Below are 57,671 nucleotides of genomic sequence, written 5' to 3'. Positions count from 1 at the left end.
TTTTTGATAAAAAAGCCTTAATTGATTCTCTTTCTAAAATTCAGTTAGAATTTAAATTTAATGCCGATTTGGGTTTTGCCGAAATGTATTTGAATGGCGAAAATGTCGAAAAACAAATCAGAACTATCGAAGTTTCTAATTTTGTGAGCAAAGTGGCAGAAGTTTCTCAGGTACGTTCTAAATTAGTAGAGCAGCAGCAGGAAATGGGCAAAAATAAAGCTATTGTGATGGACGGTAGAGACATAGGAACGGTTGTTTTTCCTCATGCTGAACTAAAAATTTTTATGACCGCCAGCGCCGAAACCCGAGCACAAAGACGTTTTGAAGAGTTACAACAAAAAGGAGATAACGTATCTTATGAAGACGTTTTGAAAAATGTTGTAGAAAGAGATTATATAGACACCCACCGAGAAGATTCTCCGTTAGTGATAGCAGATGATGCTATCGAAATCGATAATTCGTATTTAAGCAGGGAGGAACAATTTTCAGCTGTTTTAGAATTAATAAATGACGTTGTTAAAACGACTTAATTTTTTGCAGATATCATTTTTAATGGTAGTTTTACCACTTCATTTATTTTAAAAGACAATTGCATCGTATGGGAATTAAAAACAGATTGATTATAATGAGTTTTCTTCAATTTTTTGTTTGGGGAGCTTGGTTGATCACAATTGGAAATTATTGGTTTGGAACAAAAAATTGGGAAGGAACACAATTTGGATTAGTTTTTGGTACCATGGGAATTGCCTCTTTGTTTATGCCTACTTTGACCGGTATTATTGCCGATAGATGGGTAAATGCCGAAAAATTATATGGCGTTTTGCACATACTTTATGCCGTAGTTTTATTTGCAATTGCTCAAGTTACTACTCCAGATAATTTTATATACGTTATGCTTGTTGCAATGTGTTTTTACATGCCAACAATTGCGCTGAGTAACTCCATTTCATACACTTCTTTAAAGTTAAATAATAAAAATATTGTAAAAGACTTTCCGCCAATTCGCGTTTGGGGAACTATTGGTTTTATCGTTGCCATGTGGATCACCAATTTGAGCGGAAGTAAAGCAACAGAATATCAGTTTTATATTGCAGGCGTAGGAGCTTTAATTCTGGGTATTTACGCCTTTACCTTACCAAAATGCGAACCGCAACGTCTGACTAAAGAAAACGCTTCTTGGGTCGAAACTCTTGGTTTAGAAGCTTTTAAATTATTCGGAAATTACAAAATGGCGTTGTTCTTCGTGTTTTCAATGTTTTTAGGAGGTGCTTTGCAATTAACGAATGCTTATGGAGATGTTTTTCTGGATGAGTTCAAACACTTTCCGAAATATGCAGATTCTTTCGTAATAAAATATTCAACGATTATTATGTCAATTTCTCAAGTTTCTGAAACCTTGTTTATTTTGGCTATTCCATTTTTCTTGAGACGTTTCGGTATCAAGCAAGTAATGCTTATTAGTATGCTTGCATGGGTTTTACGTTTCGGATTATTTGCATTTGGAGATCCTGTAACGGGTTTATGGATGATTATTTTGTCTTGCATCGTTTACGGAATGGCCTTTGATTTCTTTAATATTTCAGGTTCATTATTTGTAGAAAGCAATACCGATTCTAAAATACGTTCTTCTGCTCAAGGTTTGTTTATGATGATGACCAACGGCGTTGGAGCCGTATTAGGAAGTTTGACCTCTGGATGGGCGATAGATCGTTTCTTTACAAAATCGTTTAACAGTACAACCGAGTTAGCTGGATTTTTGCAAACAGATACAACTAATTCTAAAATGTTAGAATTTGTAAAAACACAAGGAAATTCAGTAACTACAGACGGCATGTTTGCTAACCCAATTCTGATGAAAGACTGGCACACAATCTGGTTATCATTTGCAGCTTATGCTTTGGTAATTGCAATTGCTTTTGCTATTTTATTCAAACACAAACACGATCCAAAAGAATTAGAGAATTTAAATCATTAATCCAATAGATTTAAAAAAATATAAAAACTAAAATAATTGGAGAGAAAAAATACTAGAATTAAATGTTTTAATGTTTAATGTATTTTTTCTCTCCAATTATTTATTTTTGGGCCTTATCTTTTGATAAAGCTACGATTCTCTTTTAGTTTTAAATCCATTAGGAAAGATAATGGCCAGTAAAACGCATATCAATAGAAAGTTGTATTCTATACCATTACTGCCACCACCAACAACAAACCATCCATTATCAAAATGTACTAGAATAATTCCCATAAGAAGTACAAAAATTGTCACAAAACCAGCCAATCGAATGTATTTATTCCACAATAAAAGTATTGCAGCTATAATATGTGATATTTTAATAGACCATGCAATAAAAACACCAAAAGGGGCAAACCCAATCTGATTGAGGTATAAATTTCCAAAATCATTTATTCCGTTATTAAACATTCCAAAAACAGAATGCGATAGCAGTATAATGGCTACTGCAATTCTTAAAAGTAAAGTTCCGTTCATAATTTTGATTTTAATTCCTTAAAAATAACAAAAAATGCCTCTCAAATAAATTGAAAGGCATTTTAAGAGTATCATCAGACAGTTTTTAAACTTTTCCTAAAGTATATAATTGTTCCATTGTTGGCGTCAGACTTCCTCCGGCGGGCTCCAATGTTATTCCAAATGCTTCTGCGGCATCAGTTTGTTTTACTGCAAATATTTTTTGATCGTTAGCATCAAAATCACTTAACAAACCAATACTGGTAGGAGTTAAGACTGGACTTAATTTTAATGCCCAAACTTGATACACCATTCCTTTTGGTGGTTTTGGTAAACCAGCCGCGTCAATATAGGTAGTTTTGGTTTCTTTATTCCAATAAACTTTTGCAAACGATTTTGGCGAAACTGCCTGACCACCAAGTGTTACACCTGTATTTTTAATATCTCTTACAATTGTCAGATTTTTTTCTACTTCCGCATTTTTTTGACCTAAAAAAGCATATTCTCTTTCAATTTTAGTTTTTTCATTGCCAAGAGTCGAAATCTTTTCTTTAGTTTGGCTCAATTGTAAAGTTTGATATCCAACACCCAAAAGCATTAAAACAGCAGCAGCCCAACCAGCATATTCAGACAAGCGTGAAGCAGGCTTCATATCGATTACCTTAGCGTGCTTTAATTCTAATTGTGCTTTTATCTTCTCAAAATTCGTCACCGAATGAAAAGGTGAAAAACTTGATGACAAAGCCACAATAGCGCGTTCTATTGCAATAATTTCCTGCTCAATTTCGGTATTTGTTTTGGCCAATTGAGCAATTTCTAGATTTTCAGACTCGGTCAATAAACCGTAAACGTAGAGCTCTAGAGTTCCTGATTCTATATATTCTTGTGCTTCCATTAGATTTTTAAATAATTACGTAGGTCGTTAATACAATTTCTGTTTTGCGTTTTGACAGTCCCCAGCGGTATTGCAAGCTCTTCCGACGCTTCTTGCTGAGTATATCCTTTAAAAAATAATAAATCGATTATCTCAATACATTTTGGTTTTAATTTTTTTACAAATTCTTGAATTCCAATAGTATCAATTCTATTCACGAGTTTATTACTGTCGTCTAACAGATGTACGAAATTATCTGAGGATAGGTTTTTTTGGCTGTTGTTAAAATTTTTAGAACGTAATTTATCTATAGAGGTATTCCTTGCTATATTAAGGATCCAAGTATAAAATCTACCTTTCCCTTCATTATAGGTATCAATGTTTTTCCAGATTTTCACAAAGACTTCCTGTAACACATCTTCTGCCTCTTCGCGATTTTTTATAAGAACATTGATTACCGAAAACAAACTTTTCGAGTACATATCATATAAATAGGTAAAAGCTCTTTCGTCTTTCTTGTAAATTAAGACTAACAATTCTTCTTGACTCATAAATTTGAGGATTTTATTTTATGTGGATAAATTGACTTTTGGACTGTAATTTTCTTTTTTTTGAAAATTTTGAGTTAAAGATAATTTATTTTTTTTTGAAAAACATTTTTTTATAGCCATAAACTCATAAAAACATAATCAAATTTAAAATATTTCTTTTTTTCATTTTTTTAAAACCATAATCAAACTAATTACGTAAATAATTTTAAAGCGGTAATAAAAATAATAGTGTAGAGCAGAAAATAAAGAAAGAAACGATAAAATAAAACATCTGAAAGCAAATTGATTAGCAAGCGAAAAAAATCAAATCCTTAATCAATTTTAAATTTTAGATACCAATATATACAACAATACAGCAATATTGATTTTTTTAAGAATCAAGTAAAGTACAAATTTTAAATTCATGGTTTGATTTGTTTGTTTTGGGGGAAGCCTAGCGCCTGATTAACGCTAGGCTTCATTTTTTTAACTTATGTTTAATAAAAATAAAGACTTACCTAGTTCTCTCTCCGAAAGATTTTGATTAATTTTATAAAAAAATACACAATGAAAAAAATACTATTTCTAGCTCTAGGATTATTACTGGCCAACGCGCAAATGCAAGCGCAAACCAGTAAAACCAAACTGCCAAAAACAAATAAAAATATGACAAAAGAAACGATCTATCAATTTAAAGTAGAAGATTTATCAGGTGATACTTTTGATTTTGCATCATTAAAGGGAAAAAAAGTAATGATTGTCAATACGGCTTCAAAATGTGGTTTAACTCCGCAATACAAGGATTTAGAGGCTATTTACAAACAATACAAAGACAAAGGATTTGTGATTATTGGTTTTCCGGCAAATAATTTTGCATCGCAAGAACCAGGAACCAACAAAGAAATCGAAACGTTTTGCCAACAAAATTATGGCGTAACTTTCCCAATGATGGATAAAGTCTCTGTAAAAGGAAACGATATGTGCGAGGTCTATAAATTCTTAACACAAAAATCTAAAAATGGTTTGCAAGATTCAGATGTAGAGTGGAATTTTCAAAAATACTTAATCAATGAAAAAGGCGAATTAGAAAAAGTAATCATGCCTAGAACATTGCCAACAGATCCTGAAATCATCAACTGGATCAAAAGCTAGTTTTACCTATTTTCTCAACAAAAAACCACCAATTTACGCTTAAGTTGGTGGTTTTTTTGTTGAATAAGGAGCTATTTACTTCGTCAGTCGCTATCGCTCGTGTCCTGCAATCCGCTTGTATCTTTTATTTTTTAAAGAAAAAAACAAAAGGATAACGCTTCTATCAGGGCTAGGCAATCAACCTCTGCACCTTTGTCCCTCTATAAAACCAATTGCATAAAAACCAAATCCAGCCAATGATCAAATTTGTAACCAACTTCACGTAGTGTTCCCGTAACCACAAAACCATATCTTTCGTGAAAAGCAATACTACCAGCATTATCGGCGTCAATGGCACCAATCATGACATGTATGCCTTGCTGTTTGGCAAGCCGAATCAACTCGGTTAATAATTTTCCTCCCACACCTTTTCCTATGGCGCTTTCCACGACATAAACGGAATGCTCTACTGTGTATTGATAGCCAATTTTTTCACGAAACTGCCCATAACTTCCAAAACCAATCACTTCACCATCCAGATCTGCAACCACAATAGGTAGGTTTTTAGCTTTTTTGTCTTCAAACCATTTAGTTTGCACTTCAAGTGTCTGAATATCATAGTTATAATTGGCCGTTGTATGCAGTATAGAATGATTGACGATTTCAAGAATTTTTTCTAAATCGTCTGTCGTTGCGGGTCTTAGTTTGATGTCCATAATTTTTTTTCTACGTTTATTTTGAGCCTAATTTAATCTTTTGTATTTCAGATCATTTCTATGTCTAATTTTTCATTTTTTTGAATACATTTTAGTACCCTTATGTAAAGACTAAAAACAAATAAATAAAAAGCATCGGAGAAAATTATTTAGGCAAATTTGATGAATACAAATATATCGCCTTTTTCTAAAAATAGGGGCTAATATCTCGCTATTTATGAGTAAAATGAGAGGCGAAGTTTGTAACTTTGTAGTGTCAAAAAGCAGAGTCTTATTTTAGATTTTCTTTTAAAAAAATAATACACATCAGAATGATTTACCCCAAAATAGCGTTAGCGCAAAGCATTATCGAAATTTGTTCAGCGAAAGGAATCACCAACATTATCATATCACCGGGATCAAGGAATGCGCCACTCACTATTGGCTTTACACAAAATTCTAATTTTACCTGCTACAGCATTGCAGACGAGCGTTGTGCCGCTTTTTTTGCGCTCGGAATTGCCCAGCAAACCAAGCAACCAACCGCTGTGGTATGTACTTCTGGTTCGGCCTTGCTTAATTATTACCCAGCTTTTGCAGAGGCTTTTTACAGTCAGATTCCCTTAATTGTAATTTCTGCAGATCGCCCGCAAAGCAAGATCGATATTGGTGACGGGCAAACCATTCGTCAGGAAAATGTATTTCAGAATCATTCGGTTTTTAATGCTAATCTTACCGAAGATGCTTCCATCGAAAATGATTTAAAAATTAATAAAGCCATAGAAACGGCAATATTGCAAAAAGGGCCTGTTCATATCAATGCACCCTTTGAAGAGCCTTTGTACGAAACTGTCGAAACCCTTTCTGTACAACCCAAAATTACCAGTTTAGAAGCAGTTTTACCAACAAAAATGATAACAAATAAAGAAGAATTTGTTTCTATCTGGAATGCTGCTCAGCGAAAATTAGTCTTAGTAGGCGTTAATGATACCAACTGTATCGATCAGGAAATAATCGATAATTGGGCAAATGACCCATCGGTGGTGGTGCTCACAGAAACTACTTCCAATTTGCATCATCCTACTTTTATCAATAGTATTGATACTTTAATTACACCTTTTGATGCAAATGATTTTCAGGAGTTTCAGCCCGAAATTTTAATAACTTTCGGTGGAATGATTGTTTCCAAACGTATCAAAGCTTTCTTGCGGCAGTACAAACCCCAACAGCATTGGCACATTGATACGTTGCGCGCCTACGACACTTTTGGTGCTTTGACGCAACATTTTGTGATGGAGCCAAATGATTTTTTCAAAGATTTATTAGCCAAAACAACTACTACAGAAAGTAATTATTTCGAAAATACAAAAACAATTTATGATCTGAGAAAAAACAGAAGACAAGAATATTTAGATAAAATTTCGTTTTCAGATTTTAAAGTTTTTGAGAAAGTCATCACTCAATTGCCTCAAAACAGCCATTTGCAGATTAGTAATAGTTCTGCCATACGATACGCACAGCTTATTCATATAGACCCTACGATTGCCGTTTTTTGTAACCGTGGTACCAGCGGAATCGACGGAAGCACTTCTACAGCAATTGGCGCAGCTGTTGGCAGCACACAAGCAACTGTTTTTATTACGGGCGACATCGGATTTTTGTACGATAGTAACGCACTTTGGAATTCCTACACTCCTTCAAATTTTAAGATTATTTTGATTAATAATGGGGGCGGAGGTATTTTTAGAATTTTACCCGGACACGAAGAAAAACCGGTATTCAATACTTATTTCGAAACTTCACACGAGCTAACGGCTGAACATCTGGCAAAAATGTATCAGTTTGATTATTTGACAGCTACAGACGAAATAACGTTAGAGAAAAGTCTCAAAATACTTTTTAATACTAATGATAAACCTGCTATTTTAGAGGTATTTACGCCTACCTTAGAAAACGATAAAATCCTAAAGCAGTATTTTAAGGAACTAAACTAGTAAAATAATTTTTGTAAGTATTTATTTCTATATTTATAATTATTTATATATATTTGGCTATATTTAAAAAATTATAAAATAATATTTATGAGTGCAAGAGAAGATTTAATTACAAAATACGCAGCCGATTTAAAAGAGAAATGCGGCGTAACACCAGACATGGATTTACTAACAAAAGTAACGATTGGTTGCGGACCGTCTATTTACAACATGGATTCTGCAACAGTTGCAGGTACAAGTCAATCTGAATTGGATACTGTAAAAAAGAATTTTTTAATAAAAAAGTTAGGATTAACAGCTTCACCAGACTTAGGCGCAGGACTCAACGCTGTGTTAGAAAAATATGGTAAATCTAACAGAAACAAATACAGAGTAGTGGTTTATTATCTACTAACAGTGCACTTTAAAAAAGAAAGCGTTTACAAGTAATATTTACTCCTATAAAAGCATTAAAAGCGTCTAAAAAATTAGACGCTTTTTCTATGTTGATAAGTGGTAAATCTTTTATCGCATGACTGAAGTCTATAAACGTATGACAAAAGTCTATATACACATGCACAAAGTCTGAAAACGTATGACAAAAGTCTATAAACGAATGCACAATCTCTATAAACGTATGACTAAAGTCTATATACGTATGCACAAAGTCTGAAAACGCATGCACAATCTCTATAAACGTAAGCACAAAGTCTGAAAACGCATGCACAAAATCTACAAACGTATAGGGAACTTTTGCATCATATTAAAAATACTTTTATCGAATAGGAATCGGAAAAACCGGTAAACTCGCATGCCCTAATGCATCAACAGATTGAACAGCAAAGAAATAATTATCTTTAGAATACGGTATTTCGGCTTTCGCATCTTGTACAAAAAAAGTCTTTTCCCAATGAGAAGACTGTGTTTCTCTCATCAAAATCTGATAGCCAAAAGGTCTGGTTCCTTCAGGTGCTGTCCAACTCAAAGTCGAAGAGTTCGAGAGCTGTTTTACTTCTATACCAACGTTTATAGGTGCTTTTGGAGACCAAGCAAGGTTGGCCAAAGTGGCTAAATTAGCGCAAGTGTTTTTTCTTAAATAATCAAAATCCATAAATTCGGGAAGATCACCGTAAACAACGCCGTTCTCTGTTCTTAAATCTTGGTGCTGATGATCAAAATTCTCGTTAATTTCGCAAAAACGAACCGCAGTAAAACCATTTTGAGAAAAAGGCGTATGATCACCACCTCTTAAAAAGCGGTCATTGCGATACACCAATTTTACCTTTAATTGATCTACATATTGCTCTGTCACCGTTTTGATATAACGCGCCAATAATCGAGATGGGCTGTCATTATCTCTGTTGATCGCTTTTCGCAATTTTGCTTCATCTTCTGTTTCCAGAAACGGAATTGTTTCGCTAAATATTCTAACCTGCGTGTTGTCTCTTAAATAGGTACCACTAGATAAACTATTACCAATCATATCGTTATTAAGCATGGCAACGATATTCCATTTTGATTCTTTGGCAAATTCTGCAAGATGTCTGGCTCCGTAAAGTCCTTGTTCTTCGCCTGTTACCGCCACAAAAATAATAGTTACCGGAAAAGATCGTTTGCTCATTACTTTTGCTAGTTCCATGACAGCGGCAACGCCAGAACCATCATCGTTAGCACCCGGAGCATCCGATTTTACATTCATTACATCTGTAACCCGAGAATCAAGATGCCCGCTAATGATTAAAATTCGATCATCATTAGGGTCTGTTCCTTTCAGGGTGGCCATCACATTTCCAAGCTGGCTGTCCTCTTTGATACGCTTTCCATCTGCTTTTACTGTAAAATAATCAATTTTAGAAGTCAGTCTTCCGTTGGATTGCAAAGCATATTGATCAAATTCAGATTTTACCCATTGCTGTGCGGCTCCGATTCCTTTTGTTTTACTTTTGGTGTCGCTCAAAGTATGTCTTGTTCCAAACGAAACTAGCTTTTTTACAGTGGCTTCGAGACTTTCTGCTTTAATCTCGGTGATCATTTTTTTTATCTCAGGGTCTTCAACAGTTTGCGAAATAGCCGTTTGAAAGAAAATAAAGAAGACAAAAATGGAGAGAAAAGAGTTAATTTTCATAGATTTGGAGTTTAATTAGGTTTTCAAATTTAATCAAAAAAATAGAATAGTTCAACAAGTTAGCTGTCGTTATTTTATCTAAAATATTTTTTGATTTCTGTCTTTCAAACTTCGTACCTTTGCACTTTAAAAACTTAGCTGCTTTTACAGCTCAGAATCTCATTAAAATGATAGAATTAGGAAAATACAATACACTTACTATATTACGTGATACCAAAGTTGGTCTTTTTTTGGGTAATCCCGAAAAAGATCCAGACGGTATTCATGACATATTATTACCCAACAAATATGTACCGAATGAGTTTGAAATCGGCGAAGAATTAACCGTTTTTGTTTATCTGGATCACGAACAACGTCCTGTTGCCACCACACTTGAGCCTTATATTTTATTGAATGAATTTGCCCTTTTGCGTGTCAATTACATCAATCAAGTAGGTGCTTTCATGGATTGGGGAATGGAGAAAGATATTTTGGTTCCGTACAAAGAGCAGGCGCGCCCAATGGAGAAAGGAAAACGATATTTGGTGTATCTTTATATGGATGAAAAAACAAACCGTTTGGTGGCTTCCAGCAAAACCAATCAGTTTTTGAATAATGATAATTTGACAGTTGAAAAAGGAGAAGAAGTAGATCTAATCGTTTCTCATATCACCGAAATCGGAATTAATGTTATCATCAACGAAGTGCATAAAGGATTATTATACAAAGACGAAGTGTATGACGATGCGATAAGAACCGGAGACAGAATGCGTGGTTTTATCAAAAATATTCGTCCCGACAATAAAATAGATGTAGCCTTGCAAATACAAGGTTATCAAAGCATTGAGCCAAACGCAGATAAGATTTTGGATGAATTGCGTGCCAATCGTGGTTTCCTGCGTCTAAATGATAATTCGCATCCCGAAGACATCAAAACGGTATTGAAGATGAGTAAGAAAACATTCAAAAAAGCAATTGGAGCATTGTATAAAGATCAACTTATAGAAATCAAAGAAGACGGAATCTATCTGTTGAAGGACCAATAATAACAAGAAAGGCTAATCATTACGATTAGCCTTTCTCTTTTTTATTCTAGTTTTAAAAAAAATTGTAATTAAAAAAAAACAGAAATAAAATAAATTCGAATCCCTCAAAAACGTAAAACGTTATAAATTTTTGAAATTACATTTTTGAATGGTATGTCTTTAAATGATGAAAACATTTATTTTAAAAGCAAAAAATCAATTTCACGGCGAACCATTTGGTTTTATAAAATAACTTATAGAAAGTTCCTTTTCAGTATTGCTTTTCTAATATCAATTTATTTAGACTGATGATAGAACATTTCAAGCGCTTAACCGTAGGTGTTACTTTATCCTTTTTGAAGTTTCAACAAACGAATACATCATTTGCCCATTAGTTGAAGGTTTGTAATTAAAAACCATAAAAAAATGAGCGACAAATTTTTTAAATTTTCTCAAAAAAATCATTTTTTAGGTTAATAAATCAGTGAAAGAAAATCAATCTTAGAATCAATAAATAAAAATGTATCTATTTGATTACTAGGTTGTAAAATTACATTTTTTTATGGAAAAGAAATGTTAAATAATGTTATTTTTTACAAGTAAATTTTATTTCTCTTCCCGTTACTTATTTTTAACCATTACTTAGCGATCAAAGAGTGCTTAAAAATCTAAAAAATGGTTTATTTTTACACTATTAAATTTTTAAAATAAAAAATAAAAATGGATTGGATTACCGCCAGAGAATTTGAAGATATCACATACAAAAAATGTAACGGAGTGGCCAGAATTGCCTTTAACAGGCCTAATGTTCGAAATGCTTTTCGTCCCAAAACAACCTCAGAATTGTACCAGGCTTTTTACGATGCGCAAGAAGATACTTCAATAGGAGTAGTATTGCTTTCTGCCGAAGGTCCTTCTACAAAAGATGGTGTCTATTCTTTTTGCAGTGGCGGGGACCAAAATGCCAGAGGTCACCAAGGCTATGTGGGAGAAGATGGTCAGCATCGCTTGAATATTCTGGAGGTACAACGCCTTATTCGTTTTATGCCAAAGGTAGTTATTGCAGTTGTTCCTGGATGGGCAGTTGGAGGCGGACACAGTTTACATGTGGTTTGCGATATGACTTTGGCAAGTAAAGAACATGCTATTTTTAAACAAACTGATGCTGATGTAACTAGCTTTGACGGCGGTTACGGATCGGCGTATCTTGCCAAAATGGTAGGGCAGAAAAAAGCTCGTGAAATTTTCTTTCTGGGAAGAAATTATTCGGCTCAGGAAGCAATGGATATAGGAATGGTAAATGCTGTTATTCCGCATGATGAACTTGAAGATACCGCTTATCAATGGGCTCAAGAGATTCTTCAAAAATCACCAACTTCTATCAAAATGCTAAAATTTGCCATGAATCTTACCGATGACGGAATGGTCGGACAACAAGTTTTTGCGGGAGAAGCAACCCGTTTGGCCTACATGACAGAAGAGGCAAAAGAAGGTAGAAATGCTTTCTTAGAAAAAAGAAAACCCAACTTTGGCGAAAACAAATGGTTACCATAATAATTTTAGATATCTAATTTGAGATTTTAGATTTTTAAATCTGAAGTCAAAATCCAACAACCTAAAATCTAAATTCTAAAATAAAAATAATGAAACATTGGATTGAAGCCGCAAGATTGCGCACGTTGCCTTTATCAGTTTCGGGAATCATAGTGGGTAGCGTTTATGCACTGTCTAATCCAACCGATAACATTTATACGCCAACCGAAGTTTTTAACTGGACCGTTTTTGGGTTTGCTATTCTGACTACATTAGGATTACAAGTTTTGTCTAATTTTGCCAATGACTACGGCGACGGAGTAAAAGGGACTGATAACGCAGATAGAGTGGGGCCAAAACGCGCCATTCAGAGTGGGGTGATTACACCGCAAGCCATGAAAAAAGCAATTATCATTACGTCTGTACTGACTTTAATATCGGCTATTTTACTTATTTATTTTGCTTTTGGCAAAAGCAATTTTGCCTATTCTATCTTTTTCTTGGTATTAGGAGTCGTGGCAATCGCTTCAGCAATTCGTTACACGGTAGGTAATTCTGCGTATGGTTACAAAGGTTTTGGCGATGTTTTTGTATTTGTCTTCTTCGGTTTAGTGAGCACTCTTGGTGTTAATTTTTTGTACGCCAAACAAATAGAATCTCTCCTCATTCTTCCTGCAATAGCAATTGGTTTATTGAGCGTTGGGGTCTTAAATCTGAACAATATGCGTGACGAAGCATCTGATAAAAAATCAGGAAAAAATACAATTGTGGTGCAAATAGGCGGTAAAAAAGCCAAAATATATCATTTTTTGCTCATAATAACAGCAATGATCTTGGTGGTTGTCTTTGCAATTTTAAACGATTATAATTTTGATCAATACTTGTTTTTATTAGCATACATCCCTTTAACCAAACATTTAATTACGGTTTATAAAAATCAAGATTCTAAGTTATTAGATCCGGAATTAAAAAAATTGGCGTTGAGTACATTTTTGCTTTCAGTACTACTAACCCTGTGCATGATTTCGTTAATATCAGACATTATTGTGAACCTTTTCTTAGGTGGAAGATAAAAAATATCTAATTTTTAAAATATTCTCAAAATGAAAATTACATTTTACGGACACGCCTCTTTAGGCATTGAAGTGGGAGGAAAAAACATCATTGTTGACCCATTTATTACAGGAAACCCAAAAGCAGCTTCTATTGATATCAATACTCTTGCTGCAGATTATATTTTGCTCACACATGCACATGGCGATCATATCTTAGATGTAGAAGCTATCGCAACACGCACCAATGCTACCATTGTATCCAATGCAGAAATTGCCAGCTATTATGCAAAACTTGGCTTTAACGCACATCCAATGAATCACGGCGGAAGTTGGAAATTCGATTTTGGAAAAGTAAAATACGTCGCAGCGATTCATTCGAGTGTTTTTCCTGACGGGAGCAATGGCGGTAATCCAGGCGGTTTTGTAATCGAAGGCGAGCACAAAAATATCTACATTGCTGGCGATACTGCGCTTACGATGGATATGAAACTGATTCCGATGCGCACAAAACTTGATTTGGCTATTCTTCCTATTGGCGATAATTTTACTATGGATGTCGAAGATGCCATAATTGCCTCAGATTTTGTAGATTGTGATAAAGTTTTGGGCTATCATTTTGATACTTTTGGTTATATCGAAATTGATCACACAGAAGCCATTAGAAAATTTTTCGATAAAGGAAAAGATTTAATGCTACTAGAAATAGGAGATTCAATCGAATTGTAATTTGAAGGAGCTCTTTCCTGCTGTCCGCTGTATCTTTTGTGGCGAACCCCGCCACAAAAGGATGCCGCTCCCATCAGGGCTAGGGCTTTAGTAGTTATAAGAACATTCGTTGGTAATTTATTACAAACAAAGACCGGTAACAAAAAATCAGGCTCGAATTTTGATTAAAAAATTTAATTATTCAAAAATAGACTTCATCAATGGACTTAAAAAAAATAGTTTTATTCTTTTTAGTGGCAACTATTCAAAATACTTTTGCTCAAAAAGACGGTTACTGGGACAAGGAGCGTGCTACTACAAAAGAAATTATTCTCTCAGCACGTGATCGCGTGATCATTCCTAGCGAAGATTTACCCATTGGTACCACAGAAATCGTTTATCGTATTACACTTTTAGACGAAAACCAGCAAATGGCCAATAGTTTGGTTTCGGTATTAAAAGCTATTCCAGATCCAACAGGAATTAGTCAAGGATCTGCTGGCGCCGTATTTTTGATGTCTAAAATTTCAGGAGATGACGAGTGTACTTACGCTGTTTTTAACTCAAATGACAAGGCAAAAAAATACCTCGAAGATGGTAAAACAGATAAAGCGTGTTACGCCAAAGAAGAGGCTGTAAGCAAAGATGCCAAAAGAATATCCTTTGACAAATCGAGTTGTTTGCAACAAAATGATGGTATGATTTGGTTTGGTTTTCTAAGCAAAAATTGGATTTTAAATCAAAAAGTAGTGTTAGAAGTGGTGCCTTGGGTAGATACGAAACTCAATCGGGGTTGGAATCAGGACAACAAAAACGAAATTATCAGTTTGTGTAAAACATCAAACATGGCGCAAAAAATGGCCAATTCTGATGATTTTTGCGTTTGTATCTTAGATAAAATCATCAAGCAATATCGCTACACGGAGTTTCAGAAATTATTAGCCATCGAAAAAACAAAAGTTTTTAAAGATTTCGGAAACGCTTGTTATAATGATGCTGCGATCTCAAAAAATGTTTTTGATGATTTGAGAGCTGAAGCTAATACTCTTATAAAATTGCAGAAATACAATGAGGCTATTCCTAAAATAAACACCATCATTGCCGAGGGAAAAGCGACTGCTTTAGACTACGGTTCAATTGGTTATGCCTATATCTTAACCAAACAATATGCAAAAGCTATTAAGTTTTTAAAAGAGGGTGAGAAATTAGACGATACAGAACTGTTGGTCAAATTAAATCTGGCACATGCATATTTAGTTAGTGATGATTATGGCAGTGCAAAACAGATTTATAAAAAATACCAAAACCAAAATGTCACCGACAGCCTTAGCTGGACGGATAAAACGAAGCTGGATTTAGAAAATTTTAAAAAAGCAGGTCTTCCATCTTCCGATTTTGATAAAGTTTTGAATCTATTTGATTAAAAAAATAAGTCATTTATATATTAAAAAACATTTTGAAAGCTACTTACCACAAATACATGCTCGAGTTTAAACGTCCTTCCGGAACTTCTCGAGGCGTAATGACTCAAAAAGAAACATGGTTTATCGTTCTCGTAGAAAACGGTAAAAAAGGAATAGGCGAGTGTGGTATTCTAAGAGGCTTGAGCGCAGATGATCGAAATGATTATGAGGAAAAACTCAGTTGGGTTTGCCAAAATATAGATTTGGGAGAAAAAGTATTGTGGGAATCGTTACTAGAATTTCCATCAATACAATTCGGAATAGAAATGGCTTTTTTATCCTTAAAAAGCGTAAATCCTTATTTGTTGTTTCCTTCAGATTTTACCAATAATTCTAAATCTATAACCATAAATGGCTTAGTTTGGATGGGAGAGCCCGCTTTTATGAAAGAGCAAATCGAGGAAAAGTTAATAGAAGGATTTACCTGTATCAAACTTAAAATTGGTGCTATCGATTTTTCAAAAGAACTCGAGTTATTACATTTTATACGAGCTCATTTTTCAGCTGAACAGATAGAAATTCGTGTAGATGCTAATGGTGCTTTTTCTTTAAGCGAAGCTTTAGATAAATTACATAAATTACATGTTTTTCAATTACATAGCATAGAACAACCTATTAAAAAAGGAGATGTTCGGGCAATGGCAGATTTGTGTAAAACAGCACCTTTTCCTATCGCGTTAGACGAAGAGTTGATTGGTATTTTTACATTTGAGGAAAAAGAAAAATTATTACAGGAAATAAAGCCACAATATATTATTTTAAAACCAAGTTTTATTGGAGGTTTCAGAGGAACGCAAGAATGGATTGATTTGGCAGAGAGATATAAAATTGCTTGGTGGATCACATCGGCATTAGAGAGTAATATTGGACTCAACGCTATTGCGCAATGGACATTTCTTAAAAATACAACGATGCCTCAGGGATTAGGAACTGGCGCACTTTACACCAATAACTTCGAATCTCCTCTTGAAGTTTCAAAGGGACAATTATGGTACAATCCTACTGTCAATTGGGACTCAAGTTTTCTAGAAAAAGTATAAAAAAAACTGACCGAAGTCAGTTTTTGAAGTGAATGTTTTTAGTTTTTATTCTTTTCCTCCCTGCAAACTTTGCTGCCAGTCTTTAAGTTCCTGCCATTTTCCCTGATAAGCAAACAAAGCTTGCTTATTCCAGGTACTAGGATTGTGCATGGAGTAGTTTTCGCCGGCGGCTTCCAAAATAGCCAGTAGTCTTTCCGTTGGTGTTTCCGAAAGATCAAGCCATGTTCTGATGCCTGAATCATTGAATAACGCTTCAATTTTTGGGCCAATTCCTTCGACGATTTTCAAATCATTTTCTCTTATTCTTTTACCAAAAACAGCCATGGCCAATGCTTCATCAAAAACAATCGTAGGACTTGCTTTTGCGGTAAAAGATTGCGAAGTTGATGAAATAATATTGTTTTTTGCAGTCAAATCGGCTTCCATAGCTGTAATTTTAGCATTTAAGTTTTTTGTATTTGATTTGCAAGCATCTAATTCTGATTGCAAAGAAACAGCCAAAGAAGTATCGCCATCTTTGGAGTTCATCTTCCCAAGTAAGTAGCCTAAAATTCCACAGATTAATCCCACTAGCGCAGGTATTAAGATACAAGGTATGTTCATAATAGTATATTTTATTAATTATTTGATGGTAATAACGGTTCTTCTATTGTTTGCTTTGCCTTCAGTAGTGGCATTTTCGTCAATTGGTTCGTCAGGCCCTTTTGACTCTGTTGTAATGCGGTCGGATTTAATGCCCTTTTGAGTTAAATAATTCTTGATAAATTCTGCACGTTTTTCACCCAAAATTATATTTGAATCTCTGTTGCCTACATCATCTGTGTGACCAACTACCATGATAGTGGCATTGCTAACATGTGAAACATATTTAGTGATGTCGGCCATTTTTTGCTTTTCCTCCGCCGTTAAATTATCAGAAGTTTGGTTGGTGTTAAAATGTAAAATTAGAGGACTTCCGTTAATTTTTTCCTTCAGCATACTCCATTCATCAGAGGTTGTATCTGTACTCATTGGTTCAAATGTATACTCGGCCGGACCCAATAAAGTATCTGCAGCCATTTTCCATTCATCAATAATTTCACCTTTTATCACTAATTGATTTTCAGACAAACCTTTAGAAACAAAGAATGTTTTTACATCGTGTGCCCTCGCTAAACCAAGATTCTCAAATTTTGTGGTGTTGGTTTCTTCCGAAGTAGCATAACCCGTAATAGTGATTTTTTGCTTTGCATTTGTAGTTAAAAAAGATTTTAAATTTTCAATACCAATTGATATTGAATCACTTACCGGAGTAATAATAGTAGCGCTGTTTTTCAAAAACTTAAAATTATCATTTGTATGATAATCAATTCCTGAACCATTTAAAACAAAAGGGACAAAATTAGCGTCCGTTGCCTTCACAATTGATGTTTTTTCAGTATCAACTATTGGCGTTTTCATACAGCAATTGCAACAAAATTTGAGATATAAAAAAGTTCCCAAAATGATGGTTACAGCAATGCCTAGCAAATAAAGTGCTTTTTTAGACATAGTTATAATGTTAAGGTTGGATCAAATTTAGTAAAAATTAAATTATATAACCTATTAGTAATCAGTTATTTTTGTTTTATAATGTAAGTAAATACATTATTTTTTGAATTATGATAAAATTTTAAAAAATTATAACTCAGATTTATGTTTTAATTAAAATGAGTAACTTGCATTATAATTAAATTACAACACAAATGATAGAGATTGAGCGTAAATTTTTAGTGAAATCAGACCAATTCAAAAAGGAAGCTTTTACCCAAAATAAAATTGCTCAGGGATATTTGAGCTCACTTCCAGAAAGAACAGTTCGCATTAGAATAAAAGGAGAGAGAGGTTTTATCACGATTAAAGGAATTGGTCGTCAAGGCGGGATGTCGCGTTTTGAGTGGGAAAATGAAATTCCGATTGTAGAAGCACAGGAATTATTAAAATTATGCGAAAAAGGAAAAATTGAAAAAACGCGTTTCGAAATAAAATTAGGAAATCATGTATTTGAAGTTGATGAATTTTATGGCGAAAATGAAGGTTTAATAATGGCTGAAATCGAATTAAACTCAGAAACAGAAACTTTTGAAAAACCAGATTGGTTGGGCAAAGAGGTAACCAATGATGAGCGCTATTATAATGCTTATTTGAGTAAAAAACCTTTTAAAGATTGGGAAAAATAAGCTCTTTATGACACAACTATACGATCTGATTATTGTGGGCGGTGGCCCGATTGGTCTCGCTTGCGCAATTGAAGCACAGAAAAAAAAATTACACTATTTAATTATTGAAAAAGGTGCAATTGTCAACAGTCTTTTTAATTATCCGTTGTACATGACTTTTTTCTCGACAGCAGAAAGACTAGAAATTGGAAATATTCCGTTTAATTGTCTTGCGCCAAAACCGGGTCGTCAAGAAGCTTTGGAATATTATCGAAATATTCATCGATATTTTAATTTCAATATCCATTTATTCGAAAAAGTTACAGAAGTTTATCAACTTGAAAATGCCGCTTTTCATGTAGGAACAGATACAACTTCTTATGAAGCAAAAAATGTTATTATTGCGACAGGATTTTATGATATTCCGATTGAAATGAATGTAAAAGGCGAGAATTTGCCCAAAGTTAGTCATTATTATAAAGAAGCGCACGAATATGCTTTTAGAAATATTTTGGTTGTTGGTGCAAATAATTCTTCTGTAGATGCAGCTTTAGAATGTTGGCGAAAAGGCGCAAACGTAACAATGGTGATTCGTAAAAACGAAATCAATAATCGAGTAAAATATTGGGCAAAACCCGATATCGAAAACAGAATTGCAGAGGGAAGTATAAAAGCTTATTTTGAATCGAATATTACTGAAATTCGTAAAAATGAAGTTGAAATTGAAACTCCGGACGGAAAAATTACCATAGAAAATGATTTTGTTCTCGCATTGACAGGTTACAAGCCAGATTTGATATTTCTGGAAAAGATGGGAATACAACTCTCTGGCGATGAGTTAAAAATACCTAGCTATAATCCTGATACTATGGAGACTAATGTTAAAGGCTTGTTTCTGGCAGGAGTGATTTGTGGCGGAATGCAAACTCATAAATGGTTTATCGAGAATTCGCGTGTACATGCCACTATGATTGTAGATTACATTACTTCGAAATGATTTTAGCCACAAATTAAAGGTTTTACACAGATTTAATCTTTATAATGTCTTTAATTTGTAGCCAAAATTAAGAGCTACAAGAAAGCATAGAACAGCCTACTTTAGATCGTGCCCAATCGGGTCTTTTGGCAAACCATTTTTCAAATTCTGGTTGCTCATCGTACGGTTTTTGCAAAAGTAAATACAATTCGTTTATAAGCGAATAATCTCCCTGATCAGCGGTATCTATGGCCAGTTGTGACATATAATTTCGTAACACATATTTTGGATTTACGAGATTCATCTTTTGCGAACGGCTTTCATCTGATAGATTTTCTGCATTCAATCTTTCGATGTAAATCGTGAACCATTTTGTCCAAAAATCTAAAATTTCACCTGTAATTTCTTCAGGCAGATAAAAAGCGTCCTGTATTATTTCTAAAGCTTTATTTGCAGAATCTTCCTTTTTTACTTTGCTCAAATTTCTAAAAAACAGGGTCATATCTGTTTCAGATAGTTGCAGAGTAGCTTCTAAATCAGCAATCAGTTTACTATCACTTTCGGTTGAAGTAAAAAGCCCTAATTTATTTAAAAACATGGTTTTATAATCTGAATCGTAATCAGTAATAAAAGAGGCTAATATTTTTTCTAAAGGCTCTGCTTCATTAATAAGAGGATAAATGGCATTTGCCAATTGGTACAAATTCCACTGTGCAATTTGGGGTTGATTACCAAAACGGTATCTCCTGTTTTGACTATCTGTTGTATTAGGTGTCCAATTTGGGTCGTAGTTTTCTAACCAGCCATAAGGACCATAATCTATTGTAATACCGTGAATCGACATATTATCGGTATTCATCACACCGTGCACAAACCCGACACGCTGCCAATGCACGATCATTTCACGGGTTGTATCGACTACTTTCTGGAAAAATTGTAAATATTGCTCTTTGGGTTCTCCTTTGATTTCTGGAAAGTAATATTTGATGTTATACTCTACAAATTGCTTCAAATTTTTGAGTTCATTTCGAGCGGTCAACATTTCAAAACTTCCAAAACGAATAAAAGACGGCGCTACACGACACACGATGGCACCTTTTTCGTAAGCAGGATTTCCGTTGTATAAAATATCACGTAAAACCTGATCGCCCGATAGCATTAGCGAAAGCGATCGGGTAGTGGGTACTCCCAAATAATGCATTGCTTCTGCGCACAAATACTCTCTTACAGAAGAGCGCAAAACTGCCAAACCATCTGCCGTTCTGGAATAAGGTGTTTTTCCTGCTCCTTTAAGTTGTAGCGTAAAAAAAGCATCATCATGCTCAACTTCTGTCAAGTTGATGGCGCGACCATCACCAAGCTGTCCCGCCCAATTGCCAAACTGATGTCCTGCATAACAGATAGCATACGGGCGTGTATGCGGCAAAACTTCTTTTCCGGAAAACACATTCAAAAAAGATTCCGAATGTATTTCATCCTCGGTAATACCAACCAATTTTGCTACTTCCTCAGACGCATGTATAAGTTTTGGGCTGGAAGGTGTTGTTGGATTTACAAACGAAAATACTGCATTAGACACCTGACGAACTTCGTTGGTTTCATTAGTATCAGCGGGTAATTCGTTGGTAAATCTATTGTTTATTTTTAAGTTTTTCATCAATGTAATTTTGATTTTTAGCCACAGATTAACAGTTTTAAAAACATTTAATCTGTGACTAATTGCTTTCAGTCTGTAATGCTTTATTCAAATAATAAGCTGGAGCTGTAAATTAGCTTAATTTATCTGCGTACATTTTTTTTAATTTCTGTATTTTAGGATCAATTACGATCTGGCAATAACGTGCATCCTGATTGTTATTGTAGTAGTTTTGATGATCTTCCTCTGCTTCATAAAACACTTCTAAAGCCTTTAATTCGGTTACAATAGGATCGCTGTAAGCAGGCTGTACTTCCTTAATTACTTGTTCTGCAATTGCTTTCTGCGCCTCGTCATGATACAAAATAATAGAGCGATATTGTGTTCCCGCATCAGCTCCTTGTCTGTTAAGGGTTGTGGGATCATGACTCGTCATAAAAATGAAAATTAAGTCATGGTATGAAATTATGTCAGGGTTAAAGCTTACTTGTATCACTTCGGCGTGACCAGTTCTGCCTGTACACACTTCACGATAAGGTGGATTTTTAATAAACCCTCCGGAATATCCTGATTTTATACTTTCTACCCCTTTTAAACGCTGAATTACAGCTTCTATACACCAGAAACACCCCCCGCCAAAAGTGGCTACAGCTACATTTTCCATATATTATTTTTTAAGTTTATTAAGCCTATTAATCCGATAGAATATTATGATAAATTATTTATAAAATTACTAATTAATTAAAGATACCAAAAGGTTATTTAATGTTTGAAGTTTATAATTGATAAATTCGCAATTCTATAAAAAAGCAATATATTTGCAGTCAAACTAAGGCACAACAATGGATAGCAAAAATAATACCATCACTTTAGAGACCTATTTTCAGGATTTTAGACAGCATATTGTGGGTGTAAATCAAGAATTTATGTCTCCTTATGGCAAAAAACAAATTGTTTACACCGATTGGACTGCCAGCGGAAGATTGTATCGCCCTATAGAAGAGAAACTTCTCAATCAATTTGGGCCTTTTGTTGCCAATACACATACAGAAACCACCGTGTCAGGTACTGCCATGACAAAGGCGTACCATCATGCCAGAGATATTATAAAGCGTCATGCCAACGCAAATCAGGATGATGTTTTGATTACAGATGGCACTGGAATGACAGGTGTTGTCAATAAATTTCAACGTATTTTGGGACTAAAAATCCCCGAAAATCTTAAAAATCATACTGTTGTTCCTGCAGAAAAAAAACCGATTGTTTTTATTTCGCACATGGAGCACCATTCCAATCAGACTTCTTGGTTAGAGACGATTGCAGATGTCGAAATTATTCCGTCTTGTGAGAAAGGTCTTTTTTGTCTGGATAATTTAGCTTTATTACTTGAGAAATATAGTGACAGAACGATCAAAATTGCTTCTATCACTTCATGTTCGAATGTAACAGGGTTGAAAACACCTTTTCATGAAGCTGCCAAATTAATGCATAAGCATCACGGAGTTTGTTTTGTAGATTTTGCCTGTTCAGGACCTTACGTACCTATAGATATGCATCCTGAAGATCCAGAAGCGTATTTGGATGCCATTTTCTTTTCGCCTCATAAATTTTTGGGTGGGCCAGGAACTTCAGGTGTGTTGATTTTCAATAAAAAACTATACCATAACATGATCCCGGATTGCCCGGGAGGAGGAACTGTGAGTTGGACAAACCCTTGGGGTGAGCACAAATATATTGATAATATAGAGGAGAGAGAAGATGGCGGAACTCCCGGTTTTCTTCAGGTTATCAAAACAGCTTTGGCTATTGAGCTGAAAGAAGAAATGGGGATCGAAAACATTTTGCAGCGTGAACACGAAATTGTTGACTATGTTTTTAATGCTTTGGATGGCGTGCCGAATATTAAAATTTTGGCGGGACAGCACAAAAATCGTTTGGGAGTAGTTTCGTTTTTTATTGATGATTTGCATTTTAATCTGGGTGTAAAATTATTGAATGATAAATTTGGGATTCAGACGAGAGGCGGATGCAGTTGTGCCGGAACGTACGGGCATTTTCTACTGCACGTAGATCAGGAAACTTCGAATAAACTGGTCAACGAAATTACCATTGGAGATTTGATCAAAAAGCCGGGATGGATTAGAATGTCTATTCACCCGACTACTACCTATAAAGAAATTGCTTTTGTTTGCGACAGCATCAAAGACTTGGCAAAAAACCACCAAAACTGGGCATTAGATTATTCTTATAATAAAAACACCAACGAATTCATTCATAAAAATGCAACTTCGTTTGAAGATGAATTAGTAGCTGGATGGTTTAATTCGTAACCACTTATAAACGAATAGAATAATAAAAATCTAGTGTAAAAATATTTTAATAGTACAACCCGATTGGCTTTGAAAGTTGTCGGGTTTATTTTTTGGATTTCATGAGTTTTTCATTTCTTTGGTTTCTCTTTTAGATGAAGGATCTTATTCTGTCTTAGATGATTTTGTGCAATTAGATAGTAAATGAAATATCGCTGAAGGATGTTTTTTCTGAGATTCTGAAATCCTAAGAAAAGACCTTTTTTACCGAAATAAGTATCTAAAAAACAACTAACAGCAGTAATTGAATAACTTATAATTGGCTAGATCTACTCGTATAGATGAAGCAAATTTCTAGTTGTATTTTTTTGTAAATCTATGATATCAAATCGTTTTGTCATAGTAAAAGAACCTATATCACTGTCGCTGTTTATCAAAATAGCACCCATTAATATAATGTATTTGCAATTGTATACAGTGTTTTCTACCAGTTCGTTGATACGCTCGTCAATGGCTTCATAAATAACTTCTGTTGCTTCAAAAAAAGGAATTTTAGCATTTATAATTCTATTTTTTTGTCTGAATAAAATTTGTTCAATTGTATTCATTTGATAATCCATTTCGGTAATATTTCCCTCAACAATTTGGTCGTTAAATAATTTATTCAATGCCCCTTTTGCAGCACCACAGCAACCAGAATTTTTAGATTGTCCTAATCGATGAATTTCACCAATTATTCCAGTTTTAGTAATCCCAATGTGTGGCCCATAATAGATAAATACTGCACCGTCATCTGGAACATGGCTTGCAAATGCTCCCATACCTGTTAAACCTGTGAATGGAAATCCATCTAAACCACCCATTTTAAAAGGACCTAAAAATTCTTGAGTTCTTGTCGGATATTGAATACTATTAACATCATCGCTGCATATACTGTCGGCAAGCATTAATTTTGTTGGTTCTAAGTCTAAATCATTTTCAATAAAATCAATTAATTTATTGACACTATCAATTGTTGAAATTGCATTAGGATAGTATTTATGAATGATTGCTAATTTTTCTCTTTTTTTCATAACAAAAAACTTTTAGAGTAACACATTGTTTTCGGGTTGCAATTTCGCAGGCAAATCTGTATCGTCTAGCATTTCCTTAATATCAATTTCTATATTTATACAAATAGCTGAAATAGGAATGTCATTAATAGAATTATCAAAAGGGTTTTCAGAATATTCGCCTATTTGTTCCATAGTAAAAAATACCCATGAGATCAACATAGAAAAAGGTATGGTAAGCCAAATACCCCAATTTGCTAATGCACTTAAATCTTTGAGCAAGCCAAAAGGAAGTAACACAATAAAAATTTTAACAAAAACTCTACTAAATACGCTATACTGACGGAAAAGAGGCGTTGTTTTTATTCTTTCGCAGCCACCTTGTAAGTTGAATAATTCATTAATGTGTTTCGTCAAATCACTATGCTCATATTCGTCTAATAATTTTGCTCGTTTTAATTTAGTAAGTTCTGCAATTTGTATTTGTAATAGTCGTGATGCTGTATTTTGTTTAGAAAGTAACGTTTCGTAGTATTCCATCTTATTATTTTTTGTCAAAATAATTTTTAGTCCTTCATCAAATTCTTGCAATTCGTTTCTTTCTCCGTGAAAAGTTTGATGTAAATTTTCTTTGCTTGTAGCCCAAGGAATTGTTTTTCTTAGTTGAAGCCTAAGAATATTGATATACGCAATATGCCGCAATAAAAATGCCCTAACAAATTCTTTATCTTCTACCAATGCGATCATTTGAGCCGATAAGTTTCTGCTGGCATTAGTAATTCCGCCCCAAAGGCGTCGCGCTTCCCAAAGGCGGTCATACGCTTGATTGTTTTTAAATCCAACATAAAAGGCTACTGCCGTGCCGATAGAGGCTATGGGAACAAACGGTATAGCGATAAACTTTAAATCTAGAAAACCGTAAATTACAACAGCAGTGGCACTTATTATAAATGATATCAACAAATTTTTGCGTGCAAAATGCCAAAGTATCATAAACGAAAATTCTTTTCCTGTGTACATATTTTATATAAATTGAAGACATTATATTGCTTTTAAATATTTTCTCTTTATTTTATTATATGAAAAAACCTACTTTAAAAGTTTTCAAATGTAATCAAAATTTTTTACAAATAGCAAGAAAATAATTACATTTAATACTTTGAAAATTATACAAGATATGAACCGACTTGAATTTTTTGATTGAATTTTTGAAACCATTAACAGAAAAATTTAATCTAATTACTTTTTGAAATCTTAAGTTTGTAGTAGTGTTTTTTAAATAAATGGTAAACAATAATGAAATAACTATTACTTATAAAGGCAAGCCATTTTTTATTATTTGTTTTGAAATGGTTATCGTTGGTAAATTTTAATTTGAAGTAAAGAAGGATAACTTTATTTTAGAATATTCTAGAAAAATTAAAAATATAATTGAAAAAGTAATGATCAACGATTGCAAAAGCCCTCTATATTTAGGTAATAAAAAAGATGTTGATCAGTGTTAGATTGAGCATAAACACACTAGCCAGATTTGTAGCGATGCCATAACGAATAATTACTTACAGAATACCATATCTTTTAGCCGAATTTTTAATAATAATGAAAGCTATAAAATAATACACCAGAAGGGAAGGTATACCCATTATGATCGGAATAGCGTAACAGAGTTGCGATCTTGATTTAAAGGATTTTTACCTCGTTCGTTTGCGTACTTACCGACCAATAGTTGCCCGCACAATCGTAAAAAGATCCTCTTGTGTCGGGATCACCTAATTTATTTACGGGTTCTTCGATAATTGTACAACCCTTTTCTACCGCCAATTTGAAGGTTTTAAAAACATCGGGCACATAAAAATGCAGCATGGTTTGGTTGGCAGGATAGGTATCGGTGCTATTGCTAATCATGATGACAGAATCGTCTAGTTTAAGTTCGATGTGTGCAATAGTTCCGTTTTGGTGGTCAAACCGTCTTAGTTCTGTGGCTCCAAAAACAGCTTTTAATAAATCTACTAATTTTTGAGCATCATCTGCAATTAAATAAGGTGACAGCGAATTGTAATTTTCTGGTTTGAATGTTTTCATTTTTTCTACTGTTTTTTTTATTATTGAATGATTTTAGAGGTAAAAGTAGTTTCAATATCATCATTGTATAAATAGGTTGTAGCGGTTTTTTTGTAGCCTGTCTCTTTTATTATTCAATTTGAACTTCAAACAATACAAATGAAAGACTTTTTTTCCCGTTGCTCTCTAAATATAGAATGGTATACTTTTTTTTCTTTTTTTTAGAATTGATTAAGAAGCTTACAGGAAAGGAGATTGGATTTCCGGTTCCGATACTTTTTCCAGTCATTGTAAATCGATTTTCTTCTGATCCGATCATTATTCCTGTGCTGCAATTATTACAATTAGCATCTGAAAAGTATTTTACAGTAATGGAATCTCCAATTTTATAATTACTACTTTTTATGATGAGAGGTGTTTTATTATTATACTGATTGTACTCTTTTATTTTTACTTTATTATAGTAAACATGCCAAACACTTATGGTATCGGAAGCGTTGCAAATGATAGAAATTAAGAAAAAGGATAGTGCTAAAATCAGGGTTTTCATGAATGATTTTTAGAGTAATTATTTACGTATATTGCTCAAATTGAGCTTATACAAAGATATTAAAGTTTATGTTTTGATTTTAGGATTTCTAAAAAAATACTATAGTTCTGGCCTAGCCCCGATAGAGCCGATATCCTTGCAGTGCAACGGAGAGATAAAGGCGAAAGCGGGACTAAAGTGCTAGAAAACCTGATTTGTCTGCTCCTGAAAAAATAGTGCATTACATGATTAATCGAACGCCGCCGAGGTCTGAGACGCGGTAGGAGAATTTGTTGCCGGGCGAGCCAATAAACATAAAGTTTTTTGGAATCTGCCATTTTTCGGAGAGTTCGTCTATTAATTCGGGGCCAAAAACACCTTCGATTTCGATAAACTCAATGTCGATTTGATCGTAAGCACGGTCTAAAACCTGTAAATCTTTTATTAGGGCTTCGTTGTTTTGAGAAGTGGTTTTGACATTTACGATTTTTAGTTTTTTTGTGGTTTCGTTTCCTTCGACGTATTGCAAAACTTTATTGAGGATCGCGATATCGTCTCCTTTTGTAAAAAACACAAATTCTTGTGAGTTGATTTTTAGGCTCATTTTATGCAAATAGCGATTACTGACAATCACGAATCGGCGTAATGGCTGGTAAAAATATTCTAAACTTTGGATTAAAACCCGAATTAGAAGCACACGATTGAGCATAATGGCAATAAAAATCGTGGCGGGCACCATGTATTTGAGGAAGGTATAAAACGAGTTGATGTTGAGCTGCATGTTGCCGACAAAAGCTGCGATAATGGCTGAAACCGCCAGTACGACTACAAAACCACGTGCGCGCTCAGGTCGGGGTAATTTACTTCGTTTGAATTTGAGCAATAAATTACCGATGCCAAATAGTGCCATTACAGCCAAAAAAGAAAAGGTATAGACGCCGGCCAATGATTCGAGATGTCCTTTTGTTACGAATAATACAGAAATACACAGCACCAAAAAACTAATGACGATGCGATAATGAGAACCTCTTTTGTTTTGTTTGAGGAAATAATTGGGTAAGATTCTGTCTAATGTCATTCGGTTTAACAAACCCGAAACACCTACAAATGAAGTTAATACGGCTCCGCACAATACCAAAACGGCATCGATAGAAATAAGCCAGGCGAGCCAGGAACCGCCCGTTGTCTGACCTAAATAGGCGAGAAGGGATTCTTTGTTTTCGCCCACTTCTGCCATTGGAATGATGGCGATGAGCAATAAGGCAATGACTGGATTGAAGAAACTTACAATGGCCCACATGTTGCGGAGCGTTTTAGGAAAAACGCCTTGTTTTTGCTCTTCGACAAAATTGGCAGAGCTTTCGAAACCTGAAATTCCGAGCATGGCAGCCGAAAAGCCTAAAAATAAGGCAGTGGTGATGTTTCCGAACTTAACAGGCAGTTCCCAATTGATGTGAAAAGTGTCTAAACCATTGTTGAGGATAAACCACAACGATGCTAAAACCAGTAAACTAAGGGTAACCAGATGGGTTATAAAAATAAAAACCGCTACAAATGCCGACTCGCCAATGCCTAAAATAGCCAGCCCTGTAAATAATAATAACACTACAACGGTGGCAATGATGATATTGATGCTGTCGAAGATTCCGTGTAAATAATGCATTCCTTCTGAAGCCGAAATGACTGCGGTGGCCATGTACGACAAAACAGTTAAGGTTGCTGCCAATGAAGCCAGTCTTTTGGTAGAGGTATTGAGCAAAACGTTGTAAGCGCCACCGTTTAAAGGGATTGCACCAACGACTTCGCCATAAATTTTACGAAATAAAAACAATACAACGGCTACAATTAATAACGAAATCCAGGCAAATTGACCTGCGTACAAGATGGTTAATGCAGATACATAAAGACAGGAAGAACTAATGTCGTTTCCGCAAATGGCTGTGGCTTGTAATTGATTTAATTTTTTGTGTACGATTTCTTTCATAATATAAAGATTGTAACACATCGGTTGATCGTGAGTAGGAGGCACGACAAATAATCTTTTGGGGCAAAGATTATTTATTTTGAATTTATGCTAAAAGCATGCTTTTTGCTGATGTGTTTTTTTTAATCTTCAATTTATGAAAATTATTTGGCTTCCTGAAACTTTTTGAGAGATAATAAAGCCTGTTCCTGAATTTTCTTCTGAAAGAAACCTGTCCAACCTAATAAATAACCTGTAGGACCAAAGGCTTGCTTAGACCATTTCCATAAATCAAATTGGTCAACATGTTTGATGATCAATCCGTCCTGAAAAATAAACTCTGCACTTATTTTGTTGATGACGTTTCTGTTTGTTTTGGTAAAGTTGTAAGTTGCTACCCAGTTTGCAGTACCTGAAAATTCGTCTGCTTTGACATTAGAAAACTCGATTTTGAGGTTTCCTTCGCTTCTTAAAATCAGCATTTTCCACATGTCTGAGACTTGCTCTTCTTTAAGAAGTCCAAAAGCAGGATCTATAAAATGAACTTTTGGATGATAACATTCGCTCATTGTTTTAGCATCGGCGTTGGCAAAAGCGGAGTAAAATTTGGAGATTAATTCTTCGTTTGAATTCATTGATAAAAAAATTAGAATGCAAATGTAAGATTATTTTTCTGTTAATTTTTATCTTATAAAATGCTAATTTGTTTAGCGGTATCAAAAGTTTTTATGCTTGTGCCGTAAGTCGTAGAAAAATAACTCTGTTTGTTTACAGCAGTGTAATTTCCGTTTTGATTGCCAAATTTACTCAAGTCTCCTGTAACATTGAATCGGATGGATTGTATGTTTTTCTTTTTTAACTTATTCATTTCTAATGGAGTAAAAGTGTAATAAGTGATTGTTTTTCCGTCGAGCGTTTCACTGATATTGCGGTCTACACATGCAATGACATCACCATCGATAAAATAAACGTAAACTCCTCCCGAGATTTTCATTTTGTCGTTTGAAGGAGTGATTGATAATTTTAAAATTCCGCCTTTCTCTGTTTTTGCGATTTGTACATTTGCTTCGCCGGTTAAGGCATATCTTTCGCAGATAAAAGTATAATTTTCTGTTGCTGGATAGGGCTTAGAGCCTTTTAGACTCATGGTTTCCTGTGCAGAAACAAAGGTAGAAATCAACAAACAGAGCCACAGCGGAAATTTTAAAGTCATAGTATCTTAGTTTATTTTTAGTTAATTTTAGCATCAAAACTTTCATCCCAATCCATTGATTTTATGGCAGATATCAAATTATTTTCGTCAACAAAAATGCGAAGTTCTTTGTTGGCTACTTTTTTTGTGTACAGCGCATGATAACGATAAATTGTTTCCTGTCTGGTTTTGTAAACGCCGTCTAATTTCAAATCAATAAAGCTTCCGTAAAACTGTCTGAACTTCAAACAGGTTTTGGTCAAACGTTCTTCTGTCGTGTTTTCCATAACCGTTTTGGTTACTTCTGTTTCGTCAAAAGGCTTAAATTTAGAAGTGTTGCACGTTTCTAAAACTCGTTTTCCTAACTGATACGCTTTTTTCTGCTGATTAGAATTGATTTCGGCTTCTACTACTTTTTTGATTTTTAAATCGTCGGTATCTCTGCTAACCGTTTTTGTTTTACATCCTACGATTAACAACAAACTTAAGATCAATAAGGCTTTCTTCATAACTATTTATGTTATTTTTAATAATAAATTTGGGTCAGGACAGTTTTCTATGTAAAAATTCAAATCGTTGATATTGCAAACTCCGGGATAATCGCCCCAATAATCCTGGATATCCCTAATAATCTGAAAATGCAAATGTGGTGCGTAATCTCCATTTTCGAATGATTTTCCTAAGGTTGCCAAGTTTTCTCCTTTTTTAAAGAAAGTCCCAACGGTTAAGTGCTCTATACTTTCTAACGACAAATGTCCGTATAAAGTATAAAAAACTTCATCATCTATCTGATGTTCTAAAATAATGGTTGGTCCGTAATCACCGAATCCAATATTATTTTTAAAACTGTGTACTTTTCCGTCAAGTGCTGCCAAAACTGGTGTTCCGGCTTTTATCCATAAATCAAGGCCGATGTGTATGTCACGTTCTAAAGTTGAAGCTTTTTTGAAAATTTCACTTCGTTTGTACATGTTTCTGGTCTCGATATAACCGCCGTAGGCTACTTTTACAGCATTTTTTTCTAAATAATTTTGGATGTATACTTCAAAATCAGAAGCGTTTGGAGCCTTTTTTTCGCCAATCTCTTTATTGAGTACAGATAAATCTAGCGGGATATATTCTGAATAATCAATACTTGAATCTATTACTTTTGTTCGGGGTAAGGCTTTTAAAATGGAGGCTAGTGTCTTCATAATAGGGTTGATTTAAAGTTTTTTTTCGATGATAATTAGTTCGTTATGATCCTCAATGCGAGGCAACATTTTGGTAGTAAATATTTTTTGATCTATTTCAGCAATGTATTTTCGATTTCGTACGTTGTGTTCTTCATCAAGAATCATCGTGTTAAAGAGAATGTAACCTCTGTTTTTTAACAGAGAGCAAAGATGAGCGCTAAAGAAACTTTCGAACAAAAAATTAGGCATTTTTATGTCTTCAAAAATATCAATAATGATCAAGTCGTATTTGTCTTTTGTTCGGAGTACAAACTCAAAAGCATCATCAATCACAACTTCTAATTGCTTGATTTCATTAAGTTTAAAGTATTGATTGGCAATGGTTATGATGTCAGGATCGATTTCGACTCCTGTGATTTTTCCCGGATATTGCACTTCGTCTGTCAGAGTTTTGATCACGCTTCCACCGGCAACTCCTAATAGTAAGATATGATCCATTTTTAGGATGTTTCCGTATCCTATATTTCGTAATCCGTACCTTAATATACGCTGTAAACTTCCATAGGAATAATTGGTGTTTTCAGAATCGAGAACCAATTCGCCATTTGCCCAAGTTACCTCTAAAGTTTTACTTCGGGCGGATTTTTTCTTAAAAATTTTAATTGGAATAATATAACTGAGTATTTTTTGAATCATTTATTGCACTTTTACTCAAATTTACCATTTAAATCTTTTATTTTGCAACGTAGAATACAATTTAATGAAGAAACAATTATACAAATTCATATTTTTTAAGCTAATGGGCTGGAAAATAGAAGGAATAGAGAATGCCGAAATAAAAAAATGTGTTATGGTGGTGATACCGCATACGAGCAATCATGATTTTTATTTAGGGCTTTTTACCCGCGGGATTTCGGGCTTGCAAATGAATTGGGTTGGAAAGAAAGAATTATTCAGGTTTCCTTTTGGTTATTATTTTAGAAATGTAGGAGGAGAGCCTTTGGATCGTACCGGAGGTTTAAACAAAGTTGATTCTATTGTAGCCATCTTTAACAGGAAAGAAGTTTTTCGCCTGGCTGTTGCACCAGAAGGAACTCGCAAAAAAACACATGAGCTTAAAACAGGTTTTTATTATATTGCATTAAAAGCAAATGTGCCCATTCTTCCGGTTGCTTTTGACTGGGGAAAAAAAACCGTCAAACTGGGAGAACCTTTTTTTCCTAAAGGAGATTATGACGCCGATCTGCAAATTTTAAAAAGATTTTACGCGGGAGTATTGGGTAAAATACCTGAAAACAGTTATTTATTTTAATATGAGTTAAAAGAATATTAAAATAAATAAAACTAAAAGATTGAATTTTTCGTAAGTAAATTAAACTATAAAAATTATACTTATGAAAAACGTAATGATTACTTCGGCTCTTTTAATATTCCTTTTCATTTCCTGCGATAACGACGATTCTCAAAATACACCACCAGCTGCGCCCGAGGCTACTTTGGTTACTTCGAGCAATACCTCTGGAAAAATTACATATCTTGATTTATTGTCTGCTTCTGCAATGGTAAAATCGTTTACAATAACTTCTGTCGATGCAGAAGGCGTTTTTTATGATAGCACGGGTGATGCTGTTATCGTAGCTTCGAGAACCAACAACAGACTAGAAAAATATACGGGAATCAAAACTGCTATTACAGCGGGAACCGATAATCTTACTTTGGCACTAAATAGTGTAACAGGAGATTTTACAAATGCAAGAGAAACCGCAGTTTCTGGAGATGTAGTAGTGGTGACTCAGGACCAACTTGCTTCTAACGGTATGATAAACAAACTTTTTGTTTATAAAATAACTAGTACCGGTTTTACTCTGACCAAGACTTTTACAACAGATTTTAAACTTTGGGGAATTCACATGGCAGGAAATGATTTGTATGCAGTTGCCGATTTAACAGGCGATATTGTGCAATACAAGGATTTTATGAATAATGCTTCCGGAAATATTACCGCTACAAAACGTGTTACGATTGAAGGTTTGGTGCGTTCGCACGGAATTACTTATTCTTCATCAGATGATGTAATGATTTTGACCGATGTGGCAAGTGCAACTTCTGGAACAGATGGGGGTTTGATTATAATAAAAAACTTCTCAAGTGTTTTTAATGCTACTGCGGCGGCGGGTACCATTATGATGACCAACCAAGTTAGAATTTATGGACCAAACTCACTTTTAGGAAATCCTGTAGATGTGGCTTATGACAGCACAACAAAAAATATTTATGTTGCAGAAAGACTAAATGCGGGCGGAGAAGTGCTTACGTACAGTTATCCAACTGCTTCTGGGGACTTTGCTCCAAAAAACATACGATTGGAAGCAGGAGTAACGTCTGTTTTTCTTTTGAGAAAATAAATATATTGAATGAGTACTTTTGTTATTAATGACCTCAATTCATGTATTTGAATTGGGGTTATTTTTTTTTAAACAATTAAATTGAATAAGAGCTTGCTTTTTTTGCCTTCGTGAGAATACGCTAAACGAAAAATAGTTTTATTTTTTTCAAAATACGAGCTATTTTCAGATTACGGTGTATAGACCTTAAAGGTTCCGTTTTTATAAAAAAATACAATCTTCTCAATTTCTTCTTCAACAGCTGTAGTATTATTTTTTACTACGGGAATATTTGGTAGTTCTTTTTTATTCTCTGAAAAATTAATTTCAGAAAATAAATCTCCGGAAACATTATTCTCTAGAGGAGAAAGAGTGGATGAATTTGTAATTTCTGGTAAACTACTATTTTTTTGAATGATAGGTTCTTCTCTGTTTTTAGGAAAACTTCCTTTACCGTTTAATATCCAATACAAATCTACATCCGGAAAAACATCCAATATTTTCAATACAAAATCCAAACTAGGCTTATTCCTTCCCGAAAGTAGGTGAGACATGCTAGATCGCTGTACGCCAATTTTATCAGCAAAAGAAGAAGCATTTAAGCCATAATAATCCAATATTATTTCAAGTCTTTTTACAAAATCATCGATGTTTACCATTGTAAATTATTATTTAGAGATTGCTTGTTTACAAATGTAATCAAAACAAATCAATAAAGCAATTTTACAGTTGTAAATTATGTTTTAAGAGGTATATTGTATAATGTTTAGCTATATATAAATCATATTAAGATAATGAAAAACAGATGTTTAAGTATTAAAAGTGTTACGGATAACATTTGTCAATTAAATAACCATGAAACCAAGTTATGAGGGCTAAAAGTCTGTTTACAATTATAACTTTATCGTATTTTTTATTGTTTACAATTGTAAAAATAAAGATGTTTACTTTTGTAAACTAATCAAGAAACAATGAATTTAGAAGAATTATTCAATCAATACAAAGAACAATCTATAAAAGGTCGTTACATTACTTTAGATCATATTCAACCTTTATTAGATCGATTAAACACCAATAATCAGGTGAAAATTATAGGAAAATCTGTTTTGGATAAACCTATTTATAGTTATCAAATTGGTACTGGTACAACACGTATCTATATGTGGTCGCAAATGCATGGTGACGAAAGCACTACTACCAAAGCACTGTTTGATTTTATCAATTTTTTGAATGGTGACTCAGAAGATGCTCAAAAAATGCTTAAAACGTTTACTTTTTACGCCATTCCAATGTTAAATCCCGATGGAGCAAAGCTTTATACGCGCGAAAATGCCAATGTGATAGACCTAAATCGTGACGCTCAGAATTTGACACAACCCGAGAGCAAGCTTTTACGCCAAATCTTTGAAGAATTTCAGCCACATTATTGTTTTAACCTTCATGATCAGCGTACCATATATGCCGTGGGTGATACGAAAATGCCAGCTACGGTCTCTTTTTTGGCGCCTGCGTACAACGAAGAACGAGATATAAATGACTCGCGTTTGAAGGCAATTAACCTTATTGCAGGCATCAATGATGTGTTAAAAAAGTATATTCCGGGGCAAATAGGCCGATTTAGTGATGCTTTTAATTTTAATTGTACCGGAGATACCTTTCAGTTTTTGGGTGCGCCAACCATTTTGTTTGAAGCAGGTCATTTTCCAGACGATTATCAGCGTGAAACCACTAGAAAACTCCTATTTTTCTCACTTTTATCTGCTTTTATGATTTTAAGCGAAAACGATTTAGTTGATAATCGAATTAATGATTATTTGAATATTTCACAAAATAAAGTCCTTTTTTATGATTTTATGTATAAAAATATCAAAATAAATTATGATGGTATCGAAATTATTACGAATTTTGTCGCACAATACAAAGAAGAATTGATTGAAAATGAGATTCATTTTAACGCCTACATTATTGAAGTAGGTGAATTAGAAAATTATTATGGCCATTATGAATATGATGCGAAAGGCGCAACGTATTCGGATGATTTTAGTAATTTTCCGAAAATGAATCAAAAAGCAGATTTTTATTTAAATAAAAATACTAAATTTGTTAACGGTTTGATAAAAAGTTAATTTTTATGTGAATTTGTTGTTTTTTATATATATTTTTATACTTTGTAATAGCAATTAGTAATATTAATTAAAGAATTATGAGTAAATTTCGTTTAGATGAAGTAGATCACCAGATTTTAGATATGTTAATAGACAATACGAGAGTTCCGTTTACTGACATCGCTAAAAAACTATTGATATCTGCTGGAACAGTACATGTTAGAGTGAAAAAAATGGAAGACGCAGGAATCATCATGGGGTCTTCATTAGCGTTAGACTATGATAAATTAGGATATTCATTTATTGCCTATGTCGGTGTATTTCTTAATAATACCTCACAAACTAAATTTGTGCTAGAGCGAATCAATCAAATTCCGTTTGTTACTGTGGCTTCTGTTACAACAGGAAAATTTAATATTTTTTGTAAAATCAGAGCAAAAGATACTAAACATGCCAAAGAAGTTATTTTTATGATTGACGATATTGAAGGAGTTTATAGAACAGAAACTATGATTTCGTTAGAAGAAAGTATTAATGATAAGAAACGTTTGATGCATACTATTTTTAAAAATATGTAACAATTTTTCTTGAATGCTATATAAAAATATACCTCAAGTTTATTCTTGGGGTTTTTTTATGACCTATTAACCAACCAACTACACACGATTATGTACACGTTACCAAAAATTGAGCGCTTTAATCAAGATGTTCTCTCAAAATACCACATTTATAATAGTGTATTTATAACCTTGCCTTTTGATTCTATAGACAATACGGGGGTTTTACTTCCTTTGTTTACAGAAACTTGCGAAACAGGTTTTAAAAAACAGGAAACCCCAAAAGAAATCTTTAATTTTTTCTCTGATAAATACCTGAATAATGCTTCTGAGACTGAAAAAATCGATTTAATGTTTCGATTTATTCAATATATAGAGCGACAAATTGTTTTGTTTGATGCCATAGAAGATGCAGCTTTTCCTGCTGTAAATAATATGGAAGGCAGAGGATCGCTTCGTGATATTAAAGAAAAATCAGAAGCCAAAGAAAAAGGAGAGGAATTGGTTGAATTTCTTGAAAATTTTAATGTTAGAACGGTTTTAACCGCTCATCCAACGCAGTTTTACCCTGGTCCCGTATTAGGAATCATAAATGACCTGACTGCTGCAATCCGTTCTAATGATTTGCTTAAAATCAAACAACTATTAGCTCAATTAGGCAAAACTCCTTTTATTCAGAACGAAAAACCAAATCCGTATGATGAAGCTGTAAGTTTGATTTGGTATCTAGAGAATGTTTTTTATGCTACATCAGGCGAAATTGTTCATTATTTACAAAAAAACATGCTTCAGGGTGATGCAATAAAAAACCAACTAATCAAACTTGGATTTTGGCCGGGTGGTGATCGTGATGGGAATCCTTTTGTTACAACAGAAATAACACTAAAGGTTGCAGATCGTTTGCGTACTTCTATTTTAAAGTGTTATTATGTAGAGATGAGAAACTTAAAAAGAAAGTTAACTTTCTCAGGTGTAGATACTTTAGTATCTGAACTTGAACATAAACTTTATCGTTCTGTGTTTTATTCTAAAGGTGAAATTTACATCACTTTGGAAGAATTATTAACGCAATTGAATAAAATTAGAAGCATCATTATCGAAAAACATCAATCTTTGTATCTGGATGAATTGGAAGCTTTTTTGGTAAAAATTAACCTATTCGGATTTCATTTTGCTACTTTAGACATTCGTCAAAATAGTAAAATTCATAATGCTGTTTTCCATGATATTGTCGATTATTATTTGAAGTCAGGCTCAGGAGTTTTTCCGGAAAATTATTTTGATTTGTCTGAGTCCGAAAAAATTACAGTTTTATCTAAAGTAAAAGGAAAGTTGAATCCGAATGATTTTAACGATGAAATTACCAAATCTACTTTAGAATCTATTCAGGCAATCAAAACAATTCAGCAAAATAATGGAGAATTTGGCGCTAATCGTTATATTATCAGTAACAATGAAAGCGCGCTAAATGTTATGGAAACATTTGCAATGATTCGTTTGAATAATTGGGAAGATCCTACGGTTGATATTATTCCGCTTTTTGAATCAGTTGATGATTTGCAGAACGCCCATGAAATCATGGAGCAGTTGTATACTAATCCTGAGTATTCTAAACACCTGAAATCCAGAGGAAATAAACAAACCATTATGCTTGGTTTTTCAGACGGAACAAAAGATGGTGGTTATCTGATGGCAAACTGGAGTATTTATCAGGCAAAAATTGCTTTGACTGAGATTTCGAGAAAATACAATATCAAAGCCATTTTCTTTGATGGACGTGGTGGACCTCCGGCTCGTGGTGGTGGAAAAACACACAAGTTTTATGCTTCTTTAGGACCAGAAATTGAAAATAACGAAATTCAGATTACGGTACAGGGACAAACAATTAGTTCTAATTTTGGCACTTTGGATTCTTGTCGTTACAATATCGAAAATCTTTTGAGTGCCGGCGTTACCAATCAGGTTTTTAGTAAAGGAGAAAATGAATTGACTTCTGATGAAAAAGAAATTTTGAATCAACTTGCTGATTTAGGTTATAATAAATACTTGAACTTCAAGAATCACCCGAAGTTTATTCCGTATTTAGAAAAAATGAGTACGTTAAAATATTATTCTAAAACAAACATTGGTAGTCGTCCATCAAAAAGAAGCAAGTCTGATCAACTGGATTTTGCAGATTTACGAGCGATTCCTTTTGTGGGATCCTGGAGTCAGTTGAAGCAAAATGTCCCTGGTTTTTTTGGAGTGGGTACTGCGTTAAAACATTTTGAAGATACTAATCAATGGGATAAGGTGCATGATTTGTATCACAACTCATTGTTCTTTAAAACTCTTCTTGAGAATAGTATGATGTCTTTGGCCAAATCATTTTTTCCGCTTACCTCTTACATGAAAAAAGACCCTGAGTTTGGTGAATTTTGGCAAATTATCTACGATGAATTTTTAGAAACAAAACGACTTTTGCTCAAAATTGCCGATCATAAACAGCTCATGGAAAATTATCCAGATGGTATAGCTTCAATTCAAGTAAGAGAACGTATCGTATTGCCGCTCTTGACAATACAACAATATGCTTTGTTAAGAATTAACGAATTGAATAAAGAAAAAGATAGTAATGAGGAGCTGATCAAAGTATACGAAAAAATCGTAACCCGATCTCTTTTCGGTAATACAAATGCAAGTCGAAATTCAGCGTAATACAATTACAATTTGAAAATTTTACTATCATAAAAACGTATACAATGACAACAAGTGATTTATTGGAAAATGAATATTCGGGCGGATTTACAAATTATATTCGTGAAGCTGGCGATACTACTTTAATCGAAGAACTGGAAATCAGTTTGCATCAGTTTATCAAATTTGTACAAAATATCCCTATGGATAAATTTGATTACCGTTATGCAGAAGGGAAATGGACAATCAAAGATATTATTCAGCACATTATCGATTGTGAGCGTATTTTTGCCTATCGAGCTTTACGTTTTTCAAGAAATGACAACACTTCTTTGCCTAGTTTTGATGAAGATTCTTATGCCAACAGTACAAATTCAAACAATAGAAGCATTCAGGATTTGTTAACAGAATTTTCTGCCTTGCGACATTCTAATTTGTTGTTTTACAAAAGTTTATCAGAAGAACAATTAAAGAGAATCGGTACGGCTTCAAACAACAACATCTCAGTTCGGGCCTTAGGTTTTGTAATTATTGGACATCAAAAACACCATCAAAAAGTTTTTGAAGAAAGATATTTATAGAATTTTGAAATGTTTGAAAATATAAAAATCCTGTGAAATACACTTCACAGGATTTTTTATTGCTATCGTAATTTTTTATCTAAAAATGTTACTTTCTACAAAGTATGTCATCCCGAGGAACGAGTGAGCTTCTTTAGAAACTTACATAAATGATATATAATATACCTTTGTTCTTATGTTTTAACTTTAATGACCTCAGAAGCATTTTTTTTTCTTTCTACAATAGCAAGTCCAAACCTAATTTTATCATAAGAAACTTTCTCTTCAAAATAATCGAAATAAGGCTTCAGAGCCGTTGGGTATTCTAGCTTTATTTGTGCCTTGCAAAGTAATTCAATTTCTTCATCTGAAACAAATTGCTGTATGTTTATGTCATAACCATCAACATATAATTTGGCTAGATGCGAAACAATAGTTGTCTGTCCGAGATTTCGTTTTTGTGCAATTTCTTCTACGGTATGTCCGTTCTCAAAAAGTTCTAAAGTTATTTTATAAGTGCTGCCTTCTTTTTTTGTTTTCGTTGTTGTCTTTTTACTTTTATGAAATTCGATTATGGCATTTATAAAGGCGGAACCATATTTTTCTAATTTTGCGTTTCCAACACCATCAATAGCAATAAATTCTTCATCGCTCATAGGACGCAACGTTTCCATTTGCCTCAAGGCAGCATCACTAAAAATTACATACGCAGGAACTTCTTCTTCCTGGGCAATTTCATAACGTAATTTTCTGAGCATCTCAAAAAGAGAATTTTTGACAGCTTTTACTTTTGCTTCTTTACTTTCGGCTTTATCAATTGTTTTTTTAATTACAGTTGTCAATTTTACTTTTTCGCCTTCAAATAAAACTTTTTTTGCAAAAGGGGTTAGTAAAATTTTATTGTGTTGATGAAAGGCAATTTCGCAATACCCTAAATTTATTAGCTGAATCAGATATTGGTTCCAGTCGTACCAGGAAATATCAGCGCCAATTCCGTACGTTTTTAAGCTTTGATAATTTTTTTCGTAGATATATGCATTTCTCGAGCCGCGCAAAAAATCAACAATTACGGCCAAGGGTTCCGATTCTTGTAAACGACTGATGGCAGACAACGCTTTTTGAGCCAAAATTGTTCCATCAAAGAAAATAGGAGGCTTTTTACAAATGTCACAATTGCCACAATTTTCAGTTACCAACTCACCAAAATAAGACAGCAAAATTTTTCTTCTACAGCTCAATGCATCCGCATATTGCTTCATTCTTTCTAATTTTGCCAATTGCACATCCGAATTTAATCCTTCCGAAGCAAATTTCTGAAGCTGTATCAGATCTGCGTAACTTTCGAACAAAACCGTTTCTGCAGGTAAACCATCTCGACCGGCACGACCAATTTCCTGATAATAGCCTTCAATGTTTTTAGGCAAATTATAATGAATCACCCAACGTACGTTTGATTTATCGATTCCCATTCCGAAAGCAATTGTAGCACAAACTACCTGACAATCATCATTTATAAAAGCATCTTGTGTTTTTGCACGAAGTTTGCTGTCTAAGCCAGCGTGATAGGCTTTTGCTGCAATGCCGGTTTTTAGTAACTTATCAGCCAGTTCTTCGGTAGTTTTTCGACTTAAACAATAAATAATTCCTGATTGGTTGGGCTTATTCTGAACAAAATCAATTATTTGTTTGACACGATCGAGTGCAGGTCGCACTTCTAAACTTAGATTCTGGCGATCAAACGAAGCCACAAAAGTTTTAGGATTTTTTAGGTTTAATTGTTTGGTGATATCGGTGCGTGTTGCCTTGTCGGCAGTAGCCGTTAGAGCCAGAACAGGAGTAGAGGGAAAGCGGTTTTTTAGATACCCCAAATTGGTATAAGCCGGTCTAAAATCATGTCCCCAGGACGAAATACAGTGTGCTTCGTCAATCGCTATAAGGCTAATAGTAAGTTGGTTGAATATACTATCCAGATAAGACAAACTTTCTGGTGCAATATAAACCAGTTTGAAGGTATTTGATTTTAAGTTATCAATATAAAATTGTTGCTCCTCAGAAGATTGGCTGCTGTTGATGTAACATGCTGATATTCCGTTGGTTTTTAGACTATCAACCTGATCTTTCATCAATGCAATAAGAGGCGAAATGACAATGGTAATTCCGGGTAAAACCAATGCCGGCAACTGAAAACATATTGATTTTCCGCCACCGGTAGGCATAATTGCCAAAGCATCATGACCAGAAAGAATCGTGTTTATAATCGTTTCCTGATTGGGTCTGAATTTTTCGAACCCAAAATTTTCTTTTAGTTTGGCGTGTAGTAACTCTGAATTCATCTAGCTGATATTTGTAGAGATTAAATATACTATTTTTCTTATAAATAAAATCTCTATTAATTTTAATTAATAAAAAAGGAACCCTGAAAAGAGTTCCTTAAATTATTTTTAAAAGATTATGTATTAATCTTCGTCATCTTCATCTTCGTAATCGTCTGCAACGTCATTTTTATCCTCGTCATCGTCATCATCGCCACCATCTAAATCAGGTTTGTCAAGATTTTCATCTTCATCGTCATCATCGATATCATCATCAAGATCTAGCCCTTTTACTGGCTCGATAATATCAACATCTACGTCGATTTCATCATCTTCATCATAATTCTCAATTCTATCAGCAAGTTTAGTACTAATTTTTACTAAATAAATAGTATCTTCAGTACGCACTTCGACAGCTTCGATCAATTCGTTTTTAGCATTTCTAAAACGGATAACATCCGAATCATCATAACCATCAGGAAACTTTTCTACCAAAAGGTTTAAAATTTCATTGGTAAGTTTAGCGTAGTCAACTATAACTCTTTTCATAAATATACTATAAATCTAATAAATAAGCAAAAATTAAAGGCGCCACAATTGTAGCATCCGACTCAATAATAAATTTTGGAGTTTTAATATCTAATTTACCCCAGGTAATCTTTTCGTTAGGAACAGCTCCAGAATACGAACCATAACTGGTTGTAGAGTCTGAAATCTGGCAAAAATAACTCCAAAACGGAATATCATGCATTTCCATATCCTGGTATAACATTGGTACCACGCATATAGGAAAATCTCCAGCAATACCACCACCAATTTGAAAAAATCCGATACCGTTTGTGCTGTTTTTTGGGTACCAATCTGCTAGAAAAGTCATGTATTCAATTCCGGATTTCATAGTAGAGGCTTTCAACTCACCTTTTATTACATAAGAGGCAAAAATATTACCCATAGTACTATCTTCCCAGCCTGGTACAACAATAGGAAGGTTTTTTTCGGCAGCGGCGTACATCCAGCTGTCTTTCAAATCAATTTCATAATATTCTTCTAAAACGCCTGATAACAACATTTTATACATGAATTCATGCGGAAAATAACGTTCTCCTTTATCATCTGCATCTTTCCAGATTTTGTAAATGTGTTTTTGCAAACGACGAAATGCTTCGTGCTCAGGAATACAAGTATCAGTAACACGATTCAATCCTCTTTCAAGCAAAGCCCATTCATCTTCCGGAGTCAAGTCACGATAGTTTGGCACTCTTTCGTAGTGAGAGTGTGCTACTAAATTCATGATATCTTCTTCTAGATTGGCTCCAGTACATGAAATAATCTGAACTTTATCCTGTCTGATTATTTCGGCAAAAATTTTACCAATTTCTGCTGTACTCATTGCGCCAGCCATACTTACCATCATTTTGGCACCATTTGCAAGCTGTTGCTCGTATGCTTTTGCAGCATCAACCAAAGAAGCAGAGTTAAAGTGTAAATAATGTTTTTCAATAAACTGACTGATTGGTCCTTTCATTTTTTTTCTTTTTTTTGTTTTTGAATTAAAAGCTTAACCTTTTTGGATGATACTGCAAATTAATAATTTTATGGATATTAACTTTTATTTTGCAGGTTTTATTTTATACTTTTTTAGTATAACCTAAAATTTTCAATACATCATCTGATGTTTGTTGCTCTGAGAAAACTTCAGTAGCCAAAATTCCATTTTCATCACGATCTATCAAAATGTGTTTTGGCTGCGGAATCAAACAGTGGTGTAATCCACCATAACCTCCAATAGTTTCCTGATACGCACCCGTATTAAAGAAACCAATATACAATGGCTTTTCTTTGTTGTATTTAGGCAAATAAATCGCATTCATGTTTTGCTCTGAGTTGTAATAATCGTCACTATCACAAGTCAAACCTCCCAACAGAACCCGCTCATACGTATCATTCCAGCGGTTTACCGCCAGCATAATAAAACGTTTGTTTATAGCCCAAGTATCTGGCAAAGTGGTAATAAAAGACGAGTCAATCATATTCCATTTTTCTCTATCATTTTGTTGCTTTTGATACAAAATCTGATAGATTGCGCCACCGCTTTCACCTACTGTAAACGATCCAAATTCTGTAAAAATATTAGGAACATCTACTTCGGCTTCATCACATGCAATTTTAATCTGATTGATAATTTCATCAATCATATATTGGTAATCGTACTCAAAAGCAAGCGAGTTCTTAATCGGGAAACCGCCACCGATGTTCAAACCATCCAAAGTAGGGCATTCTTTTTTAAGCGCTATGTATACTTTAATACATTTTACCAACTCGTTCCAATAATAGGCTGTATCATTGATACCTGTATTGATAAAAAAGTGAAGCATTTTAAGCTCTAATTTATCATTCTCCTGAATTTGTTTTTTATAAAATGAAACAATATTCTTGTACCCAATTCCTAATCTCGAGGTATAAAACTCAAATTTTGGCTCTTCCTCAGCTGCAATACGGATTCCGATTTTAAATTTTCCTTTTATTTCTGCCTGAAGCAAATCAAGTTCTTCATAATTATCAATGATTGGAATGGTGTTTTTATGCCCGTTATTGATCAATCTCGCTATGTTGCTAATGTATTCGTCTCTCTTAAAACCATTGCAAATAACATAGGTACTTTTGTTTATTTTACCATTTTCAAGCAAGTTTTCAACAATATTTACATCAAAAGCTGACGAAGTTTCTATATGAATGTTATTCTTGAAGGCTTCATTCATAATGTATTCAAAATGAGAGCTTTTTGTACAATAACAATAGTAATATTTGGCTTCGTATTTGTTTTTTTCCATGGATTTTCTAAACCATGATTTTGCCTTATTGATGTTCTCAGAAATCTGAGGTAAATACGTAAATTTTAGTGGCGTACCATATTGTTCAACCAATTTCATCAAATCGATGTTGTGAAACTGAAGGTTGTCTTTGTTTAATTTAAATTCCTCTTGTGGAAAATAATACGTTTGATTTATTAAGTCAGAATATTTTGTATTCATTTATTTTGTGATATTGAGGATGTAATTTATAATGATGTAAACGGTGTTCCATCATCATTCAAACCCTAATATTGGCAAATACAATTTGCAGTTTTTCGTTTTCTGCTTTCGAATATAAAAAAACATCAAAACAAAAAGGGCTTTTACTCGCATAAAAGCGATTCAGGATCCTTAGCAAGGAACTCTTGAGACGGTTTCTGTAAGAACTGAATCTTCTTTGTTTTTTGTTTGTTTTCATTGGCGCAAATGTAAAAAATAATATATACCTAAAGCAAAGCTTTTGATTAAAAAAGTTTACGATTTATAATCTTCAAACGCTTCCAGAATCAATTTATTTTCAACCAATTGGTTGATTTTGATTTTTCCGATACCCTCAATTAAGGCAAATTGAATAGTTCCGTACTCATTTTTTTTGTCATGAATAAGCAGTTCTAAGATCGGATCGATGTCATTTTCTTCAATTTGTACATCGTCATAAATACTTTTAATAGCCGTTTTAATTTCTGCATATTCTGTAGCTGTAAGCAGTTTTTTTTGCATCGAAATATAACTTTCCAGAATCATACCAATCGCAATCGCTTCGCCATGTAATAATGTTTTTTTGCTTTCGCTTTCCAAAAAATAACTTTCTATAGCATGACCCAAAGTATGCCCGAAATTCAAGGCTTTGCGAATGTTTTTTTCTGTAGGGTCCTGAATTACAATGTCGTTTTTTATTTCCACTGAGCGATAAATCAATTCATCAAAATCAGCGTAATCAATAGATTTTAAATCCAAAAACTGTTCCCAGTATTTGGCATCATAAATAAGTCCGTGTTTTAGCATTTCTGCCAGTCCGGAGCGCATTTCGCTTTGTGGTAGCGTTTCAAGATAATCCGTATCAATCAACACCATTTGTGGCACGTTGATCACGCCAATTTGGTTTTTTAAATTGCCCAAATCAACACCCGTTTTTCCTCCCACAGAAGCATCCACCATAGATAATAGAGTAGTGGGGATGTTTATAAAATCGATACCACGTTTAAATGTAGAAGCCACAAAACCACCCAAATCGGTCACAACGCCACCGCCCAAATTAATAAGAAGCGATTTTCTATCGGCACCCAACTCGGTCAAAACATTCCAAATCTGAATGCATGTTTCGATGTTTTTATTCGCTTCCCCAGCTTCAAATTCGATAATTTCGATCGTCAAATCGGTTTCCAGTAAAGGCAAAAACTTCGGCAGGCAATACTCATTTGTCTCATTATCAACTATAATAAACAAATTTGAATATTTATTTTCTTTTAAGTGTTTATGTAAAGCTTCGTAAGCATTTTGATTAAAATGTACGTGATAATTATTGGCTTGAATAGATTGCATAGTTCTTCGGTTAATTGAAAGCGCAAAATAAGGCTTTTTTAACTAAATAATATTTAAAATCAGTCTATATTTGCACAAAAAAATACCCTAAATGGAAAAAATATTCGATAACACTCAAGTCGCGTTTTCATTAAAAAGCGATACCGAACTTGATAGAGCTTATTTTCTTTTTAAAATGATTGACAGCCAACCCTTGGTGAGGATAGGGACTGCTGTTACCAATTTTGCCATTAAGGCAAATCTTCCGGTAGAAGGATTAATTCGTGCCACTGTTTTTGACCACTTTTGTGGCGGAATCAACGAAAACGATTGTATCTCGGTAGTAGACAAAATGTTTACCAAAGGCGTTTCATCTGTTTTAGATTATTCAGTAGAAGGAAAAGAAGAAGAGGAGCAATTTGATGCTGCTTTAGAGATGACACTCAAAACAATTGAATTTGCCAAAGAACGATTGGCAATTCCATTTGCAGTTTTTAAACCAACTGGTTTTGGACGTTTTGAATTGTATGAAAAATTAGGAGAAAAACAAATATTATCTGCCGCAGAACAAGCAGAGTGGGATAGAGTAGTAGCTCGTTTTGACCACGTTTGCAGCGAAGCACATAAAAAAGATGTAGCATTATTGATTGATGGTGAAGAGAGTTGGATGCAAGACGCAGCTGATGATTTGGTGACCTATATGATGCGCAAATACAACAAAGAAAAAGCAATTGTTTTTAATACTTTACAAATGTACCGCTGGGATCGTTTGGATTATTTAAAAAATTTGCACGAAACAGCAAAAAAAGAAGGTTTTTATATTGGTATGAAACTCGTTCGCGGTGCATACATGGAAAAAGAACAAAAAAGGGCCGAAGAAAAAAATTATGTTTCTCCAATTTGTGTTTCCAAACAAGCCACAGACGATAATTATGATGCGGCTGTACATTATATGTTGGATCACCTGGAAACAATGGCTATTTTTGCAGGAACGCACAACGAATTGAGCTCATACAAATTGATGGAAATGATGCAAGCCAAAAACATTGCAAAAAATGATAACCGAATTTGGTTCGGACAATTATACGGTATGAGCGATAATATTAGTTACAATTTGGCCCAAAACGGGTACAATGTAGCCAAATATTTGCCATTCGGTCCTGTAAAAGACGTCATGCCATACTTGATTCGCCGTGCCGAAGAAAATACTTCTGTGGCAGGCCAAACAAGCCGTGAACTATCAATGATCAAAGCAGAACGCAAAAGAAGAAAAGGAAAATAGAACAATACTCTGTTTTTTACACTAATACAAAAAAACTCCAATTTTCATTGGAGTTTTTTTATTTTTAATACATTTGATTTTTATATGGAATTTGAAGATAACATCCTCGAACAATATTTCCTTTACGAAAGATAATAGGTGCAATTGCTATAGTTACTTTACTCTAATAGTAAAACATTCCCTAGACTTTACACAGATTTTTGGACACTCTCTAAGAATTGCTAAACTGAAGATTGCTTAGATTTTTATAAATTCCGTTTTCTAAATTCATTAATTCCTGATGTGTTCCTTCTTCGGTAATTTTTCCGTTGTCCAATACCAGAATTTTATCTGCTTTTCTAATGGTCGAAAGACGGTGCGCAATAATAATACTGGTTCTTCCTTCCATCAAAACTTCTAAAGCTTCCTGCACCAGTTTTTCGCTTTCACTATCTAATGAAGAAGTAGCTTCGTCTAGAATCAAAATACTCGGGTTTTTAAGCAAAGCTCTTGCAATTGCTATACGTTGGCGTTGTCCTCCGGAAAGTTTTACACCACGTTCTCCTACCAAAGTCTCGAATTTCTCCGGAAAACCTTCAACAAAATTTAGCGCATTGGCTTGTTTCGCAGCCAGAAAAATTTCTTCGTCAGTAGCATCGGGTTTTCCGTAAGCAATATTTTCTCTAATGGTACCTCCAAACAATATAACATCTTGCGGTACAATACTCATATTGCCACGAAGATTTTCTAAATCATAATCGTAAATGCTTTTCCCGTCTACCAAAATTTCACCCGAAGTAATATCGTAAAAACGCAATAACAACGAAGAAATAGTCGATTTTCCTGCACCACTTGGTCCTACAAGAGCAATCTTTTGCCCAAAATCGGCAGAGAAATTAACATCTTTTAGTACCTCAATTTCTTTTCTAGAAGGATAACTAAAAGCAACATTCTTAAAAGTCACGTTTCCTTTGATTTTTTCTAAAATAACTCCTTTTTTATTCGCATTTATTTCTTCTGGAGTTTCCTCCAAAAGTTCAAAAACGCGTTCTGTAGCACCCACGGCCTTCTGAATCTGAGCATACATTTCTGCAATTCCTCCAAAAGAAGCCCCAATAAAAGTGGTATAAAGTACAAACGAAATTAAATCTCCAACGCCCTGAACTTCACCTTTTATTGTAAGTGTAATTCCGTACCAAACCACAGCTACCACACAACCAAAAAGACATAATATGATAAACGATGCAAAATAACCTCGGTATTGCCCGCCTTTGATGGCTATTTTTACAATTTCTTTGATTTTATTTTTATAACGTTCTAATTCGTACCATTCATTAGCAAAAGCTTTTACATTGCTTATTCCTTGCAGCGTTTCCTCTACAATTACTTGGCTTTCGGCAACTTTGTCTTGTGTCTTTTTACCGTATTTTCTAATAAATCTACCAAATATAACTGCCGCTACGGCCACAACCGGCACAATAGCCAACATCATCAATGTCAATTTTGGACTGATGCTTCCTAAAATAACAAACCCTCCAATGATCAAAATAAATTGTCTTAAAAACTCTGCAATGGTAGTAGTAAAAGTATCTTGCAACTGCGATATATCTGCGCTAATTCGACTGTTCAATTCACCTACACGTTTTTGTGAGTAGAAAGACATGGGCAATTTTACCAAATTCTCATACAACGCAAAACGTATGTTGGATAAGGAATTCTCAGTAAAATTTACAAAAAGTGAAATTCTAAAAAACGAAAAAATGGCTTGTAGCGTCAGTATGCCCATCAATGCCAGCGCAATTTCGTTGGCTTTGTTTAAGTCTTTATTGGTAACGCAATCTACCAGCATTCCCATCAGTTTAGGAAAAGCCAGAGCCGTTGCACTTGTCAGGAGTAAAAAAACAAGTCCGACAAAAAATTTCCATTTATGGTTTTTAGCATATTTAAAAATTCGTAAAGCTTTTTGAAGTGAATTAGAGTCTAATTTAGCTTTGGGTAAATCATTTTCTTGAAATCTTGCCATTTGTATATACAATTAAGTACAGCAAATGTATGACTATAGCCCCTGAATACAAAAGAATGTTAACATTTAGATTTAATATTTTAATAAAAAGTAAAAAGCCACTTCTAAAAAGCTTTAAAATTCAAAAAATAAAACACTGTAAAAGAGATCACTAAAAATTAAATCAAAAAATATTTCTTTTTTTTTCGAAATATCCTTGCAAATACAAATTCTAGATGTATATTTGCACACCTTTAAACAAAGGGCGATTAGCTCAGCTGGTTCAGAGCACCTCGTTTACACCGAGGGGGTCGGGGGTTCGAACCCCTCATCGCCCACCACTTATTTTAAAAGGAATTTATAAAACTCCACAATCTTATTAAAAACCTGCAAATTTTGGATTTGCAGGTTTTTTTATTTCTACCAGTTTCGTCCAAAATTTTCAAAAACGCTTAAAATTACATGACATTTTTATGGCACTTTTAAATTTAGAAAAAAAATGCCACAAAATAAATGTTAATCAATTGATAATCAACATGTAAAGCACGTTAACGACTTGATTTTTAGGCGCTATAATTCGATATTTACTAATTAAATTGTTGAATTATGTTAGAAAGCAGTTTTGGATTAACCTTCTTTTTGAAGGTTCCACGAAAAAAAAGCAATCTTAGGTATATTTACCTAAGAATTACAGTTGATGGGATCCCTAAGGAAACTTCTACCAAACGCAAATGGGATATTACCAGATGGGATCAAAAAGCAGAAAGAGCTGTAGGTACAAAAGAAGATGCCAGAACCATTAATTTTTTCCTTACTACAATTGAAACTAAGGTCAATCAGTATAGAAATGATTTACTTTATGCGGAACGTTCTATTACGTCCCAAAAAATAATAGACTTTATTATGGGACGTATAGCCCCAAAAGTAAAAGTACTTGAAGAATTCCTTAACCATAATAACGAATTACTTGCCCTTGTGGATGTAGGAGAATATGCTATTGGAACACATGAACGTTTTGAGATATCCAAAAAACATGTAAAAGAATTTCTATTGTTCAAATTCAATTTGGAAGACATGGAATTCCGAGACCTGAATTATGAATTTATAAAGGACTATGAGTTTTATCTTAAAACAGTAAAAAGCTGTAATAACAATACTGCTTTAAAGTACATTTCAAATTTCAGAAAAATTGTAAGACGGGCACTTGATAAGGAAATTATTAAGGAAGATCCTTTCAAGAAATTTACAGGGAAAAAGATAAAGACAAGGAAAAAACCACTGACGGCAGTTGAATTGCATAAGATTGAGAATTATACTTTTTCTACTCCAAGATTGACTCTAATACGCGATGTGTTTATCTTCCAATGTTATACTGGTCTTGCCTATATTGATGCCTTTCAATTAAAAAAAGAGGACATCAAAATTGGTATTGATGGTGAATACTGGATTATGTCTGATCGGCAAAAAACAGAATCAGAAACAAATATTCCATTACTGCCTAAAGCACTTGAGATAATAGAAAAGTATAAAGGTCATCCGATTTGTCTTAGCAGAGGTAGTGTTCTTCCAGTGAAGTCAAATCAAAAAATGAATGAGTATCTAAAAGAAATTGCTGATTTGTGTGGAATTAATAGTGTATTAAACACACACAAGGCAAGACGAACTTTTGGCAGTACAGTAACACTTGCGAATGATGTACCAATTCATATTGTGAAAGAAATGCTTGGACACCGATCTGTACAACAGACTGAAGAATATGCAATAACCCAACAGCAGTCAGTGGGTCGGCAGATGATGGAATTGAGAAATAAATTAGATAAGAAAACATCCTTTAAACCTGAGGATACTTTATTAATTTTAGAGAAACTTGAAAAAGAGATTTTGGATATGAAGGAGTACTTTCGCAGTTAATAAACCACATCTGCTGAGCCATCTCCTACTGCATAGGTTTAATCCATTGGTACAAAATCGAGAAATTTATAAGATACTCTGGTGATTCCATATCCAAATAGAGAGCCATAAAATTTGTTTAATAGATTTTATGGCTCAATCAATAATTCAACCTTACTTCGGTAACCTGGATGATAAGAAGGTGTATATCTAACATATCCCATTTCTTGCAAGTCCACGACTATTTGTCTTCACTAAACAGATTGCTTAAATCCTGTTTATTATAATAGTAAGAACCCAATACTTTCTTGAACCGCACTTTTCCCGTTACCCTTAAATTTTGCAATGATCCTGGAGACATGTCCATCAGCTTTCTTACCACACGGCTTTTAAGCCATTCGGGATGAATAGTATCTTTTTCGTTTATCTCAGCTTTTTCTACTATTTTACGTAGGTCATTTATCAAGAGTAATCCAAATTGCCTCAAATCATCCTTTGTTAAAATATCACTCATCATCTGCCTTTTTTAAATTAAATTTTACAATTACCACTTTATTTTGGTTTTTGTAATAAAATTAATCGAGGACTTTTGCCAGAATTTGCATCGAGGACCATACAGTCTTATAATGAATGTCTTTTTTTTGAATTATTTGGCTTGTTATGTCAAGATAATATTTTTGAGCTTGAGGCTGCTACTGAAATCGTATGTTAACAATAATAAATTGAACTAAATGCTTGGTGAAATTTTAAGGTGCAATATCCATTAGTTTTTTTAGCTTATTTTTAATGTCTGCTGATTCATGTTTTAATTTATCTCTTTCTAACTTCATTTTTTGAAGTTCTTCTAAAGTGATTCCATTTCCCTCACGAATTAACTTCTCTTGGAGACCATCGCTAATAGTTTTATGATTCCCAATTTCACGGTCAATATTTAATTGCTTGTCCTGATTGATTTCAATTAAACCATTTATCTCAGTTTCTGTATCTGTCAACTCAAATAATTTGGTTTGTTGTAGTGGGGAAGCACCGCTTCTACGAAGTTTTGTTAGCAACGTTTCCAAATTCTTTTTCAAGTCCTCATACTTCTTAATCCCTAACACCTCGGAATAGGCTTTACTTAAATTTTTTAGTTCTGATTTAGACTTAGCCTCAGCAAGCGAAACTATTTTTTCTGCATCAAAGAAGAAAAATTTAGCAATTTCACGTGGTAGAATAAAATCGTTAATAAAAACCTCAAAGCCCACCTCTTTAGTTAGCTCATTTTCTAATCCATCAATGTAGATTTTTAAATCCTCCGAATCTTTCCGCAAGTCATACGATCTTTTGATAACTACAGATTTGCAAGGTATGGAAGGTATTAAAATGTCTTTTAATTCAATTTCAACGGATACGATAGGACTACCTTTTCCCGTGTTTTCAAAGTCAGTTCTTACCTCTCTATTTAAAAGCGTTTTACTAAACTTCTCATAACCTCCGGCATTTTTAATGTCTCTTTTATACTTGTCTTCCACTTCGCTCATCATCTTACCATAAAAAACCCAGATAAGAGAAGTTAAAAATGTTGTTTTACCAAATCCATTTTTACCGGCAATTATGCTAATATTCTTAGAAGCGTTTGGAGTAAAAATTATCTCATTTTCATCTTTGTAAATTCTAAAGTTTTGGAATTTTATTTTATTGATTTTCATAGCTCATTTTCATTTACAAAACTTTCAATTCTTTTTTCGACATCATTGTGAAGTCCATACTTAGAAATCATTAGAGTTTTGGTTTCTTGTAAAGAAATCAAATTATCAATTAAATGGTAATAATCTGGTTCATCCTCACATACTTCTCTCAATATTCTTCGTTCAGTGTCATCAAGCGATTTAATATTGTTAGTACTGATTTCTTTATTATAAATTCCTTTATACAAATCTCCTACAGTGTGATCAAAATATCCATCCCTATTCCAAGTTACCTGAATCGCAATAAGTTCCTGATTATTTATCAATGTAATATGAGGCCTTTCCCTCTGAATCTCTTTTTGAACTAATAATAAATCTTTCAATATTTGGTATCTGTATTCTGCAGTATAATTACCATTGTAAGTACCATCATCCCTTACTGCTTCTTGACCATTTCTTCTGGTATCTGATCTATTTTCAGAGATATTTCTTCCTTCAACTAATCTATTTCTAAATTCTAGCAAAGGGTGCATCCAATTCTGTCCATTATTAACTAAAGATGACATTGATTTGTCATTTTTCACTACGGTACAGGTCCAGCAACCAAAACGACTTTGTCCACATGAGGTATGCTCTTTATTCACCACCACTGTAGGACATTCATAATCATCAGCACTAGCGTCTGCATATATTTTAAAAAGGATTGAATTATCAAAACCCCACGGAGTTTTTACCGCATTAATAATATACCAGATCTCATCCACAATCATTTCCTTGATAGGGGCATAAACATAGGTATTGGCAGTAGTTTGATGCTTTGATAATCTACTACCTGTTACCTCATGTTTTCTGATTGAGCGTTCTCTTGTAGCACTCTCATCATAACGGGTTCCTAGCAAAACAATAGCTTCTCCTTTTTCATCTATCTGCTCTAATAAAAAACTAGAGGTTGGTCTTATTTTTAGTTTATCTGTACACCATCTAAATGCATTATTTGGTACTGGGTATCCTTTACCAATAACATTTGTCCAAAAAGTTTCCTCCAATTTAGGTGTTGTTTTTTGCACAAATATTGGAAGATCCTGATCACGTGCTGCTTCAGTAATTTTTACTAGGACATCTTCAACATAATTTGCAATAATTGGGTTTTCAACCATCGTATCATTACAAACTACGTAAACCTTTCTTTTTAATTGAAAAGGAAATGGTAAATCCTCTCGAATTCTTAGTAGCGCAATCCAAACAAGCATTAGTAAAACCGTTGAATCTTTACCACCACTGAAGCCAATTATCCACGGTCTATCTGATTGATCGGCATAAGCATACTGATCAATAATTTCCGCTATTATACCTTCAACTTTTTTATTTTTTATGGGTGTCATTATAAGTATTTAAGTCCATTTTAAAAATAGACAATTGTAGACATATTTTTTTACAAATTTAATCTTATTATGAACATTTATGCGACTTTAAGAATATTTTATTTTCCTGCTTTAACCTACGAATTTACTCATACTCTAAATTAACAATCAAAATGCATTGTTGAAAACCAAGTTAAAATTTACAATTTGTTGTAGATTAGGATAGTTATATTAGTTATATACTACTGATGCATTGTATTCTCATATTAGCAATTGAACTTTGCTTTTGTACCCAGGATGATATGATGGGGTGTAATGTATATAGCCAAATATTTGCAATTCTTTAAAATATTTGTGGTATGTAGGTAAAGTATGGATATGCGCTAGCGCCATAATTTTGCTTCTGCTCACATTAATGGCTTTTTTTTGTCCCTGACGGTATCCTAAATACAGAATAGCACTCAGCAATGCAAAATGCCAGACATTCAGTCTGTTGTCTTTCTCAATAAGAGCCAGATAATCTAATAGTTCATCAAGATTCATAATTACTCTTGTTCAAACAACTTTCTTAAGTCCGTCTTATTATAATAGTAAGAACCTAATACTTTTTTAAACCTCACTTTCCCAGTCACCCTCAAATTTTGCAATGAGCCGGCAGACATATCCATCAGTTTTCTTGCGACCCGGCTTTTCAGCCATTCAGAATCCTGGGATTCTTTTTCATCAGTTTTACTCTCGTCTATTATTTTACGAATATCATTTAACAGGAGCAATCCAAATTGCCTCAAGTCATCCTTTGTTACATTATCACTCATCATTTATCTCCTTTTTTAATCTGATTATTAGAATTTAAAAGTACATCAGAACTCACTACTCCTTAATGCAATGTCTTTTCATGGAACTATTTGGCCAGATAAGTCAGTTCCAACACTGTTTTATGGTTCTGCATTGATACGCAGTATAAAAATCGAATCCACATACCAGAATACTTTCCAATGCGAAAAAGGATAAAAAGGCAGCTAAGGTATTATGGACAGCAGCCGCACCGGCCACCAAAAGACTACGGCATAAACGGTTTGCTCCCCTAAAGGGTGCCCCTCCAATTATTCCGTTTCCTTTTGGCTTTCCGCACTGTCCATACCTTTTTTTTGCTTTCTTTTTTTCCGTTTTTTCTTTTGGAAAAATATTTTTTGAGGCAAGCGGGTTAAGAGAAAAAAAATGTAACAGGATTGTAAAACACTAAAAAAACGATTATGAACATTATTGGAAGAGTGACATCAGATGCGCAGATACGCAATGTGTCGAACAGCAAAACAGTAGTAAACTTTTCGGTAGCCATCAACGACAGCTACAAAAACAAAGCAGGCGAAAAGGTAGAGCAGACAACGTACTTCAACTGCGCTTATTGGATTAGCGCCAAGGTTGCCAAGATACTTACCAAGGGTTCTCTTGTGGAACTAACAGGTACGGTAAGCGCAAGGGCATGGACAGGCAGTGACTGGGAAGCACGTGCAGGACTTAATTTCAATACTTCCCAAATCAAACTGCACGGGGTCGGTAAGAAATCCGAAACGGCACAGACTACTACAGGAACAAGCAATGACAAACCCGAAAACGACCTCCCTTTTTAATCAGGAAATATTCAAGTAATTATCAATTTTAAATCATTTTATCATGGCACATAATATCAATTTCAACGAGAAAACAGGACGTTATTCATTCTTTAGCGTTCAACAGAAAGCATGGCACGGTTTGGGGCAAATCGTTTCAGAGTACCCAACAAGCGAGGAAGCTATCAAACACGCAGGATTGGACTACGAAGTCGTAAAATCACCGCTGTTTACAAAAGGTTCGGGTATTATCCAAACCTCTGGCGGTATTGAAATAGGCAACAGCGAATTGGAAGTCCCCAACTATTACGCCAATATCCGTACCGACAACAATGCCGTATTGGGCGTTGTGGGAAAAGATTATCAAATTGTACAAAACCGTGAAGCCTTCAACTTCTTTGACGCCATTGTAGGGGGTGGCGAGGGAATTCTCTATGAAACCGCAGGGGCTTTGGGCAAAGGAGAACGCATATTTATCACAGCCAAACTGCCCGATTATATCCGTGTTGGCAATGGGGATGACGTAACCGAGCGTTACATTTTCCTGACCACTTCACACGATGGCAGTGGAAGCATCACAGCCGCTTTTACACCTATTCGTATTGTTTGTCAAAATACCCTAAATGCATCTCTACGTTCGATGACCAATGTAGTTCGTATCAAACATACTTCAGGAGCAAAACAGCGTATCGAGAACGCCCACAAAATTATGGGATTGGCAAATACACTCAGCAGTCAGTTAGAGGGTATATTCAATGAGTGGGCAAAAGTAAAAATATCAGACAGAGAGGTTAAAAAGTTAATTCAATTGGCACTCTGCCCAAACAAGGAAACCCTTGACCTAATTAAAAAAGGTGCGGAAGATGAAATTTCAACTGTATTCAAAAACACCGTTGATGATGCTTTTTCTTATGCGATGATAAGTGACACTCAGCAGATGGATACCACTAAAGGCACTTTGTTTGGAGCGTACAACGCTGTTACAGGCTACTATCAGAATGTAAGAAATTACAAGAATGATGAAGCCAAATTACAGAGTATTGTATTGGGTGGAACAGCACAGCTAAAGTCCCAAAAGGCTTTTGAATTATGTACCGCATTTGTAACAGAGGGTGCGGTGGAGTTGCTACATTTACTGGGACATAAATTTTAAGACTGTTTAAATAAAAATAAATATCTTAGAATTATGAAAAAACGAGTTTACAGTGCTGAGTTTAAATCATCAGCAGTACGATTAAGTTACGA

55 protein-coding genes and 1 tRNA gene (1 of these 56 running past the window's edge) are annotated in these 57,671 nt (G+C 34.1%); 25 read left to right on the top strand and 31 right to left on the bottom strand.

Annotated features, from left to right (window positions below):
- Together cmk and J3495_RS14380 are read left to right on the top strand one after the other, a co-directional pair.
- Positions 1–530, top strand: the 3' portion of a protein-coding gene (gene cmk, locus J3495_RS14385) for a (d)CMP kinase (protein WP_210667235.1). Its footprint begins 163 nt before the window's first position; 530 of the gene's 693 nt are visible here — the last part of the coding sequence; the start codon falls outside the window, past its left edge; its stop codon occupies positions 528–530.
- A gap of 68 nt (positions 531–598) precedes the next feature.
- Positions 599–1,975 carry a nucleoside permease gene (locus J3495_RS14380; RefSeq protein ID WP_210667234.1) on the top strand — a complete coding sequence of 459 codons (1,377 nt, stop codon included), beginning with the start codon at positions 599–601 and terminating at the stop codon, positions 1,973–1,975.
- A gap of 129 nt (positions 1,976–2,104) precedes the next feature.
- Here J3495_RS14380 and J3495_RS14375 read toward each other — a convergent pair whose 3' ends face one another.
- The 3 genes from J3495_RS14375 to J3495_RS14365 all read right to left on the bottom strand — a co-directional run bounded on the left by J3495_RS14375 (position 2,105) and on the right by J3495_RS14365 (position 3,895).
- Entirely contained in the window at positions 2,105–2,491 is a 387-nt protein-coding gene (locus tag J3495_RS14375; protein WP_210667233.1) for a DoxX family protein, read from the bottom strand.
- 85 nt (positions 2,492–2,576) lie between these two features.
- Positions 2,577–3,365 (bottom strand): anti-sigma factor, encoded by a 789-nt coding sequence (locus tag J3495_RS14370; protein ID WP_210667232.1) that lies wholly within the window; start codon positions 3,363–3,365, stop codon positions 2,577–2,579.
- On the bottom strand, positions 3,365–3,895 hold the full coding sequence (locus J3495_RS14365) for an RNA polymerase sigma factor (protein WP_210667231.1): 531 nt from the start codon (positions 3,893–3,895) through the stop codon (positions 3,365–3,367). Before J3495_RS14365 ends, J3495_RS14370 begins: the two co-directional genes overlap by 1 nt.
- Positions 3,896–4,441: 546 nt before the next feature.
- Between J3495_RS14365 and J3495_RS14360 the strand changes: the two genes are divergently transcribed.
- Positions 4,442–5,026, top strand: a complete 585-nt coding sequence (locus J3495_RS14360; RefSeq protein WP_210667230.1) for a glutathione peroxidase — start codon at positions 4,442–4,444, stop codon at positions 5,024–5,026.
- 200 nt (positions 5,027–5,226) lie between these two features.
- On the opposite strand, the gene J3495_RS14355 is transcribed toward J3495_RS14360, so the two are convergent.
- Positions 5,227–5,721: a GNAT family N-acetyltransferase gene (locus tag J3495_RS14355; protein WP_210667229.1), complete on the bottom strand. Its 495-nt coding sequence runs from the start codon at positions 5,719–5,721 to the stop codon at positions 5,227–5,229.
- A 311-nt stretch (positions 5,722–6,032) separates the two neighbouring features.
- Here J3495_RS14355 and menD point away from each other — a divergent pair, with 311 nt between their 5' ends.
- Together menD and J3495_RS14345 are read left to right on the top strand one after the other, a co-directional pair.
- Positions 6,033–7,694, top strand: a complete 1,662-nt coding sequence (menD, locus tag J3495_RS14350; RefSeq protein ID WP_210667228.1) for a 2-succinyl-5-enolpyruvyl-6-hydroxy-3-cyclohexene-1-carboxylic-acid synthase — start codon at positions 6,033–6,035, stop codon at positions 7,692–7,694.
- Between the two features lie 87 nt (positions 7,695–7,781).
- A complete protein-coding gene (locus tag J3495_RS14345) occupies positions 7,782–8,123 on the top strand; it encodes a DUF2853 family protein (protein ID WP_210667227.1) in 342 nt (113 codons plus the stop codon).
- A 325-nt stretch (positions 8,124–8,448) separates the two neighbouring features.
- On the opposite strand, the gene J3495_RS14340 is transcribed toward J3495_RS14345, so the two are convergent.
- Complete coding sequence (locus tag J3495_RS14340; protein WP_210667226.1) at positions 8,449–9,798, bottom strand: M28 family metallopeptidase; 1,350 nt, start codon at positions 9,796–9,798, stop codon at positions 8,449–8,451.
- Positions 9,799–9,965: 167 nt separating this feature from the next.
- Here J3495_RS14340 and J3495_RS14335 point away from each other — a divergent pair, with 167 nt between their 5' ends.
- From J3495_RS14335 to J3495_RS14310, 6 genes are all read left to right on the top strand, one after another.
- A complete protein-coding gene (locus J3495_RS14335; protein ID WP_210667225.1) occupies positions 9,966–10,823 on the top strand; it encodes a CvfB family protein in 858 nt (285 codons plus the stop codon).
- Positions 10,824–11,522: 699 nt separating this feature from the next.
- The gene (locus tag J3495_RS14330) at positions 11,523–12,356 is read left to right on the top strand and encodes a 1,4-dihydroxy-2-naphthoyl-CoA synthase (protein WP_210667224.1); all 834 of its coding nucleotides are present in this window, start codon (positions 11,523–11,525) and stop codon (positions 12,354–12,356) included.
- Between the two features lie 89 nt (positions 12,357–12,445).
- Complete coding sequence (gene menA, locus J3495_RS14325) at positions 12,446–13,408, top strand: 1,4-dihydroxy-2-naphthoate octaprenyltransferase (RefSeq protein WP_210667223.1); 963 nt, start codon at positions 12,446–12,448, stop codon at positions 13,406–13,408.
- A 30-nt stretch (positions 13,409–13,438) separates the two neighbouring features.
- On the top strand, positions 13,439–14,116 hold the full coding sequence (locus J3495_RS14320) for a metal-dependent hydrolase (RefSeq protein WP_210667222.1): 678 nt from the start codon (positions 13,439–13,441) through the stop codon (positions 14,114–14,116).
- A 200-nt stretch (positions 14,117–14,316) separates the two neighbouring features.
- Entirely contained in the window at positions 14,317–15,519 is a 1,203-nt protein-coding gene (locus J3495_RS14315) for a tetratricopeptide repeat protein (RefSeq protein ID WP_210667221.1), read from the top strand.
- A gap of 32 nt (positions 15,520–15,551) precedes the next feature.
- Complete coding sequence (locus J3495_RS14310; RefSeq protein WP_210667220.1) at positions 15,552–16,598, top strand: o-succinylbenzoate synthase; 1,047 nt, start codon at positions 15,552–15,554, stop codon at positions 16,596–16,598.
- A gap of 45 nt (positions 16,599–16,643) precedes the next feature.
- Here the strand turns inward: J3495_RS14310 and J3495_RS14305 are convergent, their stop codons facing one another.
- Positions 16,644–17,201, bottom strand: coding sequence for a hypothetical protein (locus tag J3495_RS14305; RefSeq protein ID WP_210667219.1), 558 nt, complete (start codon positions 17,199–17,201; stop codon positions 16,644–16,646).
- A gap of 18 nt (positions 17,202–17,219) precedes the next feature.
- Positions 17,220–18,128 carry an OmpA family protein gene (locus tag J3495_RS14300; protein ID WP_210667218.1) on the bottom strand — a complete coding sequence of 303 codons (909 nt, stop codon included), beginning with the start codon at positions 18,126–18,128 and terminating at the stop codon, positions 17,220–17,222.
- Positions 18,129–18,322: 194 nt separating this feature from the next.
- Here J3495_RS14300 and J3495_RS14295 point away from each other — a divergent pair, with 194 nt between their 5' ends.
- The gene (locus tag J3495_RS14295) at positions 18,323–18,796 is read left to right on the top strand and encodes a CYTH domain-containing protein (protein ID WP_210667217.1); all 474 of its coding nucleotides are present in this window, start codon (positions 18,323–18,325) and stop codon (positions 18,794–18,796) included.
- A 7-nt stretch (positions 18,797–18,803) separates the two neighbouring features.
- Positions 18,804–19,772: a YpdA family putative bacillithiol disulfide reductase gene (locus J3495_RS14290; protein WP_210667216.1), complete on the top strand. Its 969-nt coding sequence runs from the start codon at positions 18,804–18,806 to the stop codon at positions 19,770–19,772.
- 67 nt (positions 19,773–19,839) lie between these two features.
- Here the strand turns inward: J3495_RS14290 and J3495_RS14285 are convergent, their stop codons facing one another.
- Together J3495_RS14285 and msrA are read right to left on the bottom strand one after the other, a co-directional pair.
- Positions 19,840–21,408, bottom strand: a complete 1,569-nt coding sequence (locus J3495_RS14285; protein WP_210667215.1) for a protein adenylyltransferase SelO — start codon at positions 21,406–21,408, stop codon at positions 19,840–19,842.
- A gap of 112 nt (positions 21,409–21,520) precedes the next feature.
- Positions 21,521–22,051, bottom strand: coding sequence for a peptide-methionine (S)-S-oxide reductase MsrA (msrA, locus tag J3495_RS14280; RefSeq protein WP_210667214.1), 531 nt, complete (start codon positions 22,049–22,051; stop codon positions 21,521–21,523).
- A gap of 178 nt (positions 22,052–22,229) precedes the next feature.
- On the opposite strand from msrA, the gene J3495_RS14275 reads away from it, so the two are divergent.
- A complete protein-coding gene (locus tag J3495_RS14275; RefSeq protein WP_210667213.1) occupies positions 22,230–23,717 on the top strand; it encodes an aminotransferase class V-fold PLP-dependent enzyme in 1,488 nt (495 codons plus the stop codon).
- Positions 23,718–24,025: 308 nt separating this feature from the next.
- On the opposite strand, the gene J3495_RS14270 is transcribed toward J3495_RS14275, so the two are convergent.
- The 10 genes from J3495_RS14270 to J3495_RS14225 all read right to left on the bottom strand — a co-directional run bounded on the left by J3495_RS14270 (position 24,026) and on the right by J3495_RS14225 (position 32,364).
- Positions 24,026–24,769 carry a hypothetical protein gene (locus J3495_RS14270; RefSeq protein ID WP_210667212.1) on the bottom strand — a complete coding sequence of 248 codons (744 nt, stop codon included), beginning with the start codon at positions 24,767–24,769 and terminating at the stop codon, positions 24,026–24,028.
- Positions 24,770–24,781: 12 nt separating this feature from the next.
- Complete coding sequence (locus J3495_RS14265) at positions 24,782–25,768, bottom strand: bestrophin family protein (RefSeq protein WP_210667211.1); 987 nt, start codon at positions 25,766–25,768, stop codon at positions 24,782–24,784.
- 660 nt (positions 25,769–26,428) lie between these two features.
- Positions 26,429–26,830: a VOC family protein gene (locus J3495_RS14260; RefSeq protein ID WP_210667210.1), complete on the bottom strand. Its 402-nt coding sequence runs from the start codon at positions 26,828–26,830 to the stop codon at positions 26,429–26,431.
- A gap of 109 nt (positions 26,831–26,939) precedes the next feature.
- Positions 26,940–27,359 carry a hypothetical protein gene (locus J3495_RS14255; protein ID WP_210667209.1) on the bottom strand — a complete coding sequence of 140 codons (420 nt, stop codon included), beginning with the start codon at positions 27,357–27,359 and terminating at the stop codon, positions 26,940–26,942.
- A 220-nt stretch (positions 27,360–27,579) separates the two neighbouring features.
- The gene (locus J3495_RS14250; protein ID WP_210667208.1) at positions 27,580–29,322 is read right to left on the bottom strand and encodes an APC family permease; all 1,743 of its coding nucleotides are present in this window, start codon (positions 29,320–29,322) and stop codon (positions 27,580–27,582) included.
- A gap of 143 nt (positions 29,323–29,465) precedes the next feature.
- The gene (locus tag J3495_RS14245) at positions 29,466–29,936 is read right to left on the bottom strand and encodes a nuclear transport factor 2 family protein (RefSeq protein WP_210667207.1); all 471 of its coding nucleotides are present in this window, start codon (positions 29,934–29,936) and stop codon (positions 29,466–29,468) included.
- A gap of 53 nt (positions 29,937–29,989) precedes the next feature.
- On the bottom strand, positions 29,990–30,514 hold the full coding sequence (locus J3495_RS14240) for a hypothetical protein (protein WP_210667206.1): 525 nt from the start codon (positions 30,512–30,514) through the stop codon (positions 29,990–29,992).
- A gap of 17 nt (positions 30,515–30,531) precedes the next feature.
- Positions 30,532–31,002: a hypothetical protein gene (locus J3495_RS14235; RefSeq protein ID WP_210667205.1), complete on the bottom strand. Its 471-nt coding sequence runs from the start codon at positions 31,000–31,002 to the stop codon at positions 30,532–30,534.
- Between the two features lie 6 nt (positions 31,003–31,008).
- Complete coding sequence (locus J3495_RS14230; protein WP_210667204.1) at positions 31,009–31,686, bottom strand: peptidoglycan DD-metalloendopeptidase family protein; 678 nt, start codon at positions 31,684–31,686, stop codon at positions 31,009–31,011.
- Positions 31,687–31,698: 12 nt separating this feature from the next.
- Complete coding sequence (locus tag J3495_RS14225; protein WP_210667203.1) at positions 31,699–32,364, bottom strand: spermidine synthase; 666 nt, start codon at positions 32,362–32,364, stop codon at positions 31,699–31,701.
- A gap of 64 nt (positions 32,365–32,428) precedes the next feature.
- On the opposite strand from J3495_RS14225, the gene J3495_RS14220 reads away from it, so the two are divergent.
- Both J3495_RS14220 and J3495_RS14215 read left to right on the top strand, forming a co-directional pair.
- A complete protein-coding gene (locus J3495_RS14220) occupies positions 32,429–32,980 on the top strand; it encodes a 1-acyl-sn-glycerol-3-phosphate acyltransferase (protein WP_210667202.1) in 552 nt (183 codons plus the stop codon).
- Between the two features lie 82 nt (positions 32,981–33,062).
- Positions 33,063–34,073, top strand: coding sequence for an NHL repeat-containing protein (locus J3495_RS14215; protein ID WP_210667201.1), 1,011 nt, complete (start codon positions 33,063–33,065; stop codon positions 34,071–34,073).
- Between the two features lie 170 nt (positions 34,074–34,243).
- Here J3495_RS14215 and J3495_RS14210 read toward each other — a convergent pair whose 3' ends face one another.
- Positions 34,244–34,711, bottom strand: coding sequence for a helix-turn-helix domain-containing protein (locus J3495_RS14210; RefSeq protein ID WP_210667200.1), 468 nt, complete (start codon positions 34,709–34,711; stop codon positions 34,244–34,246).
- Between the two features lie 312 nt (positions 34,712–35,023).
- On the opposite strand from J3495_RS14210, the gene J3495_RS14205 reads away from it, so the two are divergent.
- The 4 genes from J3495_RS14205 (at position 35,024) to J3495_RS14190 (ending at position 39,971) form a co-directional block, all read left to right on the top strand.
- Complete coding sequence (locus J3495_RS14205) at positions 35,024–36,178, top strand: M14 family metallopeptidase (protein WP_210667199.1); 1,155 nt, start codon at positions 35,024–35,026, stop codon at positions 36,176–36,178.
- A 77-nt stretch (positions 36,179–36,255) separates the two neighbouring features.
- Positions 36,256–36,735 carry an Lrp/AsnC family transcriptional regulator gene (locus tag J3495_RS14200; protein WP_007805990.1) on the top strand — a complete coding sequence of 160 codons (480 nt, stop codon included), beginning with the start codon at positions 36,256–36,258 and terminating at the stop codon, positions 36,733–36,735.
- Positions 36,736–36,825: 90 nt separating this feature from the next.
- Entirely contained in the window at positions 36,826–39,411 is a 2,586-nt protein-coding gene (locus J3495_RS14195; protein WP_210667198.1) for a phosphoenolpyruvate carboxylase, read from the top strand.
- 44 nt (positions 39,412–39,455) lie between these two features.
- Positions 39,456–39,971 carry a DinB family protein gene (locus J3495_RS14190; RefSeq protein ID WP_210667197.1) on the top strand — a complete coding sequence of 172 codons (516 nt, stop codon included), beginning with the start codon at positions 39,456–39,458 and terminating at the stop codon, positions 39,969–39,971.
- 173 nt (positions 39,972–40,144) lie between these two features.
- Here J3495_RS14190 and recQ read toward each other — a convergent pair whose 3' ends face one another.
- From recQ to aroB, 5 genes are all read right to left on the bottom strand, one after another.
- Positions 40,145–42,283, bottom strand: a complete 2,139-nt coding sequence (recQ, locus tag J3495_RS14185) for a DNA helicase RecQ (RefSeq protein WP_210667196.1) — start codon at positions 42,281–42,283, stop codon at positions 40,145–40,147.
- Between the two features lie 123 nt (positions 42,284–42,406).
- On the bottom strand, positions 42,407–42,811 hold the full coding sequence (locus J3495_RS14180; protein ID WP_210667195.1) for a DNA primase: 405 nt from the start codon (positions 42,809–42,811) through the stop codon (positions 42,407–42,409).
- Between the two features lie 7 nt (positions 42,812–42,818).
- Positions 42,819–43,787: a deoxyhypusine synthase family protein gene (locus J3495_RS14175; RefSeq protein ID WP_210667194.1), complete on the bottom strand. Its 969-nt coding sequence runs from the start codon at positions 43,785–43,787 to the stop codon at positions 42,819–42,821.
- Between the two features lie 103 nt (positions 43,788–43,890).
- On the bottom strand, positions 43,891–45,294 hold the full coding sequence (locus tag J3495_RS14170; RefSeq protein WP_210667193.1) for a type III PLP-dependent enzyme domain-containing protein: 1,404 nt from the start codon (positions 45,292–45,294) through the stop codon (positions 43,891–43,893).
- 294 nt (positions 45,295–45,588) lie between these two features.
- Positions 45,589–46,656, bottom strand: coding sequence for a 3-dehydroquinate synthase (gene aroB / locus J3495_RS14165; protein ID WP_210667192.1), 1,068 nt, complete (start codon positions 46,654–46,656; stop codon positions 45,589–45,591).
- Positions 46,657–46,747: 91 nt separating this feature from the next.
- Between aroB and J3495_RS14160 the strand changes: the two genes are divergently transcribed.
- Positions 46,748–47,917, top strand: coding sequence for a proline dehydrogenase family protein (locus J3495_RS14160; RefSeq protein ID WP_210667191.1), 1,170 nt, complete (start codon positions 46,748–46,750; stop codon positions 47,915–47,917).
- Positions 47,918–48,128: 211 nt separating this feature from the next.
- On the opposite strand, the gene J3495_RS14155 is transcribed toward J3495_RS14160, so the two are convergent.
- Entirely contained in the window at positions 48,129–49,919 is a 1,791-nt protein-coding gene (locus tag J3495_RS14155) for an ABC transporter ATP-binding protein (RefSeq protein ID WP_210667190.1), read from the bottom strand.
- Positions 49,920–50,161: 242 nt separating this feature from the next.
- On the opposite strand from J3495_RS14155, the gene J3495_RS14150 reads away from it, so the two are divergent.
- Together J3495_RS14150 and J3495_RS14145 are read left to right on the top strand one after the other, a co-directional pair.
- Positions 50,162–50,239 (top strand) — tRNA-Val (locus J3495_RS14150).
- A gap of 265 nt (positions 50,240–50,504) precedes the next feature.
- Positions 50,505–51,809 carry a site-specific integrase gene (locus J3495_RS14145; protein ID WP_210667189.1) on the top strand — a complete coding sequence of 435 codons (1,305 nt, stop codon included), beginning with the start codon at positions 50,505–50,507 and terminating at the stop codon, positions 51,807–51,809.
- Between the two features lie 220 nt (positions 51,810–52,029).
- Here J3495_RS14145 and J3495_RS14140 read toward each other — a convergent pair whose 3' ends face one another.
- From J3495_RS14140 to J3495_RS14120, 5 genes are all read right to left on the bottom strand, one after another.
- Positions 52,030–52,302, bottom strand: coding sequence for a DNA-binding protein (locus tag J3495_RS14140; protein WP_210667188.1), 273 nt, complete (start codon positions 52,300–52,302; stop codon positions 52,030–52,032).
- Between the two features lie 232 nt (positions 52,303–52,534).
- Entirely contained in the window at positions 52,535–53,476 is a 942-nt protein-coding gene (locus J3495_RS14135; RefSeq protein ID WP_210667187.1) for an AAA family ATPase, read from the bottom strand.
- Entirely contained in the window at positions 53,473–54,837 is a 1,365-nt protein-coding gene (gene dndC, locus J3495_RS14130; protein ID WP_210667186.1) for a DNA phosphorothioation system sulfurtransferase DndC, read from the bottom strand. The genes J3495_RS14135 and dndC overlap by 4 nt, the downstream gene beginning before the upstream one ends.
- A gap of 240 nt (positions 54,838–55,077) precedes the next feature.
- A complete protein-coding gene (locus J3495_RS14125) occupies positions 55,078–55,359 on the bottom strand; it encodes a hypothetical protein (protein WP_210667185.1) in 282 nt (93 codons plus the stop codon).
- Between the two features lie 2 nt (positions 55,360–55,361).
- Positions 55,362–55,634, bottom strand: coding sequence for a DNA-binding protein (locus J3495_RS14120; protein ID WP_236025472.1), 273 nt, complete (start codon positions 55,632–55,634; stop codon positions 55,362–55,364).
- 435 nt (positions 55,635–56,069) lie between these two features.
- Here J3495_RS14120 and J3495_RS14115 point away from each other — a divergent pair, with 435 nt between their 5' ends.
- Together J3495_RS14115 and J3495_RS14110 are read left to right on the top strand one after the other, a co-directional pair.
- Positions 56,070–56,447, top strand: a complete 378-nt coding sequence (locus J3495_RS14115; protein WP_210667184.1) for a single-stranded DNA-binding protein — start codon at positions 56,070–56,072, stop codon at positions 56,445–56,447.
- A 43-nt stretch (positions 56,448–56,490) separates the two neighbouring features.
- A complete protein-coding gene (locus J3495_RS14110) occupies positions 56,491–57,579 on the top strand; it encodes a DUF932 domain-containing protein (RefSeq protein ID WP_210667183.1) in 1,089 nt (362 codons plus the stop codon).
- Positions 57,580–57,671 lie beyond the last annotated feature (92 nt).

The organism is Flavobacterium geliluteum (genome assembly GCF_017948595.1).
GTDB classification, from domain to species: domain Bacteria; phylum Bacteroidota; class Bacteroidia; order Flavobacteriales; family Flavobacteriaceae; genus Flavobacterium; species Flavobacterium flavipigmentatum.
The sequence above is the reverse complement of the archived record's forward strand: the minus strand, read 5'-3'. Positions and strand labels throughout refer to the sequence as shown.

What these genes read in the sequence shown, in the direction of transcription:
- J3495_RS14340 (WP_210667226.1), bottom strand. Translation starts at nt 9,798, where the DNA reads ATGAAAATTAACTCTTTTCTCTCCATTTTTGTCTTCTTTATTTTCTTT.
- J3495_RS14115 (WP_210667184.1), top strand. Translation starts at nt 56,070, where the DNA reads ATGAACATTATTGGAAGAGTGACATCAGATGCGCAGATACGCAATGTG.
- J3495_RS14175 (WP_210667194.1), bottom strand. Translation starts at nt 43,787, where the DNA reads ATGAAAGGACCAATCAGTCAGTTTATTGAAAAACATTATTTACACTTT.
- J3495_RS14200 (WP_007805990.1), top strand. Translation starts at nt 36,256, where the DNA reads ATGAGTAAATTTCGTTTAGATGAAGTAGATCACCAGATTTTAGATATG.
- J3495_RS14210 (WP_210667200.1), bottom strand. Translation starts at nt 34,711, where the DNA reads ATGGTAAACATCGATGATTTTGTAAAAAGACTTGAAATAATATTGGAT.
- J3495_RS14110 (WP_210667183.1), top strand. Translation starts at nt 56,491, where the DNA reads ATGGCACATAATATCAATTTCAACGAGAAAACAGGACGTTATTCATTC.
- J3495_RS14335 (WP_210667225.1), top strand. Translation starts at nt 9,966, where the DNA reads ATGATAGAATTAGGAAAATACAATACACTTACTATATTACGTGATACC.
- J3495_RS14245 (WP_210667207.1), bottom strand. Translation starts at nt 29,936, where the DNA reads ATGAATTCAAACGAAGAATTAATCTCCAAATTTTACTCCGCTTTTGCC.
- J3495_RS14330 (WP_210667224.1), top strand. Translation starts at nt 11,523, where the DNA reads ATGGATTGGATTACCGCCAGAGAATTTGAAGATATCACATACAAAAAA.
- J3495_RS14265 (WP_210667211.1), bottom strand. Translation starts at nt 25,768, where the DNA reads ATGTACACAGGAAAAGAATTTTCGTTTATGATACTTTGGCATTTTGCA.
- J3495_RS14205 (WP_210667199.1), top strand. Translation starts at nt 35,024, where the DNA reads ATGAATTTAGAAGAATTATTCAATCAATACAAAGAACAATCTATAAAA.
- J3495_RS14250 (WP_210667208.1), bottom strand. Translation starts at nt 29,322, where the DNA reads ATGAAAGAAATCGTACACAAAAAATTAAATCAATTACAAGCCACAGCC.
- J3495_RS14155 (WP_210667190.1), bottom strand. Translation starts at nt 49,919, where the DNA reads ATGGCAAGATTTCAAGAAAATGATTTACCCAAAGCTAAATTAGACTCT.
- J3495_RS14215 (WP_210667201.1), top strand. Translation starts at nt 33,063, where the DNA reads ATGAAAAACGTAATGATTACTTCGGCTCTTTTAATATTCCTTTTCATT.
- J3495_RS14360 (WP_210667230.1), top strand. Translation starts at nt 4,442, where the DNA reads ATGAAAAAAATACTATTTCTAGCTCTAGGATTATTACTGGCCAACGCG.
- aroB (WP_210667192.1), bottom strand. Translation starts at nt 46,656, where the DNA reads ATGCAATCTATTCAAGCCAATAATTATCACGTACATTTTAATCAAAAT.
- J3495_RS14275 (WP_210667213.1), top strand. Translation starts at nt 22,230, where the DNA reads ATGGATAGCAAAAATAATACCATCACTTTAGAGACCTATTTTCAGGAT.
- msrA (WP_210667214.1), bottom strand. Translation starts at nt 22,051, where the DNA reads ATGGAAAATGTAGCTGTAGCCACTTTTGGCGGGGGGTGTTTCTGGTGT.
- J3495_RS14140 (WP_210667188.1), bottom strand. Translation starts at nt 52,302, where the DNA reads ATGAGTGATATTTTAACAAAGGATGATTTGAGGCAATTTGGATTACTC.
- J3495_RS14240 (WP_210667206.1), bottom strand. Translation starts at nt 30,514, where the DNA reads ATGACTTTAAAATTTCCGCTGTGGCTCTGTTTGTTGATTTCTACCTTT.
- J3495_RS14295 (WP_210667217.1), top strand. Translation starts at nt 18,323, where the DNA reads ATGATAGAGATTGAGCGTAAATTTTTAGTGAAATCAGACCAATTCAAA.
- J3495_RS14190 (WP_210667197.1), top strand. Translation starts at nt 39,456, where the DNA reads ATGACAACAAGTGATTTATTGGAAAATGAATATTCGGGCGGATTTACA.
- J3495_RS14170 (WP_210667193.1), bottom strand. Translation starts at nt 45,294, where the DNA reads ATGAATACAAAATATTCTGACTTAATAAATCAAACGTATTATTTTCCA.
- J3495_RS14270 (WP_210667212.1), bottom strand. Translation starts at nt 24,769, where the DNA reads ATGAAAAAAAGAGAAAAATTAGCAATCATTCATAAATACTATCCTAAT.
- J3495_RS14230 (WP_210667204.1), bottom strand. Translation starts at nt 31,686, where the DNA reads ATGAAGACACTAGCCTCCATTTTAAAAGCCTTACCCCGAACAAAAGTA.
- J3495_RS14320 (WP_210667222.1), top strand. Translation starts at nt 13,439, where the DNA reads ATGAAAATTACATTTTACGGACACGCCTCTTTAGGCATTGAAGTGGGA.
- J3495_RS14290 (WP_210667216.1), top strand. Translation starts at nt 18,804, where the DNA reads ATGACACAACTATACGATCTGATTATTGTGGGCGGTGGCCCGATTGGT.
- J3495_RS14180 (WP_210667195.1), bottom strand. Translation starts at nt 42,811, where the DNA reads ATGAAAAGAGTTATAGTTGACTACGCTAAACTTACCAATGAAATTTTA.
- J3495_RS14160 (WP_210667191.1), top strand. Translation starts at nt 46,748, where the DNA reads ATGGAAAAAATATTCGATAACACTCAAGTCGCGTTTTCATTAAAAAGC.
- J3495_RS14345 (WP_210667227.1), top strand. Translation starts at nt 7,782, where the DNA reads ATGAGTGCAAGAGAAGATTTAATTACAAAATACGCAGCCGATTTAAAA.
- J3495_RS14300 (WP_210667218.1), bottom strand. Translation starts at nt 18,128, where the DNA reads ATGTCTAAAAAAGCACTTTATTTGCTAGGCATTGCTGTAACCATCATT.
- recQ (WP_210667196.1), bottom strand. Translation starts at nt 42,283, where the DNA reads ATGAATTCAGAGTTACTACACGCCAAACTAAAAGAAAATTTTGGGTTC.
- J3495_RS14375 (WP_210667233.1), bottom strand. Translation starts at nt 2,491, where the DNA reads ATGAACGGAACTTTACTTTTAAGAATTGCAGTAGCCATTATACTGCTA.
- J3495_RS14135 (WP_210667187.1), bottom strand. Translation starts at nt 53,476, where the DNA reads ATGAAAATCAATAAAATAAAATTCCAAAACTTTAGAATTTACAAAGAT.
- menA (WP_210667223.1), top strand. Translation starts at nt 12,446, where the DNA reads ATGAAACATTGGATTGAAGCCGCAAGATTGCGCACGTTGCCTTTATCA.
- J3495_RS14195 (WP_210667198.1), top strand. Translation starts at nt 36,826, where the DNA reads ATGTACACGTTACCAAAAATTGAGCGCTTTAATCAAGATGTTCTCTCA.
- J3495_RS14145 (WP_210667189.1), top strand. Translation starts at nt 50,505, where the DNA reads ATGTTAGAAAGCAGTTTTGGATTAACCTTCTTTTTGAAGGTTCCACGA.
- J3495_RS14380 (WP_210667234.1), top strand. Translation starts at nt 599, where the DNA reads ATGGGAATTAAAAACAGATTGATTATAATGAGTTTTCTTCAATTTTTT.
- J3495_RS14225 (WP_210667203.1), bottom strand. Translation starts at nt 32,364, where the DNA reads ATGATTCAAAAAATACTCAGTTATATTATTCCAATTAAAATTTTTAAG.
- dndC (WP_210667186.1), bottom strand. Translation starts at nt 54,837, where the DNA reads ATGACACCCATAAAAAATAAAAAAGTTGAAGGTATAATAGCGGAAATT.
- J3495_RS14355 (WP_210667229.1), bottom strand. Translation starts at nt 5,721, where the DNA reads ATGGACATCAAACTAAGACCCGCAACGACAGACGATTTAGAAAAAATT.
- J3495_RS14365 (WP_210667231.1), bottom strand. Translation starts at nt 3,895, where the DNA reads ATGAGTCAAGAAGAATTGTTAGTCTTAATTTACAAGAAAGACGAAAGA.
- menD (WP_210667228.1), top strand. Translation starts at nt 6,033, where the DNA reads ATGATTTACCCCAAAATAGCGTTAGCGCAAAGCATTATCGAAATTTGT.
- J3495_RS14315 (WP_210667221.1), top strand. Translation starts at nt 14,317, where the DNA reads ATGGACTTAAAAAAAATAGTTTTATTCTTTTTAGTGGCAACTATTCAA.
- J3495_RS14305 (WP_210667219.1), bottom strand. Translation starts at nt 17,201, where the DNA reads ATGAACATACCTTGTATCTTAATACCTGCGCTAGTGGGATTAATCTGT.
- J3495_RS14120 (WP_236025472.1), bottom strand. Translation starts at nt 55,634, where the DNA reads ATGATGAGTGATAATGTAACAAAGGATGACTTGAGGCAATTTGGATTG.
- J3495_RS14125 (WP_210667185.1), bottom strand. Translation starts at nt 55,359, where the DNA reads ATGAATCTTGATGAACTATTAGATTATCTGGCTCTTATTGAGAAAGAC.
- J3495_RS14285 (WP_210667215.1), bottom strand. Translation starts at nt 21,408, where the DNA reads ATGAAAAACTTAAAAATAAACAATAGATTTACCAACGAATTACCCGCT.
- J3495_RS14255 (WP_210667209.1), bottom strand. Translation starts at nt 27,359, where the DNA reads ATGAAAACCCTGATTTTAGCACTATCCTTTTTCTTAATTTCTATCATT.
- J3495_RS14220 (WP_210667202.1), top strand. Translation starts at nt 32,429, where the DNA reads ATGAAGAAACAATTATACAAATTCATATTTTTTAAGCTAATGGGCTGG.
- J3495_RS14235 (WP_210667205.1), bottom strand. Translation starts at nt 31,002, where the DNA reads ATGAAGAAAGCCTTATTGATCTTAAGTTTGTTGTTAATCGTAGGATGT.
- J3495_RS14260 (WP_210667210.1), bottom strand. Translation starts at nt 26,830, where the DNA reads ATGAAAACATTCAAACCAGAAAATTACAATTCGCTGTCACCTTATTTA.
- J3495_RS14370 (WP_210667232.1), bottom strand. Translation starts at nt 3,365, where the DNA reads ATGGAAGCACAAGAATATATAGAATCAGGAACTCTAGAGCTCTACGTT.